The 52,573-nt window shown below is 69.6% G+C and carries 44 protein-coding genes, 1 tRNA gene and 2 rRNA genes (1 of these 47 only partly in view); 32 read left to right on the top strand and 15 right to left on the bottom strand.

What is annotated here, in order from left to right:
- The 10 genes from F8178_RS13355 to F8178_RS13310 all read left to right on the top strand — a co-directional run.
- A 23S ribosomal RNA gene (locus F8178_RS13355) occupies positions 1 to 125 on the top strand; the annotation flags it as partial.
- An 86-nt stretch (positions 126 to 211) separates the two neighbouring features.
- Positions 212 to 329: ribosomal RNA gene (rrf, locus tag F8178_RS13350) — 5S ribosomal RNA — on the top strand.
- A 154-nt stretch (positions 330 to 483) separates the two neighbouring features.
- The gene (locus F8178_RS13345; RefSeq protein WP_317495079.1) at positions 484 to 1,332 is read left to right on the top strand and encodes a tetratricopeptide repeat protein; all 849 of its coding nucleotides are present in this window, start codon (positions 484 to 486) and stop codon (positions 1,330 to 1,332) included.
- A complete protein-coding gene (locus F8178_RS13340) occupies positions 1,329 to 2,402 on the top strand; it encodes an HAD-IIA family hydrolase (protein WP_317495078.1) in 1,074 nt (357 codons plus the stop codon). The genes F8178_RS13345 and F8178_RS13340 overlap by 4 nt, the downstream gene beginning before the upstream one ends.
- Before the next feature lie 48 nt (positions 2,403 to 2,450).
- A complete protein-coding gene (locus F8178_RS13335; protein WP_317495103.1) occupies positions 2,451 to 2,684 on the top strand; it encodes a hypothetical protein in 234 nt (77 codons plus the stop codon).
- A gap of 38 nt (positions 2,685 to 2,722) precedes the next feature.
- On the top strand, positions 2,723 to 3,550 hold the full coding sequence (locus tag F8178_RS13330) for a TlyA family RNA methyltransferase (RefSeq protein ID WP_317495077.1): 828 nt from the start codon (positions 2,723 to 2,725) through the stop codon (positions 3,548 to 3,550).
- Positions 3,547 to 4,488: an NAD kinase gene (locus F8178_RS13325; RefSeq protein WP_396345464.1), complete on the top strand. Its 942-nt coding sequence runs from the start codon at positions 3,547 to 3,549 to the stop codon at positions 4,486 to 4,488. Before F8178_RS13330 ends, F8178_RS13325 begins: the two co-directional genes overlap by 4 nt.
- 102 nt (positions 4,489 to 4,590) lie before the next feature.
- Positions 4,591 to 6,366: a DNA repair protein RecN gene (gene recN, locus F8178_RS13320; protein ID WP_317495076.1), complete on the top strand. Its 1,776-nt coding sequence runs from the start codon at positions 4,591 to 4,593 to the stop codon at positions 6,364 to 6,366.
- Between the two features lie 97 nt (positions 6,367 to 6,463).
- A complete protein-coding gene (steA, locus tag F8178_RS13315) occupies positions 6,464 to 7,648 on the top strand; it encodes a putative cytokinetic ring protein SteA (RefSeq protein WP_317495075.1) in 1,185 nt (394 codons plus the stop codon).
- A complete protein-coding gene (locus tag F8178_RS13310; protein WP_317495074.1) occupies positions 7,645 to 8,592 on the top strand; it encodes a copper transporter in 948 nt (315 codons plus the stop codon). The genes steA and F8178_RS13310 overlap by 4 nt, the downstream gene beginning before the upstream one ends.
- Before the next feature lie 39 nt (positions 8,593 to 8,631).
- On the opposite strand, the gene aroA is transcribed toward F8178_RS13310, so the two are convergent.
- Positions 8,632 to 9,972 (bottom strand): 3-phosphoshikimate 1-carboxyvinyltransferase, encoded by a 1,341-nt coding sequence (gene aroA / locus F8178_RS13305; RefSeq protein WP_317495073.1) that lies wholly within the window; start codon positions 9,970 to 9,972, stop codon positions 8,632 to 8,634.
- A gap of 148 nt (positions 9,973 to 10,120) precedes the next feature.
- Between aroA and F8178_RS13300 the strand changes: the two genes are divergently transcribed.
- The 8 genes from F8178_RS13300 (at position 10,121) to F8178_RS13265 (ending at position 17,362) form a co-directional block, all read left to right on the top strand.
- Positions 10,121 to 11,842: a CTP synthase gene (locus F8178_RS13300; RefSeq protein ID WP_317495072.1), complete on the top strand. Its 1,722-nt coding sequence runs from the start codon at positions 10,121 to 10,123 to the stop codon at positions 11,840 to 11,842.
- On the top strand, positions 11,835 to 12,470 hold the full coding sequence (locus F8178_RS13295) for an NUDIX hydrolase (RefSeq protein WP_317495071.1): 636 nt from the start codon (positions 11,835 to 11,837) through the stop codon (positions 12,468 to 12,470). The genes F8178_RS13300 and F8178_RS13295 overlap by 8 nt, the downstream gene beginning before the upstream one ends.
- 142 nt (positions 12,471 to 12,612) lie before the next feature.
- Positions 12,613 to 13,527 carry a site-specific tyrosine recombinase XerD gene (xerD, locus tag F8178_RS13290; protein WP_317495101.1) on the top strand — a complete coding sequence of 305 codons (915 nt, stop codon included), beginning with the start codon at positions 12,613 to 12,615 and terminating at the stop codon, positions 13,525 to 13,527.
- Between the two features lie 102 nt (positions 13,528 to 13,629).
- Positions 13,630 to 14,553 carry a ParA family protein gene (locus F8178_RS13285; RefSeq protein ID WP_317495070.1) on the top strand — a complete coding sequence of 308 codons (924 nt, stop codon included), beginning with the start codon at positions 13,630 to 13,632 and terminating at the stop codon, positions 14,551 to 14,553.
- Positions 14,550 to 15,032 carry a cobyrinic acid a,c-diamide synthase gene (locus F8178_RS13280; RefSeq protein ID WP_317495069.1) on the top strand — a complete coding sequence of 161 codons (483 nt, stop codon included), beginning with the start codon at positions 14,550 to 14,552 and terminating at the stop codon, positions 15,030 to 15,032. The genes F8178_RS13285 and F8178_RS13280 overlap by 4 nt, the downstream gene beginning before the upstream one ends.
- A gap of 6 nt (positions 15,033 to 15,038) precedes the next feature.
- A complete protein-coding gene (locus F8178_RS13275) occupies positions 15,039 to 15,917 on the top strand; it encodes a segregation/condensation protein A (RefSeq protein ID WP_317495068.1) in 879 nt (292 codons plus the stop codon).
- Complete coding sequence (scpB, locus tag F8178_RS13270) at positions 15,910 to 16,623, top strand: SMC-Scp complex subunit ScpB (RefSeq protein ID WP_317495067.1); 714 nt, start codon at positions 15,910 to 15,912, stop codon at positions 16,621 to 16,623. Before F8178_RS13275 ends, scpB begins: the two co-directional genes overlap by 8 nt.
- On the top strand, positions 16,613 to 17,362 hold the full coding sequence (locus F8178_RS13265) for a pseudouridine synthase (RefSeq protein ID WP_317495066.1): 750 nt from the start codon (positions 16,613 to 16,615) through the stop codon (positions 17,360 to 17,362). Before scpB ends, F8178_RS13265 begins: the two co-directional genes overlap by 11 nt.
- On the opposite strand, the gene F8178_RS13260 is transcribed toward F8178_RS13265, so the two are convergent.
- Together F8178_RS13260 and F8178_RS13255 are read right to left on the bottom strand one after the other, a co-directional pair.
- Positions 17,359 to 18,555: a cation:proton antiporter gene (locus F8178_RS13260; RefSeq protein WP_317495065.1), complete on the bottom strand. Its 1,197-nt coding sequence runs from the start codon at positions 18,553 to 18,555 to the stop codon at positions 17,359 to 17,361. The two genes, F8178_RS13265 and F8178_RS13260, sit on opposite strands and share 4 nt — an antisense overlap.
- Positions 18,556 to 18,559: 4 nt before the next feature.
- Positions 18,560 to 19,042: a TrkA C-terminal domain-containing protein gene (locus F8178_RS13255; RefSeq protein ID WP_317495064.1), complete on the bottom strand. Its 483-nt coding sequence runs from the start codon at positions 19,040 to 19,042 to the stop codon at positions 18,560 to 18,562.
- 180 nt (positions 19,043 to 19,222) lie between these two features.
- On the opposite strand from F8178_RS13255, the gene cmk reads away from it, so the two are divergent.
- From cmk to der, 3 genes are read left to right on the top strand one after another with little or no spacing between them, the layout of a single operon-like run.
- Positions 19,223 to 19,978, top strand: a complete 756-nt coding sequence (gene cmk / locus F8178_RS13250) for a (d)CMP kinase (protein ID WP_317495063.1) — start codon at positions 19,223 to 19,225, stop codon at positions 19,976 to 19,978.
- Positions 19,975 to 20,637, top strand: coding sequence for a lysophospholipid acyltransferase family protein (locus F8178_RS13245; RefSeq protein ID WP_317495062.1), 663 nt, complete (start codon positions 19,975 to 19,977; stop codon positions 20,635 to 20,637). Before cmk ends, F8178_RS13245 begins: the two co-directional genes overlap by 4 nt.
- On the top strand, positions 20,637 to 22,058 hold the full coding sequence (gene der, locus F8178_RS13240; RefSeq protein ID WP_317495061.1) for a ribosome biogenesis GTPase Der: 1,422 nt from the start codon (positions 20,637 to 20,639) through the stop codon (positions 22,056 to 22,058). Before F8178_RS13245 ends, der begins: the two co-directional genes overlap by 1 nt.
- Before the next feature lie 24 nt (positions 22,059 to 22,082).
- Here der and F8178_RS13235 read toward each other — a convergent pair whose 3' ends face one another.
- The 3 genes from F8178_RS13235 to F8178_RS13225 all read right to left on the bottom strand — a co-directional run bounded on the left by F8178_RS13235 (position 22,083) and on the right by F8178_RS13225 (position 25,275).
- Positions 22,083 to 22,361, bottom strand: a complete 279-nt coding sequence (locus tag F8178_RS13235) for a hypothetical protein (RefSeq protein ID WP_317495060.1) — start codon at positions 22,359 to 22,361, stop codon at positions 22,083 to 22,085.
- 140 nt (positions 22,362 to 22,501) lie between these two features.
- A complete protein-coding gene (locus F8178_RS13230) occupies positions 22,502 to 23,485 on the bottom strand; it encodes a nitronate monooxygenase family protein (protein ID WP_317495059.1) in 984 nt (327 codons plus the stop codon).
- Between the two features lie 137 nt (positions 23,486 to 23,622).
- Positions 23,623 to 25,275: an acetolactate synthase gene (locus tag F8178_RS13225; protein WP_317495058.1), complete on the bottom strand. Its 1,653-nt coding sequence runs from the start codon at positions 25,273 to 25,275 to the stop codon at positions 23,623 to 23,625.
- A gap of 159 nt (positions 25,276 to 25,434) precedes the next feature.
- On the opposite strand from F8178_RS13225, the gene F8178_RS13220 reads away from it, so the two are divergent.
- Positions 25,435 to 25,511, top strand: a tRNA-Pro gene (locus tag F8178_RS13220).
- A 281-nt stretch (positions 25,512 to 25,792) separates the two neighbouring features.
- On the top strand, positions 25,793 to 27,103 hold the full coding sequence (locus tag F8178_RS13215) for a GH25 family lysozyme (protein WP_317495057.1): 1,311 nt from the start codon (positions 25,793 to 25,795) through the stop codon (positions 27,101 to 27,103).
- A gap of 43 nt (positions 27,104 to 27,146) precedes the next feature.
- On the opposite strand, the gene F8178_RS13210 is transcribed toward F8178_RS13215, so the two are convergent.
- Together F8178_RS13210 and F8178_RS13205 are read right to left on the bottom strand one after the other, a co-directional pair.
- Positions 27,147 to 27,803: a protein-L-isoaspartate(D-aspartate) O-methyltransferase gene (locus F8178_RS13210; RefSeq protein WP_317495056.1), complete on the bottom strand. Its 657-nt coding sequence runs from the start codon at positions 27,801 to 27,803 to the stop codon at positions 27,147 to 27,149.
- A gap of 77 nt (positions 27,804 to 27,880) precedes the next feature.
- On the bottom strand, positions 27,881 to 29,200 hold the full coding sequence (locus F8178_RS13205; protein WP_317495055.1) for an ATP-grasp domain-containing protein: 1,320 nt from the start codon (positions 29,198 to 29,200) through the stop codon (positions 27,881 to 27,883).
- Between the two features lie 176 nt (positions 29,201 to 29,376).
- Here F8178_RS13205 and F8178_RS13200 point away from each other — a divergent pair, with 176 nt between their 5' ends.
- The 5 genes from F8178_RS13200 to F8178_RS13180 all read left to right on the top strand — a co-directional run bounded on the left by F8178_RS13200 (position 29,377) and on the right by F8178_RS13180 (position 38,449).
- Complete coding sequence (locus tag F8178_RS13200) at positions 29,377 to 30,354, top strand: pyridoxal-phosphate dependent enzyme (protein WP_317495054.1); 978 nt, start codon at positions 29,377 to 29,379, stop codon at positions 30,352 to 30,354.
- Positions 30,355 to 30,463: 109 nt separating this feature from the next.
- Positions 30,464 to 33,712, top strand: a complete 3,249-nt coding sequence (locus tag F8178_RS13195; RefSeq protein ID WP_317495053.1) for a BTAD domain-containing putative transcriptional regulator — start codon at positions 30,464 to 30,466, stop codon at positions 33,710 to 33,712.
- Between the two features lie 59 nt (positions 33,713 to 33,771).
- Entirely contained in the window at positions 33,772 to 34,035 is a 264-nt protein-coding gene (locus F8178_RS13190; protein WP_317495052.1) for a hypothetical protein, read from the top strand.
- Positions 34,036 to 34,197: 162 nt separating this feature from the next.
- The gene (locus tag F8178_RS13185; protein WP_317495051.1) at positions 34,198 to 35,577 is read left to right on the top strand and encodes a hypothetical protein; all 1,380 of its coding nucleotides are present in this window, start codon (positions 34,198 to 34,200) and stop codon (positions 35,575 to 35,577) included.
- On the top strand, positions 35,558 to 38,449 hold the full coding sequence (locus F8178_RS13180) for an FtsW/RodA/SpoVE family cell cycle protein (RefSeq protein WP_317495050.1): 2,892 nt from the start codon (positions 35,558 to 35,560) through the stop codon (positions 38,447 to 38,449). The genes F8178_RS13185 and F8178_RS13180 overlap by 20 nt, the downstream gene beginning before the upstream one ends.
- A gap of 137 nt (positions 38,450 to 38,586) precedes the next feature.
- On the opposite strand, the gene F8178_RS13175 is transcribed toward F8178_RS13180, so the two are convergent.
- From F8178_RS13175 to F8178_RS13160, 4 genes are all read right to left on the bottom strand, one after another.
- The gene (locus F8178_RS13175; RefSeq protein WP_317495049.1) at positions 38,587 to 39,573 is read right to left on the bottom strand and encodes a rod shape-determining protein; all 987 of its coding nucleotides are present in this window, start codon (positions 39,571 to 39,573) and stop codon (positions 38,587 to 38,589) included.
- Between the two features lie 124 nt (positions 39,574 to 39,697).
- Entirely contained in the window at positions 39,698 to 40,675 is a 978-nt protein-coding gene (locus F8178_RS13170) for a TRC40/GET3/ArsA family transport-energizing ATPase (RefSeq protein WP_317495048.1), read from the bottom strand.
- The gene (locus F8178_RS13165) at positions 40,666 to 41,019 is read right to left on the bottom strand and encodes a cory-CC-star protein (RefSeq protein WP_317495047.1); all 354 of its coding nucleotides are present in this window, start codon (positions 41,017 to 41,019) and stop codon (positions 40,666 to 40,668) included. Before F8178_RS13165 ends, F8178_RS13170 begins: the two co-directional genes overlap by 10 nt.
- Positions 41,009 to 42,760 (bottom strand): carbon starvation protein A, encoded by a 1,752-nt coding sequence (locus F8178_RS13160; RefSeq protein ID WP_317495046.1) that lies wholly within the window; start codon positions 42,758 to 42,760, stop codon positions 41,009 to 41,011. The genes F8178_RS13165 and F8178_RS13160 overlap by 11 nt, the downstream gene beginning before the upstream one ends.
- A gap of 81 nt (positions 42,761 to 42,841) precedes the next feature.
- Between F8178_RS13160 and F8178_RS13155 the strand changes: the two genes are divergently transcribed.
- The gene (locus F8178_RS13155; protein ID WP_317495045.1) at positions 42,842 to 43,678 is read left to right on the top strand and encodes a hypothetical protein; all 837 of its coding nucleotides are present in this window, start codon (positions 42,842 to 42,844) and stop codon (positions 43,676 to 43,678) included.
- Between the two features lie 301 nt (positions 43,679 to 43,979).
- Positions 43,980 to 46,898 carry an AAA family ATPase gene (locus F8178_RS13150; RefSeq protein WP_317495044.1) on the top strand — a complete coding sequence of 973 codons (2,919 nt, stop codon included), beginning with the start codon at positions 43,980 to 43,982 and terminating at the stop codon, positions 46,896 to 46,898.
- A 131-nt stretch (positions 46,899 to 47,029) separates the two neighbouring features.
- On the opposite strand, the gene F8178_RS13145 is transcribed toward F8178_RS13150, so the two are convergent.
- Positions 47,030 to 48,166, bottom strand: coding sequence for a S1 family peptidase (locus tag F8178_RS13145; RefSeq protein WP_317495043.1), 1,137 nt, complete (start codon positions 48,164 to 48,166; stop codon positions 47,030 to 47,032).
- 169 nt (positions 48,167 to 48,335) lie between these two features.
- Complete coding sequence (locus tag F8178_RS13140; RefSeq protein WP_317495042.1) at positions 48,336 to 49,445, bottom strand: S1 family peptidase; 1,110 nt, start codon at positions 49,443 to 49,445, stop codon at positions 48,336 to 48,338.
- A 264-nt stretch (positions 49,446 to 49,709) separates the two neighbouring features.
- Between F8178_RS13140 and F8178_RS13135 the strand changes: the two genes are divergently transcribed.
- Entirely contained in the window at positions 49,710 to 50,318 is a 609-nt protein-coding gene (locus F8178_RS13135) for a superoxide dismutase (RefSeq protein WP_317495041.1), read from the top strand.
- Between the two features lie 124 nt (positions 50,319 to 50,442).
- On the opposite strand, the gene F8178_RS13130 is transcribed toward F8178_RS13135, so the two are convergent.
- The gene (locus tag F8178_RS13130) at positions 50,443 to 50,862 is read right to left on the bottom strand and encodes a CBS domain-containing protein (protein WP_317495040.1); all 420 of its coding nucleotides are present in this window, start codon (positions 50,860 to 50,862) and stop codon (positions 50,443 to 50,445) included.
- A 507-nt stretch (positions 50,863 to 51,369) separates the two neighbouring features.
- Between F8178_RS13130 and F8178_RS13125 the strand changes: the two genes are divergently transcribed.
- On the top strand, positions 51,370 to 52,573 hold the 5' portion of the coding sequence (locus F8178_RS13125; protein WP_317495039.1) for an alpha/beta fold hydrolase. The gene runs 1,784 nt beyond the window's last position; the window shows 1,204 of its 2,988 coding nt (coding positions 1-1,204); it begins with the start codon at positions 51,370 to 51,372; its stop codon lies off the right edge, out of view.

Below are 52,573 nucleotides of genomic sequence, written 5' to 3'. Positions count from 1 at the left end.
GAGGTCTCCCACCCCCACCGAGGGGTTAAGGCCCCCACCAGACCAGTGGGTTGATAGGCCGGACGTGGAAGCGCAGCAATGCGTGCTCGAGCGGACCGGTACTAACAGGCCGAGGGCTTGCCCACACTCGCACCCACTCTACAGCTCCCAAACACCACCCCACCCCCACAACACCGCCCCCCACAAGGGCATGCTAACCTCAACAAACGTGGCCGGTGGTTACAGCGGCAGGGAAACGCCCGGACCCATTCCGAACCCGGAAGCTAAGCCTGCCAGCGCCGATGGTACTGCACCCGACAGGCGTGCGGGAGAGTAGGACACCGCCGGCCCCCACAAACCACCAACCGAGTCCCCGAGCACACCGCCCGGGGACTCGGTTCTTTGTGTTCCCCGACCCGCAACGTGCGGTGCGGTGGTCGGCCTCACCCCCGCAGGGCGAAGGGCTCGCCGTAAACTCGGAGGGGATATCGAGAAGGAGGACCCGTGGCCGGATCGGGAGTGGACAGGTCGAACGCTGACCGCAAGCGCAGCGGCGGTCAGCGCCCCGGCCCGACCAGCGGGCGTGGTGAGCGCGGCGAGCGAGGCGACCGCGACACTGCCAAGGTGCCGGAACCACCGCTGGATGACGAGATCGAGTTCGGCGACCTGGATCGGGATATCCGTGCCGACTTGCGTAGCCTGCCCAAGCCGGCAGCCGAGCGGATCGGTCGCCATCTGGTCGCAGCGGGGGAACTGGTGGACAGCGACCCGGAGGCGGCGCTGGCGCACGCGCGTTACGCGAAGTCCCGCGCCCCCCGCATCCCCGCCGTGCGTGAAGCGGTGGGGCTCGCTGCCTACTTCGCGGGCCAGTGGTCGGAGGCACTGTCCGAGTTGCGTGCCGTACGACGCATGACCCGCACAGATGAGCACGTCGCTGTGATAGCCGATGCGGAACGCGCGCTAGGGAGGCCGGAGCGGGCGCTGGAGCTGCTGCGCGAGAGCCAGACCGCGGCGCTGCCCCGCGAGGTCGCGGTGGAGCTGCGTATCGTTGCCGCCGGTGCTCGTCGCGACCTGGGTCAACCCGATGCGGCGGTCGTCGCGCTGCAAGGCCCGGACCTCGATCCGAAGCAGCAGGAACCGTGGAGTGCACGGTTGTTCTACGCCTACGCCGACAACCTGCTGGCTGCGGGGCGGGAGCCGGAGGCCGTGCGGTGGTTCCTGCACGCGGCCAACGCCGACACCGAAGGCGACACCGACGCCGCGCTGCGCGCCATGGAGCTGGCAGGCATGCCGGGTGGCGATGGCGACGAGTTCGCCGAGGTCACCGAGGTCGCCGAGCAGGATCGGGAATGACGCTGCTCTGCGGTCACGACGCTGTCCTGCTGGACCTCGACGGCACCATCCATCACGGTAACCATCCGGTCCCAGGTGTGGGTGAGGTGCTCACCACGGTCAGAGAACAGGGCGTCGCGGTCCGTTTCGTGACCAACAACGCCGCCACCGGGCCTGCCGGGGTCGCCGAGCGACTCACGGCACTCGGCGTGCCCGCGGACAGCCACGAGGTCACCACCAGCGCGCAGGCGGCCGCGATGCTGCTCGCTGAGCGATTGCCTGCGGTGAGCACTGTGCTCGTCGTCGGATCCGACGACCTGCGCGCCGAGGTTGCTGCCTGCGGTATGCGTCTCGCCCAGCGGCCGGGAACCGCCGGTGCCGGGGCGGGTACCACGGGGACGGTCGAGTCTGGGCAGCAGGCGGAGGTGACGAAGACGGTGGATGCGGTGGTGCAGGGTCACTCACCGGACACGGCTTGGCGCGACCTCGCCGAGGCGTGCCTGGCGATCAGGGCGGGAGCTCTGTGGGTCGCGTGCAACACCGATCCCACCCTGCCCACCGAGCGAGGCCAGCTGCCCGGCAACGGCGCGATGGTGGCGGCGCTGCGCACGGCCACGGGGTGCGACCCGCACGTGGCGGGCAAACCCGCGCCGCTGCTGTTCCGACGATCGGCGGCCGACGCCGCGGCACGGTACCCGCTGGTGGTGGGCGATCGTATGGACACCGACATCGCAGGTGCCCACGCCGCCGGTCTACCCGGCCTGCTCGTGCTCAGCGGGGTCACCACCGCCGCCGACGTGCTGCGGGCGCCGCCGGAGAACCGCCCCACATACCTGGCATCGGACATCACGGCACTGCAGCGGCCCCCGGAGGAGCTGACCGTGGGGCCACGCGCGGAGTGGGATGTCGAGGTCGGTTCCGACGCGCTGCTGGTCACCGGCCGGGACCGCGCCGCGTGCGGCACCGGCAGCGCCGACCCGCTCGACCTGTTGCGGGCACTGTGCCGCCCCGCATGGCAGTCCGGGTTGCGCACCATCGTGCCGCGTGAACCGCGTGCCACGGAGGTGGCCGCGCAGCTGGGCCTGCTGTGACGCGCCCGCCCGTGCACCGCCCGCAGGGCAGCCGCTACCGTGATGGGCGTGCATCCACACGACGAGCAGCACCCGCGGCCCGAGTCCCGCACCGAGGCCGCCACGAGGGATCAGCAGCGGGCTGACACCGAGCAGGCCGAGTCGGACATCCGTGCCGGTATCACCGAAGCGATCGCGTGCCTCGACGAGCTCGATGAACTGCCGCTCTCGGCACATGTGGAGCGGTTCGAAGCGGTCCACACCCAGCTGACCGTGGCGCTGTCGGATATCGACAAGGCCTAGCCGGTGTCCAACGTCGAGCAATCCTAGGGACGGCGGTTGTGGCTGCGAGGGCGCGGTTGGACGCCGAACTGGTGCGACGAGGCATCGCCCGATCACGGGAACACGCCGCTACGCTGATCGCCGATGGGCTGGTGACGGTGCGGGGCATGGTCTCGGTCAAGGCGGCCACCGCCGTCGAGGCGACCACCCCGATCCACGTCCGAGACTGCGATGACCCTGGCTGGGCATCACGCGGAGCGCAGAAACTGCTCGGCGCGTTGGAGACGTTCGAGCCGTTAGGACTGACTACTTCCGGTGTGCGATGTCTCGACGCGGGAGCCTCCACCGGCGGGTTCACCGACGTCCTTCTCCGCCGCGGGGCGCGGGAAGTCGTGGCGGTGGATGTCGGGCGCGGCCTGCTCGACTGGCGGTTGCGAACCGATGAGCGGGTGACGGTGCTGGACAGGACGAACGCCAGGTCCCTGACGCCCGAGTTGCTCGGTGGGCAGGTGGAGCTGATCGTCGCCGATCTGTCGTTCATCTCGCTGCGGCTCGTGCTACCCGCCTTCGCCCGGTGCGCCGCCGCGGGCGCGGACGTGCTGCCGATGGTCAAGCCTCAGTTCGAGGTGGGCAGGGCGCGGCTCGGCCAAGGGGGCGTGGTACGCGATCCCGAGCTGCGGGAACGGGCGATACTGGATGTGGTCGGCTCCGCCCGCGAGCACGGCTTCGCGCTGCACGGGGTCGTCGCGAGCCCGCTACCGGGGCCGTCGGGCAACGTGGAGTACTTTGCCTGGTTGCGGCACGCCGTTCCCGGCGACACCCTCGACGGGGATCCGGACGCGGTGACGGAGCTGATACGGGCGGCGGTGCGGGAAGGGCCCCGATGATGGACAGGCACGTGACGACGGCGCGGGAAGTGCTCCTCGTTGCGAATCCGGATCGGGAGGCAACGGCCGAGGCGGTCCGCGAGGTGGGTACCCGGTTCGTGGCGGCTGGACTGCGGTTGCGCGTGATCGACGCCGAGGTGGGTGCTGTGCTGGACGGCGGCTCCGGTGATGCTGAGCAACCCTTGCCGTACACCCTCCTCGACAGGAACGCCGATCCGGCGGCCGGTGCCGAGCTGGTGTTCGTCTTCGGTGGCGACGGCACGCTGCTCGGTGCCACGGAACTGGCACGGCCGGCGCGGGTGCCTGTGCTGGGAGTGAACCTCGGCAGGATGGGGTTCCTGGCCGAGGCCGATTCTCACGCGCTGGCCGAGACGGTGCAGCGGATCGTGGATCGGCAGTACAGCATCGAGGAACGCATGACCGTCGATGTCGCGGTCAGCCACGCGGGCGAGCCCGTGGCGCGGATGTGGGCGCTGAACGAGGCCAGCGTGGAGAAGAGCTCGCGGGAGCTCATCCTCGACGCGTTGATCAGCGTCGACGGGCGACCGGTATCGTCGTTCGGCTGTGACGGCGTGCTGTGCGCCACCCCCACCGGATCGACCGCGTACGCGTTCTCCGCGGGCGGGCCGATCATCTGGCCCGACGTGGAAGCGCTGGTGGTCGTGCCGAGCAACGCGCACGCGATGTTCTCCCGGCCGATGGTGGTCTCGCGCGATTCGGTGATCACCGTCGATACCGACCCCGACGGCGCACCCGGCGTACTGACCTGCGACGGATCCCGGCACGTCGACCTACCGAGGGGCGCCCGGGTGGAGGTGGCGGCGGGACGCATCCCGGTGCTGCTTGTCCGCCTGTGGGACGGCCCGTTCACCGACCGGCTGGTGTACAAGTTCGACCTGCCCGTCAAGAGCTGGCGCGAACGCTACCCCCGCGCCTGATGCCCGGTGGGTGCGAGCCGAAGGACTCCTCGGGTACCGGATATGTACCGAGGGGTCCCTTCGGCTCGCACCTCCGGCCGGAGCAACCGCTAGGGTGGGGACGTGCTGGGTGAGATGCGGATCAACGGCATCGGGGTCATCGACGATGCCCTGCTCGAGCTGGACTCGAGGTTCACCGTGGTCACCGGCGAGACGGGCGCGGGCAAGACGATGGTGGTCACCGGGCTTCACCTGCTGTCAGGGGGTCGGTCCGACGCGTCCCGGATCCGTGCGGGAGCCACCAAGGCCGCTGTCGAGGGTCGGTTCGCGCTGGACAGGGCTGACGGTGCCGCCGAGGTGATCAGCCAGGCTGGCGCGGACACCGACGAGGACGGCAGCGTGATCGCCGTTCGCACGGTCAACGCGGAGGGACGATCCCGCGCCTACCTCGGTGGGCGCTCGGTGCCGGTAGGGGTACTGTCGCAGCTCGCCGAGGAGCTGATCGCGGTGCACGGCCAGCACGACCAACTCCGGCTGATGCGTTCGGCAGAGCAGCGTGCGGTGCTCGACCGTTTCGCAGGCCAGGCCGTCGCCGACCCGCTCGCCGAGTACCAGCGCGTGCGGGCCGAGTGGCGGGAGGTCGCCGCCGAACTCGCCGATCGCACCGAGCGCTCCAGGGAACTGGCCCAGCAAGCCGACATGCTCCGCCACGGGTTGAGCGAGATCGAATCCGTCGAGCCGCAACCGGGTGAGGACGGCGAGGTCGCCGAACGTATCAAGCGGCTCACCGAGGTGGACGAGCTGCGCACCGTGGCGGGTGCGGCGCAGCAGGCACTGTCCGGATCCGCCGAGGGCGATCCCGACCAGCCAGGAGCCCTCGGCTTGATTGGTGAGGCACGGCGCAGGCTGGCAGGCTCGACCGACCCGGCGCTGGCCGAGCTGGAGCCCCGGCTAGCGCAGGTGAACACGTTGCTCTCCGATATCGGTTCGGAGCTGGGTTCCTACCTGGACGGACTGGATGCCGACCCTGCGGAACTGGACAGGCTGCTGAACCGGCAGGCCGAACTGAAGAAACTCACCCGCAAGTACGCCGCCGACATCGACGGTGTGCTGGCCTGGGCCGAGGACGCGCGCGCCCGGCTCGCCTCGATGGACACCTCAGAGGAGGCGCTCGCGCAGCTGGCCGCACGGCGGGACGAACTGGCAGGCGAGCTGGCCGAGCACGCGGCACGGCTGAGCCAGGCACGCATCGAGGCGGCGGCGCGGCTTGCCGAGGCGACCAGCGCCGAGCTTGGCGGCCTCGCCATGCCGCAGGCGCGTCTCGAAGTCGCCGTGCGCAGGCGACAGATCGACGGGACCGACGATGCCGCGGCGTTGGACGTCGAGGGGCAGCGGTGCCACGCGGGCGCCGACGGTATCGACGAGGTCGAGTTCCGGCTCAGAGCGCACCAGGACGGTCCCGCGCTGCCGCTGCACAAGGCCGCTTCCGGCGGCGAGCTGTCGCGCGTGATGCTGGCCATCGAGGTGGTGCTCGCGGGAGCCGACACCGTACCGACGCTGGTGTTCGACGAAGTGGATGCCGGTGTCGGGGGCCGGGCCGCGGTGGAGATCGGCCGCAGGCTCGCCAAGCTGGCGGCGAGCCACCAGGTCATCGTGGTCACGCACCTTCCGCAGGTGGCGGCCTATGCCGACCGGCACCTGGTGGTGGACAGGGCCGGGGAGGCGACCTCGGACGGGGGCATCACCAGCAGCTGCGTGCGTACGCTCGACAGCACGGAGCGCGTCGGCGAACTGGCCCGCATGCTGGCAGGTATGGACGGCACGGAAACGGGACGCGCGCATGCCGAAGAGCTGCTGACCGTTGCCGAGAAAGAGAAGTCCACCCGGGACGGCGCGTAGCCAATATCACGCCATCCGGTACGGGGCAAGAAGAATCCACCGCGATCGACGGCGTGGCGGAGCCAGATTACTCCGTACGTTTGCCAGGATGCCTGTCATGAAGCTTAGCGGCGTGCTCTCCAGAAAGGCTGACAGCCTTCCCGGAGTGATCGGCGTAGCCCGGGTGAACCGGCGCACCCGGGAACTCCTCCGCAGGGTCGGGGCGGGCGATATCGCCGTCATCGACCAGGTCGACCTCGACAGGGCCACGGCCAACGCGCTGGTGAAGGCTGGAGTCGCCGGGGTAGTCAACGCGTCCCCGTCGATCTCCGGCCGTTTCCCCAATCTGGGGCCGGAGATCCTCGTCGGGGCTGGTATCCCGCTCATCGACGCGGCGGGTGCCGAGGTGCTGCACGCGATCAAGGACGGCAGCAAGATCCGCCTCGACGAAGGGGTGATCTACCAGGGGGAGCGTGAGCTCGCGCAGGGGATCGTGCAGACACCGGAGAGCGTCGCCGATGCGATGATCGAGGCCAAGGCCGGGATGACATCGCAGCTCGAAGCGTTCTCCGCGAACACCATGGAGTTCCTGCGCCGGGAACGCACGCTCGTGCTCGACGGCGTGGGCGTGCCGGACCTGCGCGTACCGCTGCAGGACAAGCACGTCGTCGTGGTGGCTCCGGGAACCGAGCACGCCCAGGACCTGAAACGGCTCAAGAAGTACATCGCCGAATATCACCCCGTGCTCATCGGTGTCGACATGGGCGCCGACACGCTGCACGAGCAGGGCTACACGCCGCACGTCATCGTGGGCGACCCGACCGGCATCGCCTCTGACACGCTCAAGGGAGCGGGCGAGGTGGTGGTGCCCGCTCAGCCGGACGGGTACGCACCGGGAGTGGAGCGCATCCAGGATCTCGGTATCGGCGCGGTGACGTTCCCGTCCTCGGCCAACCCGGAGGATCTCGCGCTGCTGCTCGCCGATGCGCACGGGGCGGCGCTGGTGGTGACCGTGGGGTTCCAGGCGACGTTGCAGGAGTTCCTTGATCAGGGGCGTTCGGGATCCAACCCCTCCACCTTCCTGACCCGGTTGAAACTGGGAACGAAGCTGGTCGACGCCAAGGCCGTATCCACTGTGTACCGCGGACGGGTGTCGGTCCCCGCGGTGCTGTTCCTCGTCGTCGCGGCACTGGTCGCGGTGATGGCCGCGCTCGCGGTGTCCGGGGTCGGTGACGTGTACCTGGACTGGCTGTACAGCCAGCTACAGGGGCTGTTGGACTGGGCTAGGAGGCTCGTGTCGTGATCTCGTTGCGTTACCACATCGTGTCGTTGGCAGCAGCTTTCCTGGCGCTGGCTGTCGGCGTCGTCCTCGGGTCGAGCACGCTCAGCGGCTCGTTACTGTCGGGGCTGGCGGACAACCGGGACGAGCTCGCCGAACGGGTGACCGAGCTGGAGGCGGAGCGGAGCACGCTGCAGGCACGGCTGGCCGAGGCCGACGGGTTCGCCGCCTCCGTAGGCCCGCGCGTGGTGGCGGACCGGCTGGACGAGCGTTCGGTCGTGCTGTTCACCACCGAGGACGCCGATTCGCGGCACCGCGACGCGCTGGTGGAACTCATCGAGAGTTCCGGAGCGGAAGTCACCGGTGAGGTCGGGTTGACCGGGGCATTCGCCGACCCGTCGAAGGCGGACCGGCTGGTGGAGATCGCGACACGGCTGCAACCCTCGGGCGCGGAACTGCCCACCTCGGGTGGCCCTGGCTCGCTGGCTGGTGCGCTGCTCGGCCAGACACTCCTGCTCGACGCCGATTCCGCGGAGGAGCAGTCGAGTTCGGACGAGCGGACAGCCGCGTTGACCGGTCTCGAGGAAGGTGGGTTCGTCGAGACCTCCGGGGATGTCGAACCGGCGCAGCTCGCCGTGGTGCTGACCGGTGGCGACGTCGATGACGGGCGAGCGGGTGACAGGGCGGCTACGGTCGCCCGGTTCGCCGCGCAGCTGGACCGTGCGGGAGCCGGGACCGTACTCGCGGGCAGCGAGGGCTCGGCGACCGGAAGCGGCGCGATCGGCGTGGCACGTGCGGATTCCACCATCACCGACATGCTGTCCACTGTGGACCATGTGGACACCGCCGCAGGCAGGGTTGTCACGGTGCTCGCACTGCGCAGGCAGCTGGATGGCGAGGCCGAGCAGTACGGTGTCGCCGCCAACGCCGACCGTCCCGCCCCTGGGGTGGATGCCACGGGTTCGTGACGCGCATCGGGAATCCGGGCCCGCTCGTGTGGTGGACCCCTAGCGCGTGGGCGGGTCTCCGGCAGGCCGCAGCATGCGCGTCCACTCCTCGACGAAGCCGGGGAAGGTCTTGCCGACCGTCGCCGGGTTCTCCACCGCGATCCCGGGAACCCGCAGCCCCAGCAGCGCAGCGGCCATGACGAGCCGGTGGTCCTCGTAGGTGTGGAAGGTGCCGGAACGCAGCGGCGACGGCTCGATGCGCAGGCCGTCCTCGATCTGCGTGACGGCTCCGCCGAGCCCGGTGATCTCGGTGGCCAGGGCTGCGAGCCGATCGGTCTCGTGCCCGCGCAGGTGCGCGACTCCCCGGATCACCGAGGGCCCGTCCGCGAAGCACAGCATCGCAGTGATCACCGGGGTGAGCTCGCTGACGTCGTGCAGGTCGAGCTCCAGTCCGGGGATCGTGCCCGTTCCGGTGACGGTGAGCCCGCTCGCGTTGCGGGTGACCCGCATCCCGAGCTCGCGCAGCAGGCGACGGAGCCAGTCGCCGGGCTGGGTGGTGCTCGCGGGCCAGCCTGCTACGTGCACGGTGCCGCCGGTCAGCGCGGCGGCCAAGAGAAACGGTGCCGCGCTCGACAGGTCGGGCTCCACCGTGTATTCGGGACGGTGCAGCTCGGTGGGCGGCACGTGGAACTCCGTGCCCTCGCGAGTGGGGTGCGCGCCGAACGCGCGCAGCAGGTCCAGGGTCATCTCGATATGGGGTTCGCTGGGCGGTGCCTCGCCGACCAGCCGGACGGTGACGCCTTCGTCGAAGGCGGGCCCGGCCAACAGGAGTGCCGACAGGAACTGGCTGGAGGCCGAGGAGTCGACATCGACGGGTCCGCCTCGCAACCCGCCGGTGCCGTGCACCGTGAACGGCAGCGCCGAGCGGTCACCGTGGTCGATGTCGGCCCCGAGATCTTCCAGCGCCCGGATCAGCCCGTACATGGGACGGCGCCGGAGCGCCCGGTCACCGTCGAAGCGCACGCTGACGGTGCCCAGTGTGGCCAGCGCCGGAGTGAAGCGCGCGACGGTGCCCGAGTTCCCGAGATCCACAGAGGCGGTGCGCTCGACGCGAGCGTGATCCGCCTCGGCCAGCGGGTGCACGCGGATCCCGTCGTCGAGACGTTCGTGCCGCGCGCCGAGCACCGCGAGCGCATCGATCATCAACCGTGCGTCCCGTGAATCGAGCGGATTGCGCACCAGCGTCGGCGTCCGCCCAAGGGCGGCGAGCACGTAGGCGCGGTTGGTGATGGACTTGGAGGCCGGTACCCGCACCTCGGCGTGCACGGTGCCCTCCGGTGTGGGTGCCGTCCAGTATCCCGCCGGTGCGGCTTGGCCTGCTCGCGTGCCGGGGTCGTTCACCGCCTCATGCCTCACTGTCCGCCTGTCCGTGCTGGCTGCCGCACGCCGCGTCGTCGTGCCGCTCCCAGCTTACTGTTCGGGCCCGCGCCGCGCCGTGCGGCATGCTCCCGCCTGCGGCACACGGCGGGGCATGTTAGCGTAAAAGCCCGTGGGAAATCAGCGTCGGTCGAGCCGGCAGGTCGCGGTCAAGTACGTGTTCGTCACCGGAGGGGTCGCCTCCTCCCTAGGCAAGGGGCTCACTGCCTCCAGCCTGGGTCAGTTGCTCACTGCGCGTGGTCTACGGGTCACGATGCAGAAGCTGGATCCGTACCTCAACGTCGACCCCGGCACCATGAACCCGTTCCAGCACGGCGAGGTGTTCGTCACCGAGGACGGTGCCGAAACGGACCTCGATATCGGTCACTACGAGCGGTTCCTCGACAGGGACCTGACCGGCCGGGCCAATGTCACCACCGGTCAGGTGTACTCGGAGGTGATCGCCAAGGAACGCAGCGGCGACTACCTCGGTGACACCGTGCAGGTCATCCCGCACATCACCGATGAGATCAAGTCGCGCATCCTCGGCCTCGGCGAGGCCGACGGCACCGGTCAACGCCCCGATGTGGTGATTACCGAGGTCGGCGGCACAGTCGGCGACATCGAGTCGTTGCCGTTCCTGGAAGCCTGCAGGCAGGCCAGACACGACGTGGGGCGGGACAACTGCTTCTTCCTGCACGTCTCGCTCGTGCCCTACCTGGCGCCTTCCGGCGAGTTGAAGACGAAGCCGACCCAGCACTCGGTGGCCGCGTTACGCAACATCGGCATCCAGCCCGATGCGCTGGTCTGCCGCGCCGACCGGGAGCTGCCCGAGGACCTCAAGCACAAGATCGGGTTGATGTGCGACGTCGAGGACGAGGCGGTGATCGCCTGCCCGGACGCTCGGTCCATTTACGACATCCCGAAGGTGCTGCACTCCGAGGCGCTGGACGCCTACGTGGTGCGCAGGCTGGGATTGCCGTTCCGCGACGTCGACTGGACGGTGTGGGGGGACCTGCTCGATCGCGTGCATCGCCCGAAGGAGACGGTCCGGGTGGCGCTGGTTGGCAAGTATGTCGACCTACCCGACGCCTACCTGTCGGTGACCGAGGCGTTACGCGCCGGGGGCTTCGCCCACCATGCGAAGGTGGAGATCAAGTGGGTTCCCTCCGACGAGGCGGCCACCGAAGCGGGCGCGGCTGCCGCGCTGTCCGACGTGCACGGTGTGCTTGTTCCTGGAGGGTTCGGGATTCGGGGAATCGAGGGTAAGGTCGGGGCGATCGCCTTCGCTCGCAAGCGCAAGATCCCCGTGCTCGGCCTGTGTCTCGGTCTGCAGTGCATGGTGATCGACGTGGCGCGCAACCTCGCGGGCATCGAGGGAGCCCACTCGGCCGAGTTCGAGCAGGACACCCCGCACCCGGTGATCTCGACGATGCCGGACCAGCAGGATGTGGTGGCAGGCGAGCGGGACATGGGAGGGACCATGCGGCTGGGGGCCTACCGCGCCAGGCTGGTGGACGGGACACAGGTGGCGAAGGCCTACGGCCGATCCGAGGTCTCTGAGCGGCACCGGCACCGCTTCGAGGTGAACAACGCCTACCGGGAGCGGCTCGGCAAAGCGGGGCTGACGTTCTCCGGGGTGTCGCCGGACGGCAAGCTCGTCGAGTTCGTCGAGCTGCCCGCGGAGACACACCCCTTCTACGTCGGCACCCAGGCTCACCCGGAGCTCAAGAGCAGGCCGACGCGCCCGCACCCGCTGTTCGACGCGTTCGTCAGGGCGGTGGTGGACTACCGGGTGGCCGACCGCCTGCCCGTCGAGCTGCCCGATGCGCCCGCCGTGAGCGCCGATGAGTGAACCAGCCGAGCCCGGTACCCACGAGTTCGACGTCACCGCCAGCGAGGACGTTTACGTTGGCAGTGTCATCGGGCTCCGGGTCGACACCGTGACGATGCCGGGTGGCGCCACCGCCCGGCGGGAGGTGGTCGAGCACCAGGGTGCCGTGGCTATCGCCGCTGTCGACACCGACCGGCGGGTCACGTTGATCCACCAGTATCGGCACCCGTTCGGCAGGCGGCTGTGGGAGCTGCCTGCCGGGCTACTCGATTCAGCAGGGGAAGATCCGGTGGACACCGCCCGCAGGGAGCTCGCCGAGGAGGTCGGGCTGGCGGCCGATCACTGGGAGACGCTCGTCGACAACGCGGCGTCGGCCGGGTTCACCGACGAGGTGGTGCGGGTCTTCCTCGCGCGCGGGCTGCGCCCGGTCGACCGGCACGTGCTCGACGGTGAGGAAGCCGACCTCGTGATCAAGCAGGTGCCGCTGGACGAGGCGGTGCGCATGGTGCTCGCCGGGGAACTGATCAACGGGGCAACGGTGAGCGGGGTGCTGGCCGCGCACGCGGCGTTGACCGGGGCGGCCGCGACGCGGGCTGCCGACGCGCCATGGCGGGACCGGCCGGTGCGGTTCCGACGCAGGCTACGGTGACGCGCCGGGTGAAGTCCGGCGCCGAGGCTCGGCCTGTACGATCACGCTCGGGCTGTCCTGGAGCTGATCCGGCGTTGTCCGCCCGAACCAGCCAGGCGCTGCCGTACGCTTGGGATCCGTGACACGCTCCGATCCCGCTGAGGTGATCGACACCTACCTCGACCATCTCGTCGTGGAACGCGGCACCGCACGCAACACGGTGGACAGTTACGCGCGCGACCTGCGTCGATACCTGGCGTTCCTACGTTCACGGGAGCGGGTCGAGCTCGCCGACGTCACCGAGGCCGATGTGCGCGACTTTGCGGTGGCCATGCGGGAAGGAACCCCGGAGAAGCCGCCGCTGGCCGCGTCGTCGGCGGCTCGTGCGTTGGCTGCCGTGCGCGGTCTGCACCGGTTCGCCGCCACCGACGGGCTGGTCGAGCACGACGTCGCCAGGGAGGTCCGGCCCCCGAACGGTGGTCGCAGGCTTCCCAAGGCGTTGCCGGTGGACGAGGTGCTGCGGTTGCTCGACATGCCGCCGCAGCAGGGCGACCGCGCGCTGCGGGATCGTGCGCTGCTCGAAGTGTTGTACTCCACGGGGGCACGTATCTCGGAAGCGGTCGGCCTGGACGTCGACGACGTCGACGACGATCAGCGCACGGTGATGCTGGACGGCAAGGGCGGCAAGCAGCGGATCGTGCCGATCGGCAGGCCCGCGCTGGAGGCGCTGGAGGCTTACCGGGTGCGAGCCAGGCCCACGTTGGCCGCGCGGGGGCGGGGAACGTCCGCGCTCTTCCTCAACGCCAGGGGTGGACGGTTGTCCCGCCAGGGTGCCTGGCACGTTCTCAAGCGCAACGCCGACCGCGCAGGCCTGGCCGGCGAGGTGTCGCCGCACACGCTCCGCCATTCCTTCGCCACCCACCTGCTCGAAGGCGGTGCCGATGTGCGAGTGGTGCAGGAATTGCTCGGTCACTCGTCAGTGTCGACCACCCAGGTCTATACCCTGGTGACAGTGAACACGTTGCGCGAGGTGTACGCTACCGCGCATCCCAGGGCGCGCGCCGACGTCTCGCCGTGACGTGTCCGCGATCTTGACGTTGACTCGGCGAGTTCAATTGCTGCCGGTCAACCTCCCCGCATAGGCTGCCGTCGAACACGCTGAGCAAGGAGCTATCGCGTCATGTCGACACCCGAGTCGCCGCAGGCCGCGGCTGCCGCCAAGGTACGGGACGAGACGGCGGCATCGAAGGCTGTGGCCGCCGAGGGCAATGGCACGCCGTTGGGGCCGACGGGCAGGCCGAAGCGCGAGATACCGGACCCGCCCGCGTTGGCCGAGCACGGACCCGCCCGCGTGCTCGCGATGTGCAACCAGAAGGGCGGTGTCGGCAAGACCACGTCGACCATCAACCTTGGTGCGTCGTTGGCCGAGTACGGCCGCAAGGTGCTGCTGGTCGATTTCGATCCGCAGGGCGCGTTGTCCGTCGGACTCGGTGTGCAGCCGCACGAGCTGGAGCAGACCGTGTACAACGCGATCATGGAACGGTCGCTCGATACACGGGAGCTGGTGCATTCCACCGTGATCGACGGCATGGATCTGCTACCGAGTAACATCGACCTTTCGGCGGCGGAGGTGCAGCTGGTCGCCGAGGTGGGTAGGGAGCACACGCTGATGCGGGTGCTGCGGCCGGTGGTCGCCGATTACGACTTCGTGCTTGTCGACTGCCAGCCGTCGCTCGGTCTGCTCACCGTCAACGCGCTGACTGCGTCACACGGCGTGATCATCCCCCTGGAATGCGAGTTCTTCAGCCTCCGCGGGGTCGCGTTGCTGATGGACACCATCGAGAAGGTCAAGGAGAGGTTGAACCCGGATCTCGACATCACGGGCATCCTTGCCACAATGTTTGATCCCCGCACGTTGCATTCCAAGGAGGTTATGGCGCGCGTGGTAGAAGCGTTCGGCGATACCGTGTTCGACACCGTCATCAATCGCACGGTGCGTTTCGCGGAGACGACAGTAGCCGGCGAGCCGATCACGAAGTGGTCGCCGAAGTCCAACGGTGCCCAGGCGTACCGGCAGCTCGCGCGTGAGGTGATCCGCCGGTGACCAAGCGTGCCTCGCTGCCGGGGGCTTCGGAGTTGTTCTTCCGCAGCACCTCGGCTCCGGCCAACCAACCGACGACCGAGCAGGGACGCGAAGACGCCGCCGGTGGGGCGGGCGCGGCCGGTCAGGACGGCGAGGTGTCGGGCGACGCCGCGGCCACCTCAGGGCGTGACGAGGCCCCTCGCGATAGTGAGAACGGTAAGCAGCCGACCCCGGTCCCGGCGGCGCGCGGTGGCAGGCGTGGCTCGCCGCGCACCAAGCACGACGCCAAGATCACGGTGTACGTCTCCCAGGATGAGCTGCTGGCGCTGGAGCACGCCCGGCTGGAACTGCGTGGCACCTACGATCTCGCGGTCGATCGTGGCCGTGTGGTGCGCGAGGCGGTCGCGGTGATCCTGTCGGACTTCGAGGAGCGTGGCGAGTCCTCGGTGCTGGTACAGCGGCTGCGTACGGATGACGATGACCAGTCACGCCCGTCGTGACGCGCCATGAATGACGTAGCCGACGAGGTCGACGAGGGCGACGAGGGCGGCGCCGACGAGGCCCCTCCCGCCGCTGGGGGTTCGGCTCGATTCCAAGTGCGCCTCGACAACTTCGAGGGCCCTTTCGACCTGCTGCTGCAGCTGATCTCGCAGCACCAGCTGGACCTTACCGAGGTGGCGCTGCACCGGGTGACCGACGACTTCATCGCCTACACCCGGGCGCTGGAGGCGGAGTCACGGCTCGACGAGACCACCGAGTTCCTGGTGATCGCTGCCACCCTGCTTGACTTGAAGGCGTCGCGGCTGCTGCCGACCAGCGCGGCCGAGGACGAGGAGGACCTCGCCCTGCTCGAGGTGCGGGACCTGCTGTTCGCGCGGGTGTTGCAGTACCGCGCGTACAAGCAGGTGGCGGAGCTGTTCCGCGAGCTGGAGGCGGGAGCGCTTCGCCGGTACCCGCGCTCGGTGGCGCTGGAGGATCGCTACATCGGCCTCCTCCCTGAGGTCATGCTCGGGGTCGACGCCGACCGGTTCGCCGAGATCGCCGCGAGCGTCTTCCGCCCGAAACCCCCGCCGACCGTGTCGCTGGATCACTTGCATACCGTCAAGGTATCGGTCCGCGAGCACGCGGCGACGCTGCGGATCCACCTGGCGACGGCGGGCTCGGCGAACTTCGGTGAGCTGGTGGCCGACTGTGAGAACACGCTGGAAGTGGTCGCCAGGTTCCTGGCGTTGCTTGACCTGTATCGCGAGGCCAGTGTTCAGTTCGAGCAGCCGACACCGCTCGGCGAGCTGACGGTCCAGTGGGCGGGCGGCTCGGTGGCTGACGCCCGTGCGGCCGCCGAGCGTGACCGCGTGACCAGCGAGGACGAGGAAGAGTATGGCTGAGCCTGAGCAGCCGGATACCGCCGAAGACGCGAGCCGAAGGGACCCTTCGGTACACGATGTGTACCCGGGGACCCCTTCGGCTCACCCCAACGGCGAGACCGAGAGTCGGGAAGAGCTGGACGACGAGCCGGTGGCGGTGGCCGGTGTGAGTTCGGCCGTGGATGTCAGCAGCGATGAGGCACTCCTCGCCGCGCTGGAGGCGATGCTCCTGGTGGTCGATTCACCGGTGACCGAGGACGCGCTGGCCTCCGCGGTGGATCAGCCTGTAGAACGGGTGACCGAGATGCTGCGCACCATGGCCGAGGACCTGCGCGACCGTGATAGCGGCATCGACCTGCGCCGGGTGGCCGAGGGGTGGCGGTTCTACACCCGCGACATCTACGCGCCGTTCGTCGAGCAGCTGCTGCTCGACGGGCAGCGCACCAAGCTGACCCGCGCGGCGCTTGAGACGCTCGCCGTCATCGCGTACCGGCAACCGGTGACCAGGGCGAGGGTGGCCGCGGTCCGTGGGGTGAACGTCGACGGTGTGATCCGCTCGCTGCTGGCCCGCGGGTTGATTGAGGAGTCCGGCGCGGACGAGGAAACCGGCGGCACGCTCTACATCACAACCGACCTGTTCCTGGAGCGGCTCGGGCTGTCCTCACTCGAGGAGCTGCCCCCGATCGGTCCGTTGTTGCCTGAAGTGGACACCATCGATGACAGCTGACAGCGGTACGGACTCCTCGGGCGTGCGGCTGCAGAAGGTGCTTGCCAGGGCGGGCGTGGCTTCCCGGCGTGCTGCCGAGGAGCTGATCGTTCAGGGGAGGGTCCGGGTGGACGGTGCGATCGTGCGTGAACTGGGCACCCGGGTCGATCCGGACAGCGCCGTGATCCACGTGGACGATACCCGGGTCGTGGTTCGCGAGGACCTCACCTACCTGGCCATGAACAAGCCCCGCGGGGTGCATACCACCATGGCAGATGAGCAGGGCAGGCCGTGTGTCGGCGACCTGGTGGCAGACCGTGAGGAACGGTTGTTCCACGTCGGCCGGTTGGACGCCGACACCGAGGGCCTGCTGTTGCTGACCAACGACGGCGAGCTCACCCACCGGCTGATGCACCCGTCCTACGAGGTCAGCAAGACGTACCTGGCCGAGGTGTCAGGCACGGTGCAGGGCCGGGTGATCCAGCAGGTGCTCGATGGGATCGAGCTGGAGGACGGGCCGGTGGCACCGGATCGTTTCCGCGTGGTCGATACGCTGCCGGGGCGCACCCTTGTCGAGATCGTGCTGCACGAGGGGCGCAACCGCATCGTGCGCAGGACGCTGGCCGCGGTCGGGCACCCGGTGCAGCGACTGGTGCGCACCGCATTCGGCGAGGTGCGGCTGGGCGGGGCGAAGCCAGGTGCGTTGCGCGAGCTCACTCGGGAGGAGCTGGGTTCGCTGTTCCGGGCCGTCGACCTCTAACTCTTCGCGGTGTCGTTGGCTGGTTGGTGTTCGGGGCGCAGCTTGCGCATCACCGGCTCGACGAAACGTGCCGCTACCGGCCCGAAGCCGGCCATGAGCAGTACGTAGGTCGCGGCGAGACCGGCGAGCTGTCCGTCGCCGACACCCGCGGCAACGGCGAGGCCGGCGATGATGATGGAGAATTCACCCCGCGCGATGAGGCCGGCGGCCGCACGCGCGCGCCCCATGGAGCCAATGCCGCTGCGCTTGGCTGCCCACCAACCGGTGCAGACCTTCGTCGCGGTGGTGACCACGGCGAGCAGGATCGCCCATAGCAGCACCGGCGGGATGTCACGCGGGTCGGTGGTGAGCCCGAACAGCACGAAGAACGCCGCCGCGAACAGGTCACGCAGTGGTTCGAGCAGCTTCGCGGCGCTGTGCGCCGCTGGGCCCGCGATCGCGATGCCGAGCAGGAAGGCGCCCACGGCGGCGGAGACCTGCATGGCCTCCGCGATGCCTGCCACGAGCAGCGCCGAACCCAGCAGCTTGAGCAGGAAGACTTCCTTGTTCTCGCTGTAGAGCACAGCCGAGACATACCGGCCGTACCGGGCGGCCACCAGCAGGATCAGCGCGACGACCAGCAGCGAGATGCCGATCGCGGTGAATCCCGCCAGCAGCGTGACGCCGCCGAGCACGGCGGTGAGGATCGGCAGGTAAACGGCCATCACCAGGTCCTCGAATACCAGCAGGGACAGGATCACCGGGGTCTCGCGGTTGCCGGTCCTGCCGAGGTCGTTGAGGATCTTGGCGATCACGCCGGAGGAGGAGATGTAGGTGACGCCGCCGAGCGTGAGGGCACCGAGCCAGCCCCAGCCGAGCATCAGCGCAACCGCCGCGCCCGGCGTGGCGTTGAGCACGATGTCCAGCAGCCCGGCTGGCCAGCCCTTGCGCAGGCCGGTGAACAGCTCGTTGGCCGTGTACTCCAGGCCAAGCATGAGCAGCAGCAGTACGACGCCGATTTCGGCGGCGATATGGGTGAACTCCCCGATATCACCGAGCTGCACCAGCCCGCCCTCGCCGAAGGCGAGGCCGCCGAGCAGGTAGAGCGGGATGGGGGACATACCGAGCCGCTGCGCCAGCCTGCCGAGCAGCCCCAGCCCGAAGAACACCGCGCCCAGCTCGATCAGGGCGAGGGCCGTGTGGTCAACCTCCACCAGCTCAGCCCTTTCTGAGAAGGTCGACGGCGGCGTCGAGCCCCTCGGAGGTGCCGACCGCCACCAGGAGATCGCCACCGGCGAGCACGAAATCCGGCTCTGGCGAGGGCTGAACCTGGCCCGCCCGCATCACGGCGACCACGGACACCTTGGTGCGGCTGCGTAGCTCCGCCTCGCCGAGCGACCGTCCGTCGAACGGGGAGCCTTCGGCGATGGGCAGCTGGCGGGTGGTGATTCCCGGAAGCTCACTGTGCTCCTCACGCAGCTGGGCAACCAGCTGCGGCGCGCCGAGCAGGTTGCCGAGCGTGGCGGCCTCGTCCGAGGTGAGCGGGAGGCTGGCGACGGCGGTGTCGGGATCCTCGGCACGGGAGACGACCAGTTCGAGAGTGCCGTCCCTGTGGCTGATCACACCGACACGCCTGCCACCACGGATGGCGAAGTCCTTGCGGACACCGATGCCGGGAAGCGGGGTCACGTCAACGTTCACGCGGTCACGGTAACGCACCGCCACGGGACATGTGGTGATCATGATCCGTGTCGCGCCCGGGCGTTGTGTCGGTGGGTGTGCCGACCGGGCAGAATAGGGCGCCGGGTCGCGCCTCGACGCGGGGGCGTGACCGATACTGGAGATTCGGACGGCGAGTCCTGACAGCGAGGAGAGTGGCCGGTGCTGGGAGTGCTGCGTGGCGTCGTCGCCCTCGACGGTCCGTCCGGGACGGGAAAGACCACGGTCGCACGCACGCTCGCGGGGCGGCTCGGGGCGGGGTACCTGGACACCGGAGCGATGTACCGGGCGGTCACGTTGGCCGCGCTGCGTTCCGGCGTCGACCCGGCGGATCCGGTGGCGCTGGAGAAGGTCACCGAGGGGGCGGACATCGGAGTCGGTACCGATCCGGACGAGCCGGTGATCGTGCTGGACGAGGACGATGTCGGCGAGGCGATCCGTGGTGCCGACGTGACGGCGGCGGTCTCGGCGGTGGCGGCGGTCCCCTCGGTACGGCGGATCCTGGTCGAGGTGCAGCGCGCCATCATCGAGGACGTGCTCGACGAGTACGGCGGCATCGTGGTGGAGGGCCGTGACATCGGCACGGTGGTCGCTCCCGAGGCCGAGCTGAAGGTCTACCTGACCGCATCCACCGGCGTGCGGGCCGCCCGGCGCAGCGCGCAGGACTCGGCGGCTGGCAGGCAGGCTGAGCCCGACGAGGTACGAGCCGCAGTGGAGCGACGGGACAGGCTCGATTCCGGCCGCGCCACTGATCCACTGCGGCCCGCCGAGGATGCGGTGGAGCTCGACACCAGCGATCTCGACCTGGAGCAGGTGGTCGCGGTGCTGGTCGAGCGTATCGCGGAGCGCGATATGCTGGGGGAATCGACGCCGGCCGCGGGTATGTGGCCCGGCACGGAGGGTGGGTCGGCACCATGACGACCGGACTTCCCAGCTATGCTTCCCCGTGGTTGCACGACCTGGCACGGGTGCTGGCCCGGTGGATCTACCGGCCCGCGTTCCGGCTGAGGGTGCACGGTACGGAGCGGGTGCCGCGTACCGGACCGGTGGTCGTGGTCGCCAACCATATCTCGATGATCGAACCTCAGTTGATTTTCGGGATCCTGCCGCGAAGGTCGGTGTTCCTCGTCAAGCGTCAGCTGTTCCACGGATCGCTCGGCTGGGCGCTGGATCGTATCGGCCAGCTGCCGGTGCGCAGGGGAGACCCCGATCGCGCCTCGTTGCTGGAAGCGGTGCGGGTGTTGCGCGGCGGTGGTGTGGTCGGGGTGTTCCCGGAGGGCACCCGTGGTGACGGCGACGTGGAGAATGCCGAGCAGGGCGCGGCGTGGCTGGTGCGTTCCTCTGGTGCGGTGGTCGTGCCGGTCGCGGTACGGGGGACCAAACCCCCGGCCGACGGCAGGATCAGGCTGCGGCCCAGGGTGGACATGCTGATCGGTGAACCGTTCCAGCTGGTGGTGCCGCGTGGTCGGCAGGGATTGGTCGACGCGACCGAGGAACTGCGTAAGGAACTGGCCGATGTGGTGCGCGCCCTGGACACATGGCGCGAGGCGCACGGGATGGAACGGAACGAAGGTTGATGAGTGAGGTCGACGGCACCTGGTCGGACGAGTCGGAGTTCGACGAGCTGGACCGAGTGGCCGAGACGGCCCTGGACGAGGACAGCGTGGCCACCGGGCAGCCGGTGGTGGCCGTGGTCGGGCGACCGAACGTCGGTAAGTCCACGCTGGTGAACCGTGTCCTCGGCCGCCGCGCGGCGGTGGTGCAGGACACTCCCGGTGTGACGCGGGACCGGGTCGCCTACGACGCCCACTGGGCCGGTCGCGAGTTCGCGCTGGTGGATACCGGTGGATGGGAGCCGAACTCCCAGGGGCTGCGTGCGGCGGTTTCCGCGCAGGCCGAGCTGGCGATGTCCACCGCGGACGTGGTGTTGTTCGTGGTCGATGCCACCGTGGGTGCCACGGAGGCCGATGAGGCTGCGGCGCGAGTGTTGCGCCGTTCGGACCGGCCGGTGCTGCTGGTCGCGAACAAGGTCGACGACGAGCGACTGTTCGCCGACGTGGCGACGCTCTGGTCCCTCGGTCTCGGGCAGCCTTACCCGGTGAGCGCGTTGCACGGCAGGGCCTCCGGTGACCTGCTCGACGCCACGGTGGCCGCGATGCCGGAGAGCGCCGCTGCCGGTGGAGGCACGGTGCACGGTCCTCGCCGGGTGGCGTTGGTCGGCAAGCCGAACGTCGGCAAGTCCAGCCTGCTCAACAAGATCGCCAAGGAGGAGCGATCGGTGGTGCACGAGGTCGCGGGCACCACCGTCGATCCGGTCGACTCGCTCGTCGAGCTGGACGGCCAGACCTGGCGGTTCGTGGACACGGCCGGTATCCGCAGGCGGGTGCAGCTGGCCAGCGGTACGGAGTACTACGCCGCGCTGCGTACCAAGAGCGCCATCGAGGCATCCGAGGTCGCGATCGTGCTCATCGATGCAAGTGAGCCGCTCAGTGAGCAGGATCTGCGGGTCATCTCGACGGTGGTGGATTCAGGCAGGGCGTGCGTTCTGGCGATGAACAAGTGGGACCTGGTCGACGAGGAACGCAGGTACCAGCTCAGTAAGGAGATCGACCGGGGTCTGGTCCGGCTCCGATGGGCGGAGCGGGTCAACGTGTCCGCGCGCACCGGTCGGTCGGTCCACAAGCTCGCGCCCGCGATGCGTACCGCGCTGGAGTCCTGGGACAAGCGGATACCCACTGGCCAACTCAACAGCTGGCTGTCCGATGTGCTGGCCGCCACCCCGCCGCCCGTGCGGGGAGGGAAGCAACCCAAGGTGCTGTTCGCGACGCAGGCCCGGGTGCGGCCGCCCACGCTGGTGCTGTTCACGACCGGATTTTTGGAAGCGGGATACCGTCGCTTCATCGAGCGGAAGTTCCGTGAGTACTTCGGATTTCCCGGTAGTCCGGTCAGGGTCAGCGTGCGGGTGCGGGAGAAGAAGCCGAAGTCGAAGAAGCGGTGACGGGCGCCCTACGTGTCGTGGGCGTCACGCCGCGGTGGTGCTTACCGTGGTGCTGCCGTTCAGCGCTGTCCTCCCGGCGTCGGTGACCTTGGCGGGAACGAGCTCGCCGCGCCGTCCGGGACGTACGGGAGCGATGAGACCTCGGTGGACGAGCGAGTGCGCGGTGAGTTGATCCGAGAACGCGAGCCCTTCGACGAACAGATCGGGCTCGCAGCTGCAGGTCAGCTCGGCCTGCCCGCGTGCGACGGCACGGAGCGTGGCGCGTTCGCGGTGGTTCAGTTCGTCATCGTCCTCCGCAGACACCGTGCGATCCTTCCTACTCGACTGCCCGGTGACCACCCGTGGCGGATATTGAAACGCATTCTAAGATCATCCTCGCCAGATGTGTGCCGGATAACACAGCCGGTGTGTCCGGGATCACGGTTGACCGAGCTGCCGGTAGGTCAGGGCGACGTGGTACTGGTCAGCCCGGTCAACCGCTGCTGGATGAGCTCCGTGGCCTCGCCGACGATCCGCTCGACGAGCTCGGCGACGCTGGGGATGTCGTTGATGAGGCCCTGGACCATACCGGCGCTCCAGATCCCGGCCTCGGTATCGCCGTTCTCGAACACGGTCCTGCCACGGGCACCGGAGACCAGCTCGCGTACGTCGCCGAACTCGCCGCCGTCCTCGAGGATCTCCACGACCTTGCGGCTGACCGAGTTGCTGGCCACCCGTGCGGTGTTGCGCAACGGCCGGAAGATCAGTTCGGTGTCGCGCTCGGAGTGGGCGATCATCTGTTCCTTGACCCGCTGGTGCACCGGCGCCTCCTGGGTGCACAGGAACCTGGTGCCCATGTTGATGCCATCGGCGCCGAGCGCCAGCGCGGCCACCAACCCTCTGGCATCGGCGAAGCCGCCGGAAGCAAGCATCGGGATGGTGATCGCGTCGGCGGCCGCGGGCAGCAGCACCAGGCCGGGGATGTCGTCCTCACCGGGGTGGCCCGCGCACTCGAAGCCGTCGACGCTGACCGCGTCCACCCCGAGGGACTGGGCCTTGACCGCGTGCCGGACGCTGGTGCACTTGTGCACGACCTTGATTCCGGCCTCGGCGAAGGCAGGCAGGTGGTCCTTCGGGTTGAAGCCCGCGGTTTCCACGACCGGGACGCCGGATTCGATGATTGCCTGCCGGTACTCCTCGTACGGCGGTGGGTCGATCGCGGGCAGGATGGTCAGGTTGACGCCGAACGGCCGGTCGGTCATCTCCCGGGTACGCGCGATCTCGTCGGCGAGGTCCTCCGGAGTGGGCTGGGTGAGCGCGGTGACGAACCCCAGCGCTCCCGCGTTGGCGACCGCAGCGACGAGCTCGGCACGGCCGACCCACTGCATGCCGCCCTGGACGATGGGATGCTCGATCCCGAACATCTCGGTAAATCGCGTGGTCAACATCGACGGCCGCCCTTCAACGCACCCGGCAGGACACTGAACGATCACTTTGCGAGATCGCCGCCCCGGTGTCGAGGGAAGTGTGACGGTCGGCACCGGGACGTGTCTCGCGCGGGCACGGCGGGCAGTGCGGAGCGTGATCAGATCCCCATGGTCGAGCGCGGATACGCGTCCTCCGGGTCGGTGATGATGTTGACCAGGTAGGGAACTCCCGACGTAAAGGCACGTTCGAGCGCCGGGCCGATCTCGTTCGGCGTGGTGACCATCTCGCCCGCACCGCCCAGTGCCCGGACCACTTCCTCGTAGCGGGTCCGCGGTGTCAGTTCGGCCGCGGCGTGGTAGCCGTACAGGGAGCGCATGGGGTGTTTCTCCAGGCCCCAGCAGCCGTTGTTGCCCATGATCATCACCACCGGCAGCCGGTGCCGTACCAGCGTGTCCACATCCATCAGCGAGAAACCCGCGGCGCCGTCACCGAGCAGCAGCACGACGGGGGAGGAGGGCCGTGCCAGTCGGGCGGCGATGGCGTAACCGAGCCCGGTGCCGAGGCAGCCGTATGGGCCGGGATCCAGCCAGCAGCCGGGCCTGCGCGGTTCGATATAGCGACCGGCGTAGGAGACGAAATCCCCGCCGTCGCCGATGATGACGGTGTCGTCGTCGGTTTGCCGGAGCAGCTCGCCGTAGATCCGTGCGGGGTGGATCGGATCGGCGTCGGAGCGCAGTGCCTCGGCGTCGGTCGCCGCGGCGGCGTCGGCGGCCTGCCGTAGCTCGGCCGTCCAGCCGGCGTGCCCGGTATGTCGCGGCTGCCTGCGCCACGACTCGGCGAGCCCGTCCAGCGCGCGTGTGAGGTCGCCCGCGGCGGAGCCCGCGAGCTCGACGTGCGTGGCGAGCTGTTCGGCAGCGTCGGCGATGTGGCATACCCGTGCCGCAGGGAACCCGTCCTTGCTGCCGAAGGAGCCGTAGCCGAGCCGGAAGTCCAGCGGGGTGCCCACCACGACCACCAGGTCCGCCGTGCCGAACGCGCGGGAGCGGGCGCGGGTGACCAGCAGGGGATGCCCCGCCGGAAGCACACCGCGCGCCATGCCGTTGGTGATCGTCGGCACGTCGGCCGTCTCGGCCAGCCGGCGCGCTGCCGCCTCGGCACCGTCGGTCCAGACATCCGACCCGAGGACCAGCACCGGTCGGTGTGCCTGCGCGAGCAGCCGCCCGATGCTAGCCAGCTGATCCGCGTCAGGCTCCACGCCCTGCCGCGCGGCCGGGGCGGGGATGTCGGTCGAGGCCTCGTCGAAGACCTGCTCGATCGGGATGTCGAGGAAGACCGGGCCGCGGTGTGGCGTGGTGGCCAGCCGCAGCGCATCGTCCACCGCCACCGGGATGTCCTCGGTTCGCCTGACGGTGGCCGCCCACTTGGTGACCGGTGCGACCAGCGGCGGGTGATCCAGCTCCTGCAGGCTGCCCGATCCCCACCGGACCTGCGGCGCGCGGCCCCCGATGGTCACCAGCGGCGTGCCGTTGAAATGGGCCGCGGTGATCGCGCTGACACCGTTGGTGATGCCCGGACCCGCGGTCAGTACCGCCAGCCCGGGAGTGCGGGTCAGGCGTGCGGTGGCCTCGGCTGCGAACACCGCGGTCTGCTCGTGACGCACGTCGACCAGCCGCATCGGTGGGGTTCCTCGGATGGCCCCGTCGTACAGCGGGAATACGTGCCCACCGGAGAGAGTGAACATCGTGGTGATGCCGCGTGCGCGCGCCACATCGGTGGCAAGCCGGCCGCCATGGGCTGTGAGCTGAACCATAGCGGCAAACTACTGGGCGGTAGCTCCCGGTGTCCATGGTGATCGTGTGGCGGGCTAGCGTTCGGCGTGACGGCAGCGCTCGGCTCCGGGGAGCCGCCTGCACGGGACGGCAAGCGGCACGGTAGGGTGTTTACTGTCGCTCACGGCGAGTGGATGGGCCGGGCTGTAGCGCAGCTTGGTAGCGCACTTGACTGGGGGTCAAGGGGTCGTGGGTTCGAATCCCGCCAGCCCGACCACCGCCGGGGCGTCCACCTGAGTGGACGCCCCGGCGGAAAGGCCCGCTCACGGAACGCCCCGGAGCATGTCACGTTCCGGGGTTGATCTACTTCTCAGGCCGCGGATGCGCGCGAGAGCTGCGCCCTGTTCCTGCTCTGCGGTCGCAAAACGGTCTCATTGTCACTCGGACAGGTGACATTCGCCGGAAAGTCGGCAAGAATCGAACTGCTGAGCGCAGCCAGAGCTCAGGAAACGCCGCCTACGTAGGCGCGACGGGCGGCACGCGGAGGTTCGTATCCGGATGCCGTCGGAGATCACGGGTGAGCAGGGAGGGTTCTGGCGCGACCTGTGCGCGGCCGCCGCCGGTGTGTTGCTGGTCGGTTCGCTGCTGCCACCTGCTGCCGACCCGCTCGAGGGCGAGCTCGCCGCGTTGCTGCTCCCCCCGCCTGCCTCGGAACCCGAGGTCGCGCTCCCGCCGCTTCCTGGGCTGCCGGAAACGTTCGAGCGGGAGCTGCTCGCGATGCCGGTCGCAGGGCTGCTGCGGACCGACGAGCCGCACATCCCCGCGTTCCCCGGTATGCCAGCCGAGCCCGAGCAGCCGGACGCCGCGTCAGCGGAGTCGACCTTCGCGGGCGTGCTGGCCGCGCTGCCGCGTGCCGTGGACACCGCCACAGCGGGGGACTCCGGCGACGGTGAGTCCGCTGGCGAGTCGGCCGGAGAGCCCGCAGGAGAAGCTCGGGCGTTACCGCTGCCCGCCGTGACCGACGCAGGGGAGGGGGATTCCCAGGGCAACGACGAGCGGTCGCTCGACGACTCCCCTGTGGAGCGCGACAGCGATGGTGGGGGTAGCGCGGGATCCGACGCCATCGAGGTCGATCCGGCCGATGGACGATCCGGACAGGACAGTGAAGGCGGTGCCGTCCTCGACGTGGCCGTCGACCTGCCGGGGCTGGCCGAGCGTGTGGTCACCGAGCTCGCGTCGAACGGCGAAGCGAATCCGCAGCACGGGATCGATGTCAGCGGATGGCAGGGCAGGGTGGATTGGGAGCACTGGTGGGACGAGGGTAAGCGGTTCGCCTACATCAAGGCGACCGAAGGGACGACGTTCGTCAACTCCGACTTCGACCACCAGTACAGCGGCGCCTACGACGTTGGCATGATCCGGGGCGCGTACCACTTCGCGTTGCCCGACCGTTCCGCCGCCGCAGTGCAGGCGCGGCACTTCGTGCGCAACGGTGGCGACTGGTCGCCGGACGGCCGCACCCTTCCCGGGGTGCTGGATATCGAGTTCAACCCGTACGGTCAGACCTGCTACCGGATGAGCCAGTCATCCCTTGTGGACTGGATCGTGGAGTTCCACGACACCTACCACGAGCTCACCGGACGCTATCCGGTGATCTACACGAACACCATGTGGTGGGAGCGTTGTGTCGGCGACGGTCACGACCTGGGCGTGACCGTCCCGCTGTGGATCGCCCGCTACGCCGACGACGTGGGGAACCTGCCTGCCGGCTGGGACTCCCACGCCTTCTGGCAGTACACCGACACGCCGCTCGACAAGAACGAGTTCAACGGTAGCTACCGGGAGCTGATCGAGCTGGCCACGGGCTGACAGAGCCGGTCGTGTAGCAGGGAGGTGGCACGACGAGCCGTCCCTACGGCTGGTCGCCGCCCTCGGGGTAGCCGCAGCGACCGTAGAGCGGGACGAACCGTGCCGGAACGAGGTGTTCCCGCAGCGCCATGTCGTTTCCGGTGCGCTCGAAAACGGTGACCTCCTCGTAGCCGCCGGAACCGATGGGCTGCACCAACCGTCCGCCGAGGCGAAGCTGTTCGATCAGCGGTCGCGGCACCGACGGGTAGGCTGCGGACACCACGATCGCGTCGAAGGGTGCGTGCTCGGGTACCCCGCAGCTACCGTCGCCGGACAGCAGGGTGACGTTGCCGATACCGTTGCGCTCCAGCGTGCGCTCGACCCGGTCGATCATGTCCTGCCACCGGTCGATGCTGACCACACGGGAGACGAGCTGGGACAGTAGCGCGGTGGCGAAGCCGCTGCCGGTGCCGATCTCGAGCACGTGCTCGTCACCGCTCAGCCGCAATCCCTCGAACATCCTCGCCGACAGCCACGGCTGCGTGCTGACCTGGTTATGCGTGATCGGAACCGGTTCGTCGATAGCGGCGGCACCCGCGCGCTCGGCAGGGACGAACTCGGCCCGGGGTATCCGCCGCATGGCGGCGAGGATCCGCTCGTCCCGGACCCCCTTGGCGCGCACGGCCTCGGCGAGATCCTCCGAGGAGGACAGCCCACGCATGCCGATCGACCTCTCTGGACGGGGTGTACGCCGTGCCTGCTCTGCCACCATCGTAAGGCCACTCGCCGCGGGCGGGCTCAGCGCGCGACCACGCCGCTTGGCACCCCGGCCGGGGCAACGGCGTCCCCGTCGTCGAAGCGCAGCAGGAGACCGCCCACGGCACGTTCGGCGAGCGCGCGGGCCCGGCGCCCGTGGTGATCGACGGCGACGACGTGGCCGAGGTAGTCGTCGTTGCTCCGCGGGTAGCGAACGCGCGTCGGGACCGGTGCGGTCCAGCGCGTCACGGTCGGGTCGCCGACCAGCCGCTCGGTGCCGTCGACAGCGATCACGGTGCCGTCCCTCGGGGACAGCAGGAACATGATCGCCGCGCTCGCGGCAGGTGGCTCGGCGCTGAGCACCGGCGCGGTGTCGGTGCCGATGCTGGGTACGTGGCCGAGACTGAGCTCGATCAGGATCTCGAGCGGGTGCGTACCGGTGACCAGGTGGATCAGCTCGAAGATGTAGCCACCTGCCTGCCGGGGATTGATCTCCACGATGCGCGGACCGTGCGCGGTGAGCTTCACCTCCGTGTGGCTGAGCCCGTGAGTGAACCCCAGCGCGTCCAGTGCGCGGCGAACGTGGTCCTCGACACCGGTGGCTGCATCCGGGTCGAGGTCGGCGGGAAACATATGGCCGGATTCCACGAAGGACGGTGGTCCGGTCACGCTCTTGTCTGTCACGCCGACGATCGTCGTCCCGCCGTGGCAGGTGACCGCCTCGACGCTCACCTCGGGCCCGTCGAGCAGCTCCTCCAGCAGTACCACCCGTTCCAGCGGCTGTCCCCGCGTGTTGTGGGTATCCCCGGTGATCTCCCAGAAGGCGTCCTTGAGCGCGGCCTCGCCGTCGACGCGACGCACCGCGGTTCCCGCGTTGCGGTCGGTGGGTTTGGCCACCAGCGGGTAGCCGATCTCCGCGGCGGTGACGAGGCATTCCTCCCAACCGCTCGCGACCGCGAAGCGAGGGCCTGCCACCCCGGCCTCGGCCAGCGCTTGCCGCACCCGGTGCTTGCGCGTCGCCAGCCGCATCACCTCGGCGGGTGGTCCGGGTAGCCGCAGCGCCTCGGCGACCGTGGCGACGGCCTCCAGGTAATAGTCGCACGTGGTCAGCACACCATCGATCCGCTCTCGCCGGGCCAGTGAAGTGGCTTCGGCCACCAGCGCGTCGAGGTCGTTGGTGTCCACTCGCACGACGGTCTCGGCGCCCGCGACCACCGGGTGCGGCGCGCCCGCCTGCGAGGCGGGGTAGAGGTCGGGGTCGCGGGTGAACAGCACGTAGCGGTGACCGAGGCGGGCGATGACCCCGGGCAGCGCCTGACCGGTAGAGCGCATCCAGCTCTCGATCATCAGCAGGGTCGCCATGTGACACCTCCGCTCCCGCTCGGCGAGCGGCCGATGGTTGTGACAATCGTGTTCATCGACGGCTATCCTGGCATAGCGCTGACCTACCTCGGCCGCCCAGCCCTTCGGTGTCGCGATCGCTCACACGAACCGGTGAGACCCTGATGGTGGACAGGCCGCGGCTACCGTGGCAGACCATGGACGACACGTTGGATCTGAGGCCGGAACGCATCGATCGTGCCGCCGCGATCATCGACCCGGTGTTCCTTGACTCCCCGCAGTTCGTCGACGAGCAGCTCAGCGCCCGTATCGGTACGGAGCTGCTCGTCAAGCTGGAGACGGCCAACCCGCTCCACAGCTTCAAGGGGCGCGGGGCGTGCGCGCTGCTGCACGGGATCCCTCCCGGCAGTTCCGTCGTGTGTGACTCCGGGGGAAACTTCGGTCAGGCGGTCGCCTACGCGGGCCGCTCGCGCGGTGTGGATGTCACGGTGTTCGTCGGTCCGGATGTGGATCCGGGTAAGGCTTCGCGGATGCGCGACTTCGGCGCTCGGGTGTATGAAGTAGACGGTGACACCGCGGTCGCCGCGCGACAGCACGCGGCCGAGCAACCGGACCGGGTGCTGGTGCGGGACGGCAGGGACCCGGCCATCTGCGAGGGTGCGGGCACGATCGGGCGGGAGCTGCTCCGCGACGCTCGTGGCTTCGACACCGTCGTGGTCCCGGTCGGTGACGGTGCGCTGATCGCGGGGATCGGGTGCTGGCTAGAGGCCTACGCTCCCCAGGTGCGGGTGGTCGGGGTATGCGCCGAAGGTTCACCGGCCATGGCGCGGGCGTGGCGTACCGGGGAGATCGACGACGCCGGACACGCCAGTGACATCGGGACCATCGCCACCACGTTGGCCAACCCGGCGCCCATCCCCGAGTCGCTGCGCAGGCTGCGGGCGCTTGTCGACGACATCGTGCTTGTCGACGACGCTGCCCTGCGGCAGGGCATGGCACTGGCCGCCGACACGCTCGGAGTGCTGCTCGAACCGGCGGGCGCGGCGGCCATCGCCGCCCTGGCCACCGCCGAGCTCGCGACCGAGCGGGCCGCGGTGGTGCTCACGGGCAGCAATCCCGCCCCGGAACTGGCGCGGGAGGTGCTCGGCGCGAGCACCGTGCCCTCGCAGCGGTAAGCGGCGCGAGCTAAGCAGAGGCAGGCAGGGCAAGCAGGGGCAGGCGAGGGCGGCGCTGTCCCTGGAGAATTCGCTACGGTCTGTCGGTACCCGCGGGTACGCTGCCGGTATGCGGTTCGAGCTCTTCGGCAGGTTGGGGGTCCGGCAGGGAAATGCCGAGCTCGACGTTCCCGGTGCGAAACAGCGCGCGTTGCTGGCGTACCTGCTGCTCAACCGGGGCAGGCGCGTTCCGGCCGATCGGTTGATCGAAGCCGTGTGGGGCGAGGAGCAGCCGAGCAAGGCGCGTAACGCGTTGCAAGCCAAGGTCTCCGGGCTACGCGGCGCCCTCGTTCCGGGGGAGCCGGCACGGGCGCGACACCTGCTCGAGTCCCGCGACGGTGGCTACTGCCTGCATGTCGACGACGAGGCGGTGGACGTGGGTCGGTTCGAGGCGCGCACCGAGCAGGCGCGCCGGGAGCTCGCGGCAGGTCGGTCGGCGCGAGCCTGTGCCCTCCTCGACGAGGCGCTGGCGTGCTACTCGGGGGAGCTGCTCCCGGAGTACCACGACTATCCGTTCGTCGTCGCGGCTGCCGAGCACTACCGGGCGCTGTGGCTGACCGCGGTGGAGATGCACGCCAGTGCCTGGCTGGACGTGGGCGGTTCCCCTGGCCTGCCGGACGAGCTGGTCGCGATACTCGACGAGCACCCGCTCCGCGAATCGCTGCGCGCGTTGGTGCTCCGCGCGCTCGCCCGACAGGGCAGGCAGGGAGAGGCGCTGGCGGTATACCGGTCGGGGCTGCAGCGGCTGCGCGAGGAGCTGGGTGTGGATCCGGGACCCGAGCTGCGGCAGGCGCACGCGGACGTGCTGGCGCAGCGTGCCCCCGAGGGCGGTCACGCCCGGTCCCGACCGCGACGCGTAGACCGGGTACCCGCCGAGGTGGGCGAGTTCATCGGCCGCCGGGATCAGCTGGATAGGCTCCGGGAGCTGCTGGCTCGTGAGCGCCTGGTGACGGTGACCGGACCGGGCGGTATCGGCAAGACGCGCCTTGTGGTGCACGCGCTCGCCAGGCTGACCTCGCCTGCTGACGGGGTGTGGTTCACCGACCTCACCGAGCTCGCTCTGCCCAGCGAGACCGGTTGCGACCGGGAAGCGGTCGCCGGAGCCGTGCTGCGGACCTTCCGCGACCGGCAGGGCGCGCGATTGGGTAGCGACGAGCGGCTGACCTCGGACCCGCGTCGTGACGCCGTGGACCGATTACGGTCCCGGATCGGCGGCAGCGAGATGATCGTGGTACTGGATCGCTGCGAGCACGTGCGCGAGGCGGTGGCCGAGCTGGCCGCCTACCTGCTCGGCGAGTGCCCCGAGCTGCGAGTGCTGACGACCACCCGGGTGTTGCTCGGCGCCCCGAGCGAGGCCGTGCTGCGGCTCGACCCGCTGCCGCTGCCCGCTCCGGACGGGGAGCGCACGACATTCCTGGCAGCCGAGTCCGTGGCGTTGTTTCTCGCCAGGGCACGGCTCGATCACGCATCGCTGTCCGATGAGGATTGTCGTAACATCGCGGCGATCGTGCGGCAGGCCGACGGTATCCCTCTCGCGATGGAGGTCGCGGCGGGGTTGCTCCGCGGTCTCACGCTGGCCGACCTCGCCCGGCACCTGGCGGTGGACCGAGACTTCCTGCATCGCGGGGACGGGTGCAGGCTGATCGACACCATCGACCGCAGCTGGCGTCTGCTGTGCGACGACGAGGCCGACCTGCTGGTCAGGGTGTCGATCATCGAGGGGTCGTGGTCGCTGGAGGCCGCGCGGGCGGTGGCGGGTGCCGGCGCGAGTGAGGTGGCGCAGATGATCGCCGGGTTGGTGGATCGCTCGCTCATCAGCTACGACTCGAGCGCCGAACCCACCCCTTACCGGCTACTCGATACGATTCGCGCGTACGCGCGTCGCCTGCTGGCCGGACATCCGGAGGTGGACACGATCGCGGCGAACCACGCGGCGTACTTCCACCGGCTGGCTGCCCACCTCGATGTGCTCCTGCGCGGCGGTGACCAGCCCCGGGCGCTGCGCGAGCTGACCACCGCGCATGCGGATATCGTGGCCGCGCTCGCGACGCTGCGCGCCAGCGGCCGGATGGCCGATGCGCTGGGCGCGGCGAGCTCGCTCGGCTGGTACTGGTGGCTCAGCGGCAGGCGTCGCGAGGGCAGAGCGATCCTCGCCGAGCTGCTCAGCCATACGTGCCGCGACACGCCCCATCGGTCGACCGCGCAGGCCTGGCTGGACACCCTCGCGTTCACCGATACCGAGGCGGACGCCGCGTTGCATCGCTGCGTCGAAACCCTGTACGACACCGATGTGGCGAGATGGGACAGCGGGACGCGGCTGGTCGCGCTGCTCACCGCCGATCGGCTGTTCCAGCGAGGGGACCCGCATCGCGGTCACCGCGTGCTGACGCGGATCAGGGCCGTGGCCGAGCTGATCGACGACGAGTGGTTCACCGCGGCGACGCGGTTGACCTCCGGGGTCGCGGCGTCCCGCGACGGCCGACCGCAGCAGGCGCGGCACGAGGCGGAGACCGCGCGGGCCGGGTTCGACTCCTCCGGCGACCGCTGGGGGGAGCTCCAGTCGCTGGACCTGCTGGCCAACCTCGACGAGATGAACGGTGACTACGACGGGTCGCTGCGAGCGCGCGAGGATATGGCGCATATCGCGCAGGATCTCGGCATGCGCGATATGCACGCCCACCAGCTCATCAAGATCGGTAACCTGTATGGTCTACGTGGTGCTCTGGACGTGGCGTCGAGTTACCTCAGGCGAGCAGGCGAGATCGGGCGCGAGCTCGGTGAGCCCAGCACGGTGGCCTACGCCGACAACGGGCTGGGCCTGGTGCTGCGCAGGCAAGGGCGCGCGCACGACGCGAGGGTGCAGCACGAGGCGGCGCTGCGTCATTACCGCGCGATCGGGTCGCTGTCGGGGAGCGCGTTCAGCTGCGCGGCCATCGGGCTGGCCTGTCGAGCCGTGGCCGATGCCCGGGAGGTCCGGAACTGGCAGCTGCGATCGTTACGCGATGCGGTGCGTACCGGCGACCGGCGAGCGGTGGCGCTCGCGCTGGAAGGGCTGGCGCTGGCGTGTGGCGAGCCGGAGCCCGCGAGGACACTGCTCGACGTGGCCCATGCGTTGCGCAGCGATGCCGGTGTGGCGCGGCCGGACGGCGAGATCCCCGAGGTCGACCTGGTCGAGGATCGTGTCGGTGCGGCACGGTCTCGGGACGTGCATGCCGGGATGGTGAGCGAAGCCGCGGCATGGGTGGCCGATCTGGACGCCATCGTGGGCCGGGTCGAGCGAGTGCTGGCAGCGCAGCCCGCGTCGCGAGCGGCGGGGTAGCGGGTCGCCGCTGGCGCGGCACGGTGATCGTCAGCGCATCGTCAGCGTGGTACCGCACCGTGGTGGTCTCCGACGGTAAGGAGAGCACCGGCATGTTCAGCGTCTACTGCCCCCAGCACGATGCCAACGTCCTGCTCGGTTTCCGCAGGCTGATCCGGGCCATTAACGTGGCTCCCGGCGTGATCGCGCTCCAGTTTCGCTGCTACGACGGCGTCGTGGTGGAGTTGCTCACCGGGGCGCGGGTGGGAGCGGCGGCCGAGCAGCGCCACAGAACCGCCGCGGCGCCCCAAAACGGCGAGGTCGTTGAACCGCGATCGAGGTAACAGTTTGGCACACACACGGTCAGACCTGTGCTGATCCGCTCGCACCCGAAATAATGGATCTTAGCGGCAGGAGACACGGGACAGCGTCCGCCCGGGTGTCGCGCCCGGGGCAAGCGGCGGCGCCTGTCGTGTGTCCTCATCCGGCAGTCGGGAGAGCGCGAGATGGCAGGGTCGGAATCCAGCAGGCAGGTCAGCCCGGAACCGGGCTCGGATCCCCGCGACGGGACGGCACAGCCGGGTGCGGGCGCTGCCGCCGCGCCTGCTACGGCACTGCGCCGATTGCTCGCGGTGGCCACCCTGACCCCACCGCAGGCGGCGCTGCTCGCCCACGACCTCGCCGACGGGCTGGACGAGCTGCGCAGTGAGGGACAGCCGCCGCTCGAGTTCAGCGACTACTGGCTACAGGTCACCGATTCGGGCGACCTGGTGATCGATCCATCCGGTACACGCCGCACGGACTCGGCCTACGCCGGGGAGACTGGAACCACGCAGCAGGATGGGGAAGCGTCCACATCGACGGGTCCGGGTGACGGTGTCGCCCGCAGCTGGCGGCCGGTGATCCGGGTGACCATCGACGTCATCAACCGGCTGGCGGCGTGTTCCCGCCGCGACGGTATCCGGCGGCACGACGAATCGAACCAGCTCGTCGAGGACATCGACGAGGCGGAGGAGGACATCGCGCGCACCGCCGAGCAGGTACGCACGGCGGCGGCGCGGTTGCTCGACGAGTCCGGGCAACCGACCGATCGGATACGCAAGCAGCTCGTCGCGCTCATCGCGGCGATCGCAGGCCACCCCCCTGAACCGGAGCCACCGAACCAGGAGGGACCCGCGCCGCGCGCCGAGCCGGTACCGGTGCGCCGAGCGCCCGGCAGGCCCCGGCTGCGGGGCTGGCGGCGCACCCGCCGCAAGGCGTGGCACCGCCGACCGAAGCTCCGAGCGCGGTGGGTGATCCCGGTTGTGGCGCTTGCGGCTCTGGTGGCCGCGGGCAGCTGGTGGGGATTCCCTCGAGCGGTGTCCGACCTGCAGCAGGGATGGGACGCGCTGTTCACCTCCGAATCTCCCCCGCAGCACCTCGCTCCGGTGACACAGGCCCCGGGCGGCGAGGCGGGTAGTGGTGGCGGCGACGACAGCCGGGAGGAGCCCGGTGCCGAGGGTGAGGGCACGGCCGCGGAACCGGCCGAGTTCGAAAGGCTGGCGCCCGAGTCGGCAGATCCGATCACGGCGGTGGACATCGAGCACCTCGACGAGGCCTGTGAACCGGGTGAGACGTGCACGGTGCGGGTGGATGTCGTGTTGGAACGGGAGCCTGCTGTCCGGCAGGTGAGCTGGTCGCTGCACATCGTGGACCGGTGCAGCGGCTCGATCGAGGAGCAGCCGGGCATGGCTGTCACCGCGCAATCGGGATGGGGGCAGGTGTACGGCATCAGCAGGCCCGAGTTGCCGGACGGTTCGGCGCTGGCGGTGGTGGCGGTGACCGACGAGCCCGCGAGGGCGTCATCACCACCGCTCGATGTGCCGGATGACGGAGGAACGTGCTGAGGGGGCGGTCATGCGCGGTCACAGCGCGAGCAGGCACGGCGGTGGCCTAGCTCGCCGTCCCAGCGGGGGTGAACCGGAGCGGCGCGTCGTCGACCCGTGGATCGTCGGGGCCGCGGCGACGCTGGTGCTGCTCGGCCTGGCTAACCTGGTCGCGCTGGGCATGACCACGCTGGCGATCCGGCACGCGCTGGTCGGCGTGGTCGGGCTGAGCGTCATGGTGTTGCTGGCCCGGCTGCGGGTGCAGGCGCTACCGAGGCTGGCATGGATCGTCTACCTGGTGTCGGTGGCGCTGCTGTTCGCGGTCCCGGTCGCCGGTCACACCGTCAAGGGCGCACAGCGATGGCTCGATCTGGGTGTGCTGACCGTGCAGCCGTCCGAGATCGCCAAGCTGGGGGTGTTGCTGCTGCTGGCGCACCTGCTGGCACGCGGTTACTCCAAACTGCGATTGCTGGGGGCGATCGGCCTGACGGCCGTACCGGTCGCGCTGACGGCGCTGCAGCCGGACCTGTCAACGGCGCTGGTGCTCGCGGTGATCGCCGCGTTCGTCGTGGTGCTGGCCCGGGTGCCGCTGCTGCCGCTGCTGCCGATCTTCGGGCTGGCGATGGCCGCGCTCCCGCTGACCCTACTGGTGCTGCGGCCGTACCAGCTGGATCGGCTGGAAGCGTACGCCTCGGGGGCGCGGGACGCCGAAGGCGCAGGCTGGGCGGCGTTGCAGGCCGAGATCGCCATCGCGGGCGGCGGACTGCTCGGCCGGGCACGGGAGCCGCTGTTCGACCTGCGTGCGTCCTACCTGCCGGAGCGTGAGCACGATCTGGCCTTCGCCAGCGTGGTACATGCCTGGGGTTTGCTCGGTGGGCTCGTCGTGGTGGCCGCGATCCTCGTGCTGGTGTGGCGGGCGGCGCAGGCCAGCAGGATGGCGCGCAGCCCGGAAGCCGCGCTCATCGCCGCGGGTGTGGCGGCGATGTTCGGGCTGCACGCGCTGGTGTCCATCGCGGCCAACCTGACGCTGCTCCCCCACACCGGCCTGCCCATCCCGCTGTTCAGCTACGGGGGAACGGTCGCGATGGTGCACTTTGTCGCGCTCGGCATGGTGCTCGCGGCTCGCAGGGATGGGCACGACCGGCCGCTGTGGGCACCGCCACCACGCGAACGTCACCACCCGCGGCTGGCGCGGACCGGGGCGCTGGTGCTCACCGCGAACCTGGTCGCGATGTCGGCGTTCGCCTGGCACGTGCAGGTCGCCAGGGGCGAAGAGCTACGCCAGGAGGGTGAGGACCAGATGACCCGCTGCATCCGGCTGCCCGCCGAGCGCGGCACCATCCAGGACCGCGACGGCGAGATCCTGGCGGCCAACCAGGACCGGCAGGAGATCCATGTCGTGCCCGGCCTCTTTCCCGACGGCGACGACGGCGCTGTGCGGCGGCTCGCCGAGCTGGTCGACGACTCTCCCTCGGCGTTGCGCGAGGCCATGGCGCGCTCGGACGAGCTCCATGTGGAGGTGGCCACCGTCGAACCGGAAACCGGTGAGCGGGTTGCCGAGGCGGGCCTGCCTGGCGTGCTGGTGGCTCCCTCACAGCGCCGCCATTACCCGCACGGGGAGATGCTCGGGCCGATGCTGGGGTTCGTGGGCGTGGGAACCCCGGCCGACATGCACCGTTCGCCCGGATTGCCGCTGGGGGCGATGGTCGGCCGAACCGGGCTGGAGCAGCAGTACGACGCACTGCTGCGGGGCACCGACGGCAGGCAGTGCGTGTACGTGGATCCGGAGGGGCGCCCGGCCGCTGCCGCCGAACGTGTCGATCCCGTCCCCGGCGAGCATCTGCGATTGCATCTCGATCTCGATATGCAGCGTGTGGCCACGGAGTCGCTGCAGGAGGCGGTGGCGACCAGCACGGGTGATCTCGGCGGCGCGTTCGCCATGGACGTGCGTACCGGTGCCGTGCTGGCCATGGCGAGCACGCCGGCCTACGACAACAACGTCTACGTACCGCCGCTCGACTCGGACGAGATCGCGGCCGCGATGGACGGTCCCGGCCTGCCGATGCACGAGCACAACTCGCAGGTGCCGTTGCCGCCGGGGTCGACCTACAAGATCGTTGTGGCCGCGGCCAACGCGGCCTACGGCGGATTCCCGCCCGATCGAGTGATCCCTACGGGAGGTAGCTTCTCGTTCGGCGGGCACACGTTCGACAACTGGCGCCCCATGGGGCCGCACAACCTGACCGACGCCATCGCGATGTCGGACAACGTGTACTTCTACAAGCTGGCTCTCGAACTCGGCCCGGAGCGGATCTCCGCCGTCGCCGAGGAGCTGGGAGTGGGCAGGCCGACAGGTATCGACCTGCCCGGGGAGAGCGCGGGGTTCCTCGGTACGCCGGATTCCGTGGAGCAGATCGGTGGCCACTGGTACGCGGGCTCGACGGTACTGATGGGCATCGGCCAGGGGCCGCTGACGGTGACCGGGCTGCACTCGGCACGCTGGACGGCAGCGCTGGCCAGCGGTGAGGTGGTGACGCCGCAGCTCGCGGCAGGCTTCGGCCGCGACGAGTTCAACGGCATCGATTCCGCTGAGCCGCGGGAGTTGTCGTTCTCCGCTGAGCTCGACTCGGTTCAGGAAGGTATGCGTGCCGCCGTCACGGGTGGTACGGCAGGGCAGCTGGACGAGCTGCCGATCACGTCGATGGCCAAGACCGGGACGGCGGAGGATCCGTCGGACGGCAACGACGAACCGCACGCATGGTTCAGCGCGGTCGCTCCCGCCGAGGACCCCGAGATCGCGGTGACGGTGTTCGTGCGAGGTGGCGGGTTCGGCTCGTCCACCTCGGGGCCGGTCGTGAGCGACATCCTCGAGTACTTCGCGGACAACCGCTAGCGCCCGGCGAATCCCCGAGCGATCCCAGAAGCGACCGCAAACCCCGCGGGCGCGGCGGACTCTGCGGGAACGGCGGCGCACGGATAATCACGCCGGGGCGGCCCGACCACGGGCCGCCCCGGCGGTGGGGATCCGGCTCAGTAGCCGTACGCGGCCACCACGTCCGGCTGCGACAGTGCGGCGGTCGCTCCCTCCGCGACGCAGGCCAGTGGCCGGTCGGATTGTTTCACCGGGAAGCCGAAAGCCTCCTCGAGCAGCATCGTGAACCCGCGTAGCTGGGATCCACCACCGATGGCGAGCACGCCTTCGGCCATGATGTCGCCCACCGCTTGCGCGGGCAGGTCCTCGAGGCAGCTGGTGAGGGTGTGCACGATCTCGGTCGTGGTCGGTCGCAGGGCATCCATGATCTCGTCGGTGTTCAGCGTGACGAGCCGAGCCCGGCCGGTCGCTGCGTCGCGGCCTTCCACGACGAGCGACGGCTCGGCCTCACCGTTCATGCCCATCTTGATGTCCTCGGCGGTGAGTTCGCCGACCACGATCTGGTGCTCGGCGCGCAGGTGCTGGTACAGCGCGTTGGTCAGCTCGTCGCCTGCGACACGGCAGCTGCGGTGGGTGAGGATCCCGCCGAAGCAGAAGCCGGTGATTTCCGAGGTCCCACCGCCGACGTCCACGACGAGGTGAGCACGGGGCTCGACGGGGTTGACGCCGGAGCCGAGCGCGCCTGCCACGGGCTCGGGCAGCACGGCGACCTTGCGCAGGCCCGCCTCGTGTGCCACCTCGAGCAGTGCCCGGCGTTCCAGGGTCGTGGCTCCCGCCGGTACGGCGATCACCGCACGGGGACGTAGCCACCGCTGCCACCGGTCGGTCACTTTGCGGATGATCGCGCCGATATACGCGCGTGCCGACTCCAGATCGACGATCACGCCGTCGCGCATCGGTCGCACCGTGGTGAACCCTGACGGGGTGCGCCCGATGAGCTCCCGTGCTTCCTTCCCGACCCGGATCGCCCGGTACGGTTCGTTCGTGCGAATCAGCATCACCGACGGTTCGTCGTAGATGATGCCCCCGTTGGGGCGCCCGACGACCGTGTTCGCGGTGCCGAAGTCGATTCCGAAACCACTCACCGCAGCCTCCCAACACCGGACTGTGCTCACCCCGCGGTGCTACTGACTGTACGCCAGTGAGCGACCGTGCGGCAGCTCGCTGTAGCGGTCGCTATCTATTCGTTGTACTCACGCGACTGTCGCCTCACCGGTTGTCCACCGACGGGCCGGACGTCGAACTGCCCGCTGCCGCCGCGGGAACGCCTTGCTGTGACAGCAATTCGCCCAGCACGCCCAGCCGTTCGATGCCGATCGGTTCGGACTCCACCTCGGGTAGCCGGACGATGCCCGGTACCGCGAGCTCCACTCGCGCGCGTTCGGTGAACTCGCTGTCCGATGTAGATGTCGTTTGGTTGAGCACGGCATGGCCGAGGGTGAAACCGCCCCCGGTCAGTGTTGCGGCGGCGCGAGCCGTCTCGGCCAGCACCATGCGGCGGGGTAGCAATACGAGATGCACGCAAGCCTCGGTGCGGAGGCGGGTCGCCGTGCGTTCCAGCCTGCGGCGGCGCTCGTGGAGTCGGTTGAGCAACGGGTCGTCGGACTCCTCCGGCGAGCCGAGGATGTCCCCGGCGATACGGTCGGCGGCGATGGCGCGTTCGCGTTGCCGTGCCAGCCCGCGCACCCAGGTGGTGAGCAGGTCGGGGAGTTCGAGCATGCGCAGGAGGTGCCCGGTGGGGGCACTGTCCACGACGACGTGTTCCCAGGAATTATTCACCTGATCGAGGGAGCGAGTGAGCATATCGCTCAGGGCGGACTCCGCCATTCCGGGGGCAGCGGCCGCGGCGTCGAGCTGGCGCTGCACGGCTGGCATCACGGAGCGTGGCAACGCCGCGGCCGCGTCGTCGCCGACCTGTTTGATCCTGGCGCGAACCATCGCCTCGGGATCCGGCTCCACTGCCCACAGCTGTTCTGTGACCCGCCGCGGCGCCTCGCCCAGCGGGCGCCCGAGGACATCGGCTAGTGAGTGCGCCGGATCGGTGGAGACCAGCAGCGTGCGGCGACCGGATCCGGCCAGTGCCAGCGCGGTGGCCGCGGCGACGGTGGTCTTGCCGACACCGCCCTTACCTCCGATGATCACCACTGGTGCCGGGACGTGGTGGGAACCGGGAACGGTCAACAGCACACTCCGGGATCCCCGAACTCCTCCTTGCCCATGCGCCGGTGCCATTCGTGGAGGTCGGCGACGAGGTAGGGGATCAGCTCCAGTGTCTCGTAGCGAACGGGGTTGTCGACCCCCAAGGTCTCAAGCAGTACCAGCGCGCGCAGTGTATCGGCTTGGTCCCGTGCCGCTCTCCTGGCTGACGGACCCCACCGCGCGGTGAACACGGCGTCGAACAGCTCCTCCGCGCGCCGCCATGCCCGGCGCAGCTTCGCGGCCACCGAGCGGGCCGTTCCCACGGCTCCCACGGCTCCCGTGGCTCCGGGGCGACCGCGGGAACGGCCCGGAACACCGGGCTCACCGGTCATCGTGCTCCCCGCTTCGCACGGCGGATTCCTCGCCGGCGTCGGCTTCGACGGCACGCGCGGCCCATGCCCTGCGCAGCGCCACAGCGGCCTCGATGATCAGCCATACCGCGAGCAGGAAGATGATCGCGTCCAGTGGGGCGAGCAGGAAGACCTCCAGCGGGTCCGCGCTGGTGGCGAACTCGTGCAGCTGGATGAGCAGCGCCCACGAGGTCATGGTCACCAGGAACACCAGCGGGATGAGGATCACGATCGGGTTCCGGCGGCGCCTGGTCACCCACACCGCGATCACCGCAAGCGCCAGTCCCGCGGTGAGCTGGTTCGTGGTGCCGAACAGCTGCCACAACGTGCCGAACGCGAAATCGCCCGGTAGCAGGGCCAGTATGATGGGCAGGCTCAGCGCCACCGCGGTGGCCAGCGTGAGGTTGCGTGCCACCGCGCGCAGCCCGACCATCTCGGCGATCTCCTGCACGATGTAGCGTTGCAGCCGCACTGCCGTGTCGAGGCTGGTCGCCGCGAAGCTGATCACGACGACGGCGGCGAACACGGTGCCGATGGCCACCGGGACACCGAGGTTGTTGGCGAACCCGGCGACGCCTTCGGTGAACGTGCCCAGCGCGCCGTCGGAGGCCGTCTCCCAGTCGGCGTAGCGCGCCTGCCAGTCGGCGGCCGGCGTGGCCGACAGCGCCACCACGCCCGCGGTCGCGGCCAGAATGGAGCATAGCGCCAAGGTGCCCTCACCGAGCGATCCCAAGTAGCCGACGTAACGCGCGTCTGATTCCTTGTTGAGTTGCTTGGCCGTGGTCCCCGAGGAGACCAGGCTGTGGAAGCCGGACACCGCACCGCAGGCGATCGTGATGAACAGCAACGGGAACCACGGCGGTGAGCCTTCGGGGACGTCGTGCACGGCCGGAGCGGCGATCGTGTTCCACCCGATGAGTACCCCGAGCATGATCACCAGCAGTGCCAGGACCATCTGCTGCTGGTTGATGTAGTCCCTCGGCTGCAGCAGCACCCAGACGGGAAGCCGGGAGGCGAAGAACGTGTAGGCGAAGATCAGCAGGATCCACACCGTCATGGGTTGCAGCCCGACAGCGTTCGCGATGGGGTCCACGGTGATCGGGACGTGCTGCCCGAGCCAGATCGCCGAGTAGACGATCACAAGCGCGAGCAGTGAGGGCAGCAGTGCGGCCGTGCGCTTGCGGTAGACGTACTGTCCGACACCGATGGCCAGCGGGATGGTCAGCAGGACGGGCAGTACCGCCTCCGGGTTGTTCACCAGCAACGTCGCGATGACGACCGCGAACACCGCGTTCACCATGGTGACCAGGAAGTAGATGATGAGCAAGAACAGCGTGCGCGCGCGAGTGCTGATCACATCGCGCGCCACCGTGCCGATACTGCGTGCCTTGTGTCGCAGCGAGACCACGAGAGCCCCGAAATCGTGGGCGCCTGCCGCGAAGACCGTGCCGAGCACGACCCACAGCAACGCGGGAAGCCATCCCCAGAAGACCGCGATGGCGGGACCGACGATCGGAGCGGCCCCCGCGATGGAGATGAAGTGGTGGGCGAAGACGATGTGTTTGTTGGTGGGTACGAAGTCGACGCCGTCGGAGTACCGGTGGGCGGGCGTGACGTACGCGGGATCGAGCGCGTACACGCGCCGCGCGAGATAGGAGGAGTAATACCGGTAACCGAGAGCGTAGATCGCCAGAACCACCAGTAGCACGATCACCGCGGGCATCTGAAGGTACCTCCGTGAGACTCCTGTGCGCCGGGGGCGGTTGCGGTGTCATCGGTTAGAGTCGATGCAACTTAGCACGAGATGGCGATCACACAAAGCGGGTATGACATGCCGGATTTCAGCTCGCTGTGGCGACGCGCCACGGTGGGGGAGCTGTCCTGGATCGACGTGAACGGCCCCACCGGTTTGCCTGTGGTTCCCCTCGAGCTGGACGGGATGCCGTGCGTGGCGTTGCCGTACGCGCACCTGGCTGCTGCCGACGGGCTCACGGGTCGAATGGTCGCGTTGAGCGTCTCCGAAGCAGATGTCCTCGGCGACGATGCGCACGCGGCGGTTGCCCTCGGCCGCGCCGAGGTCACCCACGATCTGGAGGGTTCGACGTTCGTGGCGCAGCTGCTCGATCAGGAGATCGTCAAGCACCCTCCGACGCGGTTGCGCGCGGACGGGTTGATGGCGCGCAGGGAGAACTGGTGGTGGGTGCCCCGCGTACTGGTGACGTTGCCGGAGGTGGCCGAGACCTACCGGCTACCGGCACGGTCCGAACCGCGGGACGCGCTGCTCGTGCGTGACCGGGACGGCGAGCCGCGGATCGGTGTGGTCACTGCGAAGGTCTGGCCCGACACCCCCGGCGAGCGGATCGATATCTGGCCCAAAGACGGGAACCTGCTGGAAGGCGACGGGCTGGACGTGTGTGCCTACGCGCACCGGCGCAGCCCCGATTTCGAGCGGTGGGAGCCGTGGTACCGCTGTGGTGCGCTGCACGGCGAGACGCTCACCATCGCTCGGGCCGAGGGGGAGCCCGGGGCTGGGCTGGAACCGTTCGGCATCGTCGGCAGGCTTCGCAACCACCGCGCGGTCGAGCGCGACTGCCGCTCAGGCATCGCCGCCGTCGAAGGACGTGCTTGGTACGCGCACTGACCGGCTGCTCGACAGCGGCCACGTCACCACCGGGAAAGCACGACGATCGTTATAACCCTGATGGGTGATAGTTGCCAGTTTGAAATCCCGGACATCGTGGCCCTTTCCGGAGTTGACCGGGCGTGACCTGGCGCAAGGCCGATCACTGTGAGTAGTTGACCGTCCCTCGACCGAGTGCAATAACACATGTTATTGCACTAGACTCGCCGCCCTAACACGGGAAGCTCGATGAACTCAGATGGATTGCCGCTCTGACGGGCGGTTGCGAGCTCGAGTCGGATCAGTGGGTGAGCACGAAACTATGGCGACGGGATCGGCGCAGCTCGACTTGACCGGGTCGGCGGTGACCGTCCGGACCGGACCACCGGTGCTTGTGGGACGATCGGCGGAGCTGGGGGCGTTGTTCGACGCGGTCAACACCCCGCCTGCCCTGGTGCTTCTCGAGGGCGAGGCAGGCATCGGTAAGACGCGGCTGATCGACGAACTGTGCGCGTTACCGACGTTGCGCTCGTGGTGCGTGCTCACCGGCGCGTGCCAGCCGTTCCGCGATCCGTGCTCGTACGGCCCCATCCTCGACGCACTCCGCGGCACCGAACGCAGGCTACAGCGACGCGAGGGGTTGAGCCCCCTCGCGGGGGTGCTGCGCCCGCTGCTACCGGAACTGGCCCACTGCCTGCCTGCCCGCCCGGAACACCTCCCCGATGCCAGTGCCGAGCGGCACCGACTCTATCGCGCGATCCGGGAGGTGCTGGCTGCGTGTGGCCGCACCGTCCTGGTCGTCGAGGACGCGCACTGGGCCGACGACGGGACGCGCGATGTGTTGAGCTTCCTGACCGCGGCCATGCCGGAGTCGCTGTCGGTGGTGGTGAGCTACCGGACCGACCAGCACGACGGCAGCGGGAGCCCGGTCGGAGCAGCGCACCGGCCGCAGCACGACACCAGGGGCACGGTGATCCGGCTGGCCCCGCTCGGCGTGGCCGACGTGGCCGACCTGGTGCGGTCCATGCTCGGCACCGACTCGGTGTCGGAGGAGTTCGTGGCCGGGCTGCACGAGCGCACCGCGGGCATCCCGTTCGTGATCGAAGAGGTGCTGCGCGCGCTGGCCGACGGCGCGGGCAGCGTCCCCACCGGTAACGGCGCCGCTCGCGAGGTGACCCGTAGCCTTCCGGCCGCGCTGGGTGTTCCGGTCCTGCTCAGCCATGCCATGGACGAGCGGATGGCGCCGCTGTGCAGCAGTACCGTACGCACCGCCCAAGCGGTAGCGGTCATGGGGCGTTCGGTCGACGTGGAAACCCTCAGCGCCGTGACCGGGCGATCGGTGGCACGGACGGGGGCGGCGCTGCTGGATGCGTTGCGTGCCGGGGTGCTGGTGGAGGCAAGCCCCAACCTCTACGACTTCCGGCACGCGCTCGCGCGCCAGGCCGTGTACGAGGGGATGCCCGGGCCGCAGCGGCGCCACCTGCACCTGCGTGCCGCCGAGGTGCTCGGCAGGCGCGAGCCTCCACCGCTGGCCTGGATCGCCGAACATTACCGGGCTGCGGGGCAGCACGACCGGTGGGTCGACACCGCGGAAGCGGCCGCCGAGCAGGCCAGGGAGATAGGGGAACCGACAGCCGCGGTTGAGATCCTGCACGAGCTGCTTTCCGAGGCCACACTCAGCACCAAGCGGCGCGGCGTGCTCGCGCGCAACCTCAGCAAGGCCGCGCTGGTGGCCAGGGGACGGCGCGATGTGACCGAGCTGCTGGAGCGGATGGTCGACGACGAACGCCTGCCGCTGGTCACCCGCGGGCAGATCCGCACGCGGTTGGGCGTGCTCATGATCCGCCAACCTGATCTGCTGCACACCGGTCGTAGGCACCTGGCGGTCGCCGTGGAGGAACTGTGCGAGTCGGACCCGCACACCGTGTTGCACGCCAAGTCCGCCCTCGGTCAGGCCCAGGGCGGGGAGCTGCCGCTGGACGACCACCTCCCCTGGGTCGAGGGAGTGGAGGCCGCACTCGACGACATGCCGGACTGCCCGGCGCGTACCAACGTCCTGGCCAACCAGCTCCAGAACCTCATCCAGATCGGCACGCCGGGGGTGTGGCCCCGGATCGCGGAGTTACCGGCCGAGTCGCGGTCCACCGACGAGCACTACTACCTCACCAGGGCGCACCTGTACCTGGCCGACGCGCTGTCGTGGGTTGGGCACTTCACCCGCGCGCGACGGTTCGTCACCAGCGCGCTCCGGCTGGCCAAGGGCAACGACCTCTCCTCGTACCTGGCCGCGGTCGGCCACGCCCTTGATGTGCGCCTCTGCTGGTTGACGGGGACCTGGAGCGGTCTCGACGAGCGATGCACCGAGCTGCTGGACCGCTATGCCGACATCGACTTCGTCAGCGCCGAGCTGTGGTGCGCCAGGGGCGTGTTGGCCGTTGCGAAGGGTGAGTGGGACACCGCGGCCACGGCCCTTGACCGGCCGCTGCTGACCCACCCGTGCGGCTACCTTCCCCGTGTGCTTGCCGTGGCCGCCGCGATGGCACGAATGCACCTGTCCCGTGACGAAGCGCGGAAGGCGCAGGACGTGGGGCTGCGAGCCTGGTCGATCCTGCGCCGCAAGGAGGTTTGGCTGTGGGGAGCTCACCTGGCCCCGGTGCTGATCGACACGCTCGGCCGGGTCGGGCGGCTGCGCGAAGCGAGGACGGTGCTCGACGAGTTCACCGACGGGGTGCGTGATCGCGAGGCGCCGCTGGCGCACGCTGCGGTGCCCGCCGGACAGGGTATCTACTACCGGTGGTCGCAGGGATCGTGCCAGGCCTACGAGCCGTTGGACGCGGCACAGTGCCGGTACTCCGCGCTGCCCGCGCCCTATCACGCGGCCGTGGCAGCGGAGTACGCGGCCCGCTGCCGGGCGCGGTCGGGTGGTGCGGGGCAAGCGGAGCTGCTCACCCCGGTTGCAGAGGAGTTCGAACGTCTCGGTGCCACACGCGATGCCGCCCGTTGCCGCCATGCGATCCGTACCTCCGGTGGCGCCGCAGGCTCACGCCGGGGACGGCGGGGGTACGGCGACGCGCTGTCGCCGCGCGAAAAGGAGGTAGCCGGGCTGCTGTCCAGGGGACTGACGAACCGGGAGATCGCGGAGGTGCTTTTCCTGTCCCCGCGCACCGCCGAACATCACGTGGCGCGGGTGCTCCGCAAGTTGGGTGTGCGATCGCGGCTCGAGCTGCGCCGGTCGAGCTGACGGTGACGGGGTAGCGGGCCTCGAGGAGGAGACCTGGAGAGGCCCGAGGAGGCGTGACCGCGCACGTAGCCGCGTAGCGGGGCACCCCTGTGGGATGCCCCGCCGGTGTGCAGTGTCCCGCCGCGCAGTGCTCAGCCGGTGAGCAGTCGGGCGCCGGTGGCGCGTAGTGCTCGCTGGATCGGCTCGAAGTACATGGTGGTCTGGCTGCCGCCCGACACCATACCCTGCGCCTGGCCGCCCGCGGCCATGACCGAACCGCCGGAGTCACCGGGACGGGCGTGGATGCTGGTCTGCGTCATCCCGAAGACAGCTCCCTGCGGGTAACGCACGGTCTGGTTCTTGGCCTGGATTGTGCCGCAGGTCACCCCGCTGGTGGAGCCGGACTTGCAGGCGCGGGCGCCGATGGGGGCTTCCTGCGCGCCTCGCACGGTACCGAGCCTGACGACCTGAGGCAGCGGTGTCCAGGCCCGCGTCACGCGTGCCAGTGCCCAGTCGGCGCCGGGGAATCGGTACTGGTTGGCGGTGCCAAGGTGCCGCCCATCCTTGCTCAGGGTCGTGCCGCCCATCGCGGGGCAGTGTCCCGCGGTCAGGAAACCACCCTGCACCGAGAAACCGACCGAGCAGCGGCTGCGCGGCATGAAGTAGGCCTCGCCGCCCCGCACGGTGTTGAGAAGTTTCGGCTGCTCTGCGCTCTCCTCCACAGCGACCTTGCTCGGGGCTACGCCCGCCCGGGCGGCGAAGCTCTTCGCGTCACCCGTGGCGCCTTCGGCCACCGTGATGGTCACCGAGTTGGTGGTGGTGTCGATCCCCCAGCCGGTGACGGTCTCGGGTGCCGCCGACTCTTCCCGGTTGAGCTTCGTCACCGCGTTGTCGAGCTGTTCCATGCTGTGTCGGACTACGGTGGCTTCGGCCCCCGCGCTCGTCACCCGCGCGACCTCTGCGGGATCGGTGACGCCCACGACCAGCTCCTGGCTGGCCTCGTCGTAGTAGGCGCCGCCGAACGCCTCGCCGAGCGCGTCGTCGAGCTGCGCCCGGAGCGTGGTGGCGGTCGCTTGGCTCGCCAGCTGCTCGGCCGCTTGCGAGCGGGTGGTGCCGAGATCCTGCTGGACGGCGTCCAGTACCTCGGTGCTCACCGACGGGCCCGATCCGTTGGCCGGATCCGCCGGGGATGCTTCGGATGACGCTCCTGCCGGGATCGCGCCGACAGTGAGCACACCGAAGACCATGACGGCTGCGCCGGTGGTGCCGGCTGCTCGTGCCATCTTCATAGCTGTCTCCAGTTAGGGTTGGGCTACGCGTTGTGGCGCTCGCGTAGCGATCTGCAGGGTTTGTCGCAGGAATCGGGAATGCCCGAAATTCCTGCGACAAACCTTCCTGCCTGGGATCGGCGAATACAATACGGAGACGGCTAGGTATGGCTACGTAATCAATCGACCGTCAGCCGGTGATCAATCGGGCACCGGTGGCACCGAGCGCGCGATCGACCGGCTCGAAGAACATGGTGGTGTCGTCACCACCGGAGACCATGCCCTGTGCCTGGTTTCCTGCCATCACCGAGCCACCGGAGTCGCCGGGGCGGGCGATGATGCTGGTCTGTGTCAGGCCGTGCACCGCGCCCTCCGGGTAGCGCACGGTCTGGTTCTTGGCCTGGATGGTGCCACAGGTGACGCCGGTGGTCGCACCGGACTTGCAGGCCTCGGCGCCGACGGGTGCCTCGTCGCCGCCGCTGACGGTACCGATGCCCGATACGCGCGGTGTCAGGTTCCAGGCGTCGGTGGTGCTGGCCAACGCCCAGTCCGCGCCGGGGAACACCCAGTCGGTCGCGGTTCCCAACCGCTGCCCGTCCTTGCGCAGGTCCGGACCACCCATCTCCGGGCAGTGTCCCGCGGTGAGGAACCCGCCCTCCACGGAGAAGCCGATCGAGCAGCTGCCCTGGTTCATCTGGTAGCTCTCGCCGCCTTCGACGTCGTTGAACCGCTGCGGAGCCTGGTCGGTCCGTTCGATGCGGAACATCGCCGGATCCATCCCGACCTGGTCGAGGTACGACTCGGCCGCACCGGCGTGGCCGCGGAGCACGGTCACGGTGACCGAGTTGGTTTCCGGGTCGATTCCCCAGCTGGTGATCCCCCGTGGTGCGTGCGGCTCGTCGGCGTTCAACGTGTCCACAGCGGAGCTGAGCTCGGTCATGCTGTGGTCCACTGTCCGCACAATCGCGTCAGCCGGCACGGCCTCGGCTCGCGAGGCATCCGCCACCCCGACGACCAGCGTGCCGCGCTCGGCGTCGTAGTACGAGCCACCGTAGGCCTCGCCGAGGCGCTCGCTCAGGGATTCGTAAGAGGTGATGGCTTCGTCCTGCCGTGCCAGGCGCTCGTCGAGCTGCTGCTGCTCGACACCGAGGTCCTGGCTCATCGCCGTCGCTGCCTGAGCATCCATCCCCGCCGGAGTTGCAGGCGAATCCGTCGCTGTCGCCGGGATCGAGCCGGTTGTGAGTAGGCCGAGCGCGACGGCGGTGCTGCCGGTGATGCCGACTACACGTTTCACTGTCATCCGGTTCTCCGTTCGTTTCGGGCGGAAATTACCGCTTCCGGGACGGCACAGGTCGTGTGCCGTTCTGTGTCGCTGGGAACGCATTCGTCGTGATTCCCGAAACAACTGTGCGGCGCGCCCGTCAACCGAACAATGCGGATTCGATTGGGTATCGGTACGTACCTTTCCGATCGAACATTTCGGCCGATTCGTGCATACCGTACGGCGGTATGGCGTAACGAGGTCCCCTGATCGGGCGAGATGGTGATGGCGCATACTGGGCGTATGCGTACTACTGCACACCGCGATACCGCGGCGCTCCGGTCGGTAGCAGTGCTCGCGGCGCTCGGGCTGCTGGTCGCTTCCTGTGGCAACGGAGACGAACGTGGAGAACTCAGCCACACCGGCACCCTCGCCGCCCCGGAGGCCGCGGATGACGCGTACACATACGACAGCGAGCTGGCCCCGGAAGGCGCCGAGCTGACCATCATGGCCGAGAGTGACGCCGCCGCGACCGAGGTCACCCTGCGCGTTTCGGGATTGCTGTCCGACAGGGGGTACGCGGTTCACGCGCATACCGACCCGTGCGGCACCGACGGAGGCGATTCCGGGCCGCACTACCAGCACGAGATCGACCCGGCGGCCACTCCGGACGACCCGTCGACCGATCCCGAGTACGCGAACCCGGACAACGAGATCTGGCTCGATGTGGTCACCGATGACGACGGCGACGGCGAAGTCACCACCGAGGTCCCGTTCGGGTTCGCCGAGGACGCTCCGGAGTCGATCGTGCTGCACCAGGAACCGGAGACGGCCACCGAACCCGGCGAGGCGGGAACCGCGGGCGACAGGGTCGCCTGCCTGACCGTCCCGTTCGGCGCGCTCGCGAGCTGAGGCTCGGGCGCGTCACCGGCGGGGTCGAGCCGAAGGCCTCCTTCGGTACATATTCGGTACCCGGGGAGTCCTTCGGCTCGCGCCCACGCTGGAAAGCCGCGGGCCCGCACCGCGGGCGTGTGGCTCAGTTGATCGTGGTGACGGATTCGACGAACCGGCCGACCTGTTCGGGGGGCAGGTGGCTGGCGATATCGGCTTCAGTGATGATGCCGACCAGCTGGTGATCGTCGATGACCGGGAGCCTGCGGACCTGATGCTCGCGCATCATGGCCAGCACGTCGCGGACGTCGGCATCGACCGATACCCAGAACGGCTTGCCCCTGGCCAGTGCGCGTGCCTCGGTGATGGCAGGGTCCTTGCCCTCGGCAAGGCATTTGACCACGATGTCCCGGTCGGTGAGCATGCCGTGCAGCCGGTTGTCGTCGCCGCAGATCGGCAGCACCCCGACATCGAGCTCCCGCATCATCCGCGCCGCCGCCTGGAGCGATTCGTGCTCGCCGACGCATTGCGCACCCTGGTGCATGATCTCGCGCGCGGTTGTCATGGTGACCTCCTCGTGTCGGTTGCGCGCGCCCGTGCTGGCGTACCGGTGTACCGGTGGCGTGCCCGGGGCACATCCCAGTCTGCTCCGAACCGCTCGCGAGAGGAAAGGCTGGAACGGGTAGTTGGCATCCCCCGGTCGGGTGGGTACGGGCAAGGTTCACGCCGGTGCGGGACACCGCTCGGGTTGGATGACCGGAGGCGGCGAGCCAGCCAGCTGGCTCGCCGCCGGTTCCGTCGCCGGATGCGTCTACATCGCACCCGTCACAGAGTCGCAGGGGTACCGCCGAGCCTGCGGGGTGGCGGTGCGCTCGGCACTCCCGCGAATCCCGCCGCTGGGCGTTACCGCGCAGGTACGCGTCGCGACTAGGGTGCGGGTTGTCGCGGTACTGAAGATGAGGAAACGCTGCTCGACCGGCTACCGTCGACTGTGGGGCGCGGGTGATCACTGGTGCGAGCACCCGGTGTTCGGCCCGGCCATCGAGCCGGTAGCAACGGAAGGAGCGTCGGGATGGCGCCAGGGAGTGCGGCGGTGACCGGGGCGCTGGATCGGTTGATCGCGATCGCGCAGAACGGCCTGGAGGTACTGCGATTCGGTGGCCTCGACACCGGCGAGGAGCCGTCCGAGTACCGGGTGGTCGAGCGCAGGCGCATGTTCCGGCTGCGCAGGTACTTCCCTGCAACCGCCACGTCGCGGCCGCCGGTGCTGCTGGTGCCCCCCATGATGCTCGCCGCCGATGTCTACGACGTAGCGCCGTCGACCAGCGCCGTCGCCGAGCTGCACCGTGGGGGCCTGGACGCGTGGGTGATCGACTTCGGCGCACCCGACCGGGAGGCAGGGGGGTTGACGCGCTCGCTGACCGATCACGTCGTGGCCGTCAGCGAGGCGATCGAGCTCGTCGCCGAGCACACCGGCAGCCCGGTGTACCTGGCGGGGTACTCGCAAGGTGGGATGTTCTGCTACCAGGCGGCCGCCTACCGCAAGTCCGACAGGGTGGCGGGCATCGTGACCTTCGGCAGCCCGGCCGATCCGCTGGCCGCCGCACCGCTCGGCCTGCCGGAGAACGTGGTGACCACCGGTGCGGAGTTCCTCGCCGACCACGTGTTCAGCCGCCTCGCCCTGCCCGGGTGGGCCGCGCGGGCAGGGTTCCGGCTACTCGATCCGGTCAAGGCGGTGCGCGCGCGGCTGGATTTCCTGCGCCAGCTTCACGACAGGGAGGCGCTGCTCGGCAGGGAGCGGCAGCGGCGGTTCCTGGAGGCAGAAGGCTGGGTGGCGTGGTCAGGGCCGGCGATCGTGGAGTTGCTCCGCCAGTTCTTCGTGCACAACCGCATGGTCACCGGTGGGTTCGTCATCGGTGATCGCACCGTGACGCTCGCCGATATCACCTGCCCGATCCTGGTGTTCGTCGGTGAGATCGACGACATCGGCCAACCGGCGGCGGTGCGCGGGATCGGCCGGGCGGCACCGGAAGCGGATGTGCACGAGGTGGCGGTGCGGGCCGGTCACTTCGGGCTCGTCGTCGGCTCCGAAGCGATGCGTACGACCTGGCCGAGCGTCGCCCAGTGGGTGCACTGGCGCTCCTCGGCGGGCGCACCACCCGAGGCGATGACCCGGCTGCGCGATCCGGCGGAGGCAGACCGTCGACGCGGCGGCCTGCCCTCGGTGGTCACCAACGGCCTCAACCAACTGGCAGGTGCCGGTTTCGAGCTCGGCC

Origin of the sequence: Haloechinothrix sp. LS1_15, from assembly GCF_033042135.1 — a bacterium.
In the GTDB taxonomy this organism is placed as follows: Bacteria; Actinomycetota; Actinomycetes; order Mycobacteriales; family Pseudonocardiaceae; genus Haloechinothrix.
Note: the sequence above shows the minus strand (reverse complement) of the source record. Positions and strands in the feature narration are given on the sequence as shown.

Coding starts and splice junctions, on each gene's coding strand:
- F8178_RS13205 (WP_317495055.1), bottom strand. CDS start 29,200: ATGGCGACCCTGCTGATGATCGAGAGCTGGATGCGCTCTACCGGTCAG.
- F8178_RS13195 (WP_317495053.1), top strand. CDS start 30,464: ATGCGGTTCGAGCTCTTCGGCAGGTTGGGGGTCCGGCAGGGAAATGCC.
- F8178_RS13185 (WP_317495051.1), top strand. CDS start 34,198: ATGGCAGGGTCGGAATCCAGCAGGCAGGTCAGCCCGGAACCGGGCTCG.
- F8178_RS13135 (WP_317495041.1), top strand. CDS start 49,710: ATGCGTACTACTGCACACCGCGATACCGCGGCGCTCCGGTCGGTAGCA.
- F8178_RS13215 (WP_317495057.1), top strand. CDS start 25,793: ATGCCGTCGGAGATCACGGGTGAGCAGGGAGGGTTCTGGCGCGACCTG.
- F8178_RS13140 (WP_317495042.1), bottom strand. CDS start 49,445: ATGACAGTGAAACGTGTAGTCGGCATCACCGGCAGCACCGCCGTCGCG.
- F8178_RS13340 (WP_317495078.1), top strand. CDS start 1,329: ATGACGCTGCTCTGCGGTCACGACGCTGTCCTGCTGGACCTCGACGGC.
- steA (WP_317495075.1), top strand. CDS start 6,464: ATGAAGCTTAGCGGCGTGCTCTCCAGAAAGGCTGACAGCCTTCCCGGA.
- F8178_RS13325 (WP_396345464.1), top strand. CDS start 3,547: ATGATGGACAGGCACGTGACGACGGCGCGGGAAGTGCTCCTCGTTGCG.
- F8178_RS13150 (WP_317495044.1), top strand. CDS start 43,980: ATGGCGACGGGATCGGCGCAGCTCGACTTGACCGGGTCGGCGGTGACC.
- F8178_RS13225 (WP_317495058.1), bottom strand. CDS start 25,275: ATGGTTCAGCTCACAGCCCATGGCGGCCGGCTTGCCACCGATGTGGCG.
- scpB (WP_317495067.1), top strand. CDS start 15,910: ATGGCTGAGCCTGAGCAGCCGGATACCGCCGAAGACGCGAGCCGAAGG.
- der (WP_317495061.1), top strand. CDS start 20,637: ATGAGTGAGGTCGACGGCACCTGGTCGGACGAGTCGGAGTTCGACGAG.
- F8178_RS13245 (WP_317495062.1), top strand. CDS start 19,975: ATGACGACCGGACTTCCCAGCTATGCTTCCCCGTGGTTGCACGACCTG.
- F8178_RS13275 (WP_317495068.1), top strand. CDS start 15,039: ATGAATGACGTAGCCGACGAGGTCGACGAGGGCGACGAGGGCGGCGCC.
- F8178_RS13145 (WP_317495043.1), bottom strand. CDS start 48,166: ATGAAGATGGCACGAGCAGCCGGCACCACCGGCGCAGCCGTCATGGTC.
- F8178_RS13180 (WP_317495050.1), top strand. CDS start 35,558: ATGACGGAGGAACGTGCTGAGGGGGCGGTCATGCGCGGTCACAGCGCG.
- F8178_RS13230 (WP_317495059.1), bottom strand. CDS start 23,485: ATGTTGACCACGCGATTTACCGAGATGTTCGGGATCGAGCATCCCATC.
- F8178_RS13295 (WP_317495071.1), top strand. CDS start 11,835: ATGAGTGAACCAGCCGAGCCCGGTACCCACGAGTTCGACGTCACCGCC.
- F8178_RS13265 (WP_317495066.1), top strand. CDS start 16,613: ATGACAGCTGACAGCGGTACGGACTCCTCGGGCGTGCGGCTGCAGAAG.
- F8178_RS13285 (WP_317495070.1), top strand. CDS start 13,630: ATGTCGACACCCGAGTCGCCGCAGGCCGCGGCTGCCGCCAAGGTACGG.
- F8178_RS13210 (WP_317495056.1), bottom strand. CDS start 27,803: ATGCGTGGGCTGTCCTCCTCGGAGGATCTCGCCGAGGCCGTGCGCGCC.
- F8178_RS13155 (WP_317495045.1), top strand. CDS start 42,842: ATGGCGATCACACAAAGCGGGTATGACATGCCGGATTTCAGCTCGCTG.
- F8178_RS13160 (WP_317495046.1), bottom strand. CDS start 42,760: ATGCCCGCGGTGATCGTGCTACTGGTGGTTCTGGCGATCTACGCTCTC.
- F8178_RS13165 (WP_317495047.1), bottom strand. CDS start 41,019: ATGACCGGTGAGCCCGGTGTTCCGGGCCGTTCCCGCGGTCGCCCCGGA.
- F8178_RS13130 (WP_317495040.1), bottom strand. CDS start 50,862: ATGACAACCGCGCGCGAGATCATGCACCAGGGTGCGCAATGCGTCGGC.
- F8178_RS13200 (WP_317495054.1), top strand. CDS start 29,377: ATGGACGACACGTTGGATCTGAGGCCGGAACGCATCGATCGTGCCGCC.